The sequence below is a fragment of the Bradyrhizobium ivorense genome, from assembly GCF_900696085.1.
GTDB classification, from domain to species: domain Bacteria; phylum Pseudomonadota; class Alphaproteobacteria; order Rhizobiales; family Xanthobacteraceae; genus Bradyrhizobium; species Bradyrhizobium ivorense.
In genome coordinates, this window is the sequence record NZ_CAADFC020000012.1 from 1 (window position 1) to 55,920 (window position 55,920).

Consider the following 55,920-nt stretch of genomic DNA (forward strand, 5'->3'; position numbering starts at 1 on the left):
GCTTGAGCTTTGAGAAGCAGCATTCGACGAGGTGGCGCTGGGCATAGAGATACTTGTCGAGCGGATGCTTGAGCGCTCGTGACGGGTTGTTGGGGATGACGGCGAGCGCCCCTTTGGCTGCGATGGCTTGGCGCAAGTGATCGGCGTCATAGGCCGTGTCGCCCATGACCACCTCGGCAGGCAACCCCTCGATCAATTCGGCAGCTTGCGGTGCATCGCCCTTCTGACCCGCGGTGATCGTGAACCGTACGGGACATCCCAAGCCGCGAACGGCCATATGTATCTTGGTGCTCAGGCCGCCGCGCGAACGGCCAATTGCCTGATCTTCAGACCCCCTTTTTTGGCCCCGGCAGCATGCTGATGGGCTCGGACGATGGTGGAATCGACGATCAAATATTCGAAGTCGGGGTCATCGGACATCGCCTCGAAGATGCGGCACCAGACGCCTTTGGCGCTCCATCGACTGAAGCGCCGGAACACGCTGTTCCAGTCTCCGAACGCCTCCGGAAGATCACGCCAGGGAGCGCCCGTACGCACGATCCAAAGCACACCCTCCACGAACATCCGATTGTCGCGGCCGGTCGAGCCCTTCTGGTCAGGCCGGCCTATGATCAGCGGCGCCATCCGCTCCCACGCCGCGTCGCTCAACACCAGCCGATCCATCACACCCAAGACTGCCTCCCCAAAAGCAATCTTGAATCTGATTTGCCCCTAAAAGGGAATCCCTAGAGTCCACACCACCTAACCGGTCTTTGTCGCGGCAGCGAATTCGGCCTCGTAGCGGCGCCGGTTGCTCCAGTAGATGTTGGCGAACAGCGCGGCTTCCTGGCGATAGGGAATGTGGTCGTCGGGATCTTCAGCGGCGTGCGTCTCGATCCATTCCGCATGCGCCTTGATCGCGCTGGAGCGATCGCCCTGCAGCGCGCGGATCTGGAAATCGAACATGTGGCTCTCGATTTCGAGATAGCGGTCGTACCAGCAGGTCGACCACTGACGGTTCTGCAGGGCGAAGCGCCGGATCCAGCGCTCGGTCAGGTCCATCTCGTGCTCGGGCTTCGAGAACATCACGTCGCGCCGCGCCTCCTGCAACGTCTCGATCGCGACCGGCTTGTTCTTGCGCCACAGCGTCTGCATCGCAGGGGCGGTCAGGAAGCGGTCGGCATAGATCGGATGCGGGAAGGCGATCTCGCGCAGCTGCGGCAGCTCGAAATAGACCCGGATCTCCGAACAGACGCTGGCCTTCAGCTCGTTGTCCTCCATCTTGCGATGGAATGCGTCGAAGCCGATGCCCGGGAAATACGGCATGAAGGCCGCGTGGAACATCTCGTGCAGGCGGTAGAGGTCCTCGATCGCCGGATTGTCGTAGGTCCGGTTCATCGTGACGCCCCACCACGAGCAAAAATGCGCGCGTTCGAGCCGGTCGTCGGTCGAGTCGCAGAACAGCCGCGGCAGGCTGGCGAACTGCTCGACGATGTCGTGAATGAAGCCGCCGTCGGCGTGCGAGGCGCGCAGCGGCGCACTGCGCCAGAGCTCGAAGACGTGACGGTGAACGTCCTGCGGGCTGGTCAGGATGACCGGGTTCTTCAACGCGCGCCTCCCGACACTGCGATCGGTCCGGCGGTCCCGATCATCTCGGCCATCGCCGGCGTCAGGCACAGCCGCAATGGTGCATCGATGTCGCCGGCCGGCCGGCGCAGGAACGCGGCAAGCGCGCGATCGGTCGTCGCGTCCGCTACCGCAAGCGCCAGCACGCTGACGTCGCTCGGCGTCAAGGCAAGGCCGAGGCGGCGGCCGATCTGTTCCGCGGCCTCGCGCTGGGTGGGCCGGTAGCGCCGCGGCAGATCGAACACGTCGTGGCGTTCGAGCAGCGCGCTGCCGAGCTGCAACGAGGTCAGGTTCTTGAACCATTGATTGCCGAACAAGGTCGGCATCGCCTTGCGGCTCAGCACGCCGCCGATGCGGTCGTAGTAGACGCCGAACGGCTTTGACAGGCTGAAGGCCAGCGCCAGCACCGCCGGACTGTCGGCCGCTATCCGCGCGGCGGGCGGCTCGGCAATGGAGCCGACATAGGTGACGTCGAGCAGCACGCGGGGCTGATCGCTCGCCGCGGCGAGCAGGGTAAGGAAGTCGTTGGCCTGCGGCCAGACATTGCCGTCGATCGCCGACGGCTGGCTCAGGCAGAACAGCGCGGTGGCCGGAAGGGTGCGGCCGACCGTCTGCCAGTCGGCGCGGGCATGCTCGACCACGGCGATCCCGCAGGCCTCGGCGTAGGCCTTGTAGCCCTCATACTCGCCGGCGAAGACGTGCACCACGGGATCGAATTTTTCGCTGCGCGCGCGATTGCCGTAGGCGGCGATGACGTGAAACAGCGCTTCGCTGCCGCCCGCGGTCGGATAGCGCCAGGGAAAGCCGCTCCTGTCGATCGCAGTCACCGGTGCTGCCCACGTCATCCAGCGCTCGATGAAGGCCTCATGCGCGGCGAATTGCTTGCCGGTCCAGGCGTCGCGAAACTGCTCGAGATGATGCCGCCGCGCGGCATCCGGCCCGTCGAGCGCATTGCCGAGGATGATTTGCTTGGCCGCCTCGGTCTCCGGCGTGACCAGCGCATAGACGGTCTTGCTCGCGCCGGCGCTTTTGACGCGGCGGTCAAGCTCGGGATCATGGATCGGTGGCGCGTTCATGATCGTTAACTCGACGGGCAATCGGAACAGGCGAGGGAACCGATACCACAGCCCAGCGGGCAGGGAGCGAAATCCCTGCCGATTGGCTACTCAACGGTTACGCTGCGAGGTCCGCGACCACGGCGTCGAGCACCGGGAAGCCCGACTTCGTCACCCGCAGGCGTCCGTCGGCATCGACGTCGATCGCGCCTTCCTCGCGCAGCATCGCGATCCGGCGCGGATCGAGCTCGCGACCGGACAGTTTAGCGTAACGCCTGGGGTCGATGCCCTCGGCCAGCCGCAGTCCCATCAGCAAGAATTCGTCGGCGCGCTCTTCGCTGTTGAGGCTGTCATCGGTCATGATGCCGTGACCGCGTTCCTCGACCTTCGATAGCCATGCCTCGGGACGCTTGTCGGTGGCGGTCGCGTGCCTGACGCCGTCGATGTCGAGCCGGCCATGCGCGCCGGGGCCAATGCCGGCATATTCCTCGCCGCGCCAGTAGACCAGATTGTGCCGGCACTCGGCGCCAGGGCGGGCGTGGTTGGAGATCTCGTAGGCCGGCAATCCCTCAAGGGCGCAGACCTCCTGTGTCACGTCGTAGAGGGCGCGTGAGGTCGACTCGTCCGGCGTCTTCAGTTTGCCGGCGGCGTGCAGCCCGAAGAACGGCGTGCCTTCCTCGATGGTGAGCTGATAGAGCGACAGATGCTCGGCGGCTTCCGAGATCGCCTGCTTCAGTTCGCCGGCCCACATTTGCGGCGTCTGGTCGGGGCGGGCGTAGATCAGGTCGAACGAGTAGCGGTCGAACGCAGAGCGCGCGATCGCCACCGCGTCGAGCGCCTCGCGCGCGGTGTGCAGACGGCCGAGCGCTTTCAGCGAGGCATCGTCCAGCGCCTGCACGCCGAGCGAGACGCGGTTGACGCCGGCGGTACGATAGCCGCGAAACCGCGTCGCCTCGACACTGGTCGGATTGGCCTCGAGCGTGACCTCGACATCTGGCGCGACCGACCAGTATTTGCCGATCGCATCGAGCACGCCGCCGACGGTCTTCGGCTGCATCAGCGAGGGCGTGCCGCCGCCGAGGAAGATCGACGACACCTCGCGTCCCGGCACGCGCGCGGCCGTGGTCTCGATCTCGCGGGTGAAGGCGCGCACGAAGCGGTCCTCGTCGATCGGCGCATGCCGGACGTGGCTGTTGAAATCGCAATACGGGCATTTCGACAGGCAGAACGGCCAGTGCACGTAGACGCCAAAAGCTGGTCGTTCAGCGTGGCTCAAGGCAGATCTCCGCGAGCTTCACGAAGGCACGGGCGCGATGCGACAGGCCGAGCCCGAGCGGCGGCAGGCCGTGCTTCTCGATGCTGCTCATCTCGCCGAAGGTACGCGTGTGCCCGTCGGGCAGGAAGGCCGGATCATAGCCGAAGCCGGCGGTGCCGCGCGGCGGCCAGACCAGGGTTCCATCGACGATGGCTTCAACCTCTTCGAGATGATCGTCCGGCCAGGCCACGCACAGCGCCGAGACGAAATGCGCCTTGCGCTTGTCCGGGCTGGTGGCGCCGCGCTCCTTCAGCAGGCGCTCGATCCGCGTCATCGCCGCCATGAAGTCCTTGCCCTCACCGGCCCAGCGCGCGGAGTGAATGCCGGGCGCGCCGCCGAGCGCATCGACCACAAGGCCGGAATCATCGGCGAAGGCCGGCAATCCGGTCGCCTTCGCCGCGGCAATCGCCTTGATCGCCGCATTGGCGCGAAAGCTGCCGCCGGTCTCCTCGGGCTCGCCGAGACCGAGCTCGCCGGCCGACACCGCCTCGACGCCGTGCGGCGCCAGCAGTTCCCGCATCTCGGCAAGCTTGCCGGGATTATGGGTGGCGATGACGAGCTTACCGGTGATTCGGCGGTGCATGACCAATGTGTCTACGCCACCGCGATCTTTTGCAAGTCGACCAGACGCGCGACACCTTTGCGCGCCAGCGCCATCAGCGCCAGGAATTCGTCCTGCGTAAACGGCGTCTTTTCCGCGGTGCCCTGCACCTCGATGATGCGGCCGTCGCCGGTCATGACGAAATTGGCGTCGGTCTCGGCTTCCGAATCCTCGGCATAATCGAGATCGAGCACCGGCGTGCCCTGGTAGATGCCGCAGGAGATCGCCGCCACGTTGTCGCGCAACACGTTGGCCTTGATCATGTTGCGGGTCTTCATCCAGTTGATGCAGTCGGCCAGCGCCACCCAGGCACCAGTGATCGAGGCGGTGCGGGTGCCGCCATCGGCCTGGATCACGTCGCAGTCGACCGTGATCTGGCGTTCGCCGAGCGCGTCGAGATCGACGGCGGCACGCAGCGAGCGGCCGATCAGGCGCTGGATCTCGACGGTGCGGCCGCCCTGCTTGCCGGCGGAGGCCTCGCGGCGGGTGCGTTCCAGCGTGGCGCGGGGCAGCATGCCGTATTCGGCGGTGACCCAGCCGCGGCCCTGGCCCTTCAGCCATGGCGGCAGGCGCTCCTCGAGCGTGGCGGTCACCAGCACATGGGTGTCGCCGAACTTCACCATGCAGGAACCCTCGGCATATTTGACGACGCCGCGTTCCAGTGTGACGGGACGCAGTTCATCGGGCGCACGGCGGCTTGGCCGCATTGGAAATCCTCCGAAAATCCGTGAGATGGCTGGCGGTGCTTGTAGGAGGGGGAACGGGCAGCGGCAAGGGTTTTCGGCCCGGTATCGGGAGGCCGAATGCGTGCTTGTCACCGGGGCGCCGGAGCTACAAATTAGGGGTTGTTACCAAGGAGTGGAGTGTGGCTCAGCATGATCCGATCGGCCTGATCACGCCCTATGCGGGGCTGGCCCAGCTCAACGAGCGCTCGCGCGATATTTTTCGTCAAATCGTCGAAAGCTACCTTGCGACCGGCGAACCGGTCGGTTCGCGCAACATCTCGCGCCTGATCGCATTACCGTTGTCGCCGGCCTCGGTCCGCAATGTGATGTCGGACCTCGAGCAGCTCGGGCTGATCTACGCGCCGCACACCTCGGCCGGCCGGCTGCCGACCGAGCTCGGCCTGCGCTTCTTCGTCGATGCCCTGATGCAGGTCGGCGACCTCACCGAGGACGAGCGGCAGTCGATCCAGACCCAGCTTGCCTCCGTCGGCCGCGCGCAAACCGTCGAGGCCGCGCTCGGCGAGGCGCTGACCCGGCTGTCGGGGCTGACCCGCGCCGCGGCGGTGGTGCTGACACCCAAGGCGAATGCGCGGCTGAAGCACATCGAATTCGTGCGGCTGGAGCCGGAGAAGGCGCTGGTGGTGCTGGTCGGCGAGGACGGCAGCGTCGAAAATCGCGTGCTGGCGCTGCCGCCGGGGGTTCCCTCCTCGGCGCTGACGGAGGCGACCAATTTCCTCAATACGCGGCTCCGCGGCCGGACCCTGGCCGAGGTCCGCCTCGAGCTCGAGACGGCGTTGACGCAGAGCCGCGCCGAGCTCGATCAGTTGACGCAAAAGGTCATCGCGGCGGGGATCGCGAGCTGGTCCGGCGGCGAGAGCGAGGATCGCCAGCTGATCGTGCGCGGCCACGCCAATTTGCTGGAGGACCTGCATGCGCTCGACGATCTCGAGCGCATCAAGTCGCTGTTCGACGACCTCGAGACCAAGCGCGGCGTGATCGATCTGCTCGGCCGCGCCGAACGCGGCGAGGGGGTGCGGATCTTCATCGGCTCGGAGAACAAGCTGTTCTCGCTGTCGGGTTCCTCGACCATCATCGCGCCCTACAGCGATGCCCACGGCCGGATCGTCGGCGTGCTCGGTGTGATCGGTCCGACCCGGCTGAACTACGCCAGAGTGATCCCGACGGTCGACTACGCCGCGCGGGTCGTCAGCAAGATTTTGGGCGGCTGACCGGGTCGAACTTCGCTCAATTTGACCCGGTTCCTCCATGGGAGGTGGAAACCATGCCGGGGCGGGCCGCGTTCCAAACCCCATCTAGCGCTTGATTTTCATCGCCCAAAGCACGATATCCCGGCCAACAATCCCCAAGATTTGAACCGACGCGAGTTTTCGAGAAGGCACGCCATGACCGATCCGAACCGGGCCAACGACAACACCGAGAATTCGGCGCCGACGGGTGAGCCCGTGGTCTCGAAGCCCTACGTCATGCCTGACGAGCCCGAGGTGGGATCGGCGGAGGCGCTGGCCAAGGAACTGGCCGAGGCGCGCGACCGGACGCTGCGCACGCTGGCCGAGATGGAGAATCTCCGGCAACGCACCCGCCGCGAGGTCGCTGACGCCAAGACTTATGGCATCACCGGCTTCGCCCGCGACGTGCTGGAGATCGCCGACAATCTGCAGCGCGCGCTCGACGCGGTGCCGGCGGAGGCCAAGGAAGCCGCCGATCCCGGGCTGAAGGCGCTGATCGAAGGCGTCGAGCTGACCGAGCGCTCGCTGCTCAACGCGCTGGAGAAGAACGGCGTCAAGAAGTTCGATCCGATCGGCGAAAAATTCGATCCGAATTTCCAGCAGGCGATGTTCGAAGTGCCGGATGCGTCGGTGCCGTCGGGCACCGTGGTGCAGGTGATGCAGGCCGGCTACATGATCGGCGAGCGCGTGCTGCGCCCGGCGCTGGTCGGCGTCTCCAAGGGCGGCGCCAAGGCCGCCCCGGCCACCGACTTCACCGCCTGATCGTTCCCGAGCCCGCTGGCGTCAAGCCAGCGGCTTCTCGTGCGCCTTCGGCCAATAGGTGCCGAAGCTCCAGAGATTTCCTTCCGGATCGCGGCAGGCGAAATCGCGGCTGCCGTAGTCGGTGTTGCGCAACTCCATCTCGATCTTCGCGCCCGCGGCCTTGACCTTGGCATGCAGCGCATCGGGATCGGTGACGGCGATATAGATCGAATCGGTGCGGCGGCCCTCGATGTCGCCAACCAGCTTGCCGTAGGCGTCGTCGCGGCTCTGGCCGAGCATCAACATCGATGAGCCATAGGCGAGCTCGGCATGGTGGATCACGCCAGCGTCGCGATAGACGACGTGCTCGGTGAAGCCGAGCACGGTCTTGAGCCAGTCGATCATCGCCTCGGCATCCCTGCAGCGGAGCGTCGGGTAGATGCGCGGTGGTTCGATTTCGTTGGTCATGGTCGTTGGCCTCGTTGCTGATCGCCTGATGTCGCCACTATGCGCAGGCCAACGCGGCATCGGCTTGAAGGTTTGTTACCAGTCCGCCAGTTCATCCTCGACGCGCACCAGCCGGCTGTCGGTCAGCGCCAGGCGGCGCGCCCAGGCGGTCGGCGGTTCCCCGGCAAATTCGACGAATTCGCGGGCAAGATGGGCCTGGTCGGCATAGCCGGTTTCGGCCGCGATTCCTGCCCATCCGCCAGCTGCGCCACTCTGCGCCAGCCGGCTCGCCCGGTGAAAGCGCATCAGGCGCGCCAGCGCCTTGGGCGGCAGGCCGAGCTCGGACCGGAACCGGTCGACGAGGTGCTTGCGGCTCCAGCCGATCTCGCCGGCCAGCGCCGTGATGCGGGCGGCGCCGCCGGTCTGCGCCAGCCTGCGGTAGGCGAACACGATCTCGGGCGAGGGCGGCCGGCCGATGCGGCGGAGCACGAAGTCCTCGATCAGGTCGAAGCGGCGCTGCCACGATGGTGCGGCGCCAAGCCGCTCGCGCAGCCGATGGCCGTCATGGCCGAGCACGTCGGCGATCGCGACCATGCGCCCGGCGAGCTCGGTGACGGCACCGCCGAACACGCGATAGGCACCGAGCGGGGTGAAATCCACCTGCACACAGGCGGCCCCGCCATCGGACTCGATGTAGACCGGTCCCGGATAAAGCCCGGCGGCGAAGCTGAGCTGACGGTCCGATGCCTCGGGCTCGCGTCCGAGCGCGATCAGGAACGGCGTGCCGAAGCTGATGATCAGCGGAACGATCAGCGGCGCGGTCTGGCGCTGGGCGAACCGGCCGCCCGCCGTCTCACGATAGCCGGTCATGGCGATGATCGTGCCGGCCTGTTGCGGCGACCGCGCGCGTTGCACGAACTCGAAGGCGAACGGTGCCGCGGATTCGGCCATGCGCAGCGCGCCCTAGGCAATATCCGACGACTGGATGCGCTTGACCCCGGCCTTGGCCATGTCGGCCCAAGCCTTGGCGAGCGAGCCCTGAGTGTCGATGCCGCGGCAGGCGTCCTCCACCACCGAGGTCTCGAAGCCGGCCTTGCGGGCATCGAGCGCGGTCCAGGCCACGCAGAAATCGGTGGCGAGCCCGGCCACGAAGACGCGCTTGACCTTGCGCGCCTTCAGGTAGGCGGCGAGGCCCGTGGTGGTCTTACCATCGGCCTCGGTGAAGGCGGAGTAGCTGTCGACGTCCTTGTGAAAGCCCTTGCGGATGATCAGCTCGGCCTGCGGGATCGCGAGATCCTTCGACAGCGCGGCGCCGTCAGTGCCCTGCACGCAGTGGTCGGGCCACAGCACCTGCTTGCCATAGGCGAGGTCGATGGTCTCGAACGGCTTCTTGCCGGAATGGACCGAGGCAAACGAGATGTGCCCGGGCGTGTGCCAGTCCTGCGTGATCACCACATTGGCAAAGCTCTTGGCGATCCTGTTGATGATCGGCACCACCTGCTCGCCATCCTTCACCGCGAGGCTGCCGCCGGGCAGGAAGCAGTTCTGGACGTCGATCACCAGCAGCGCCGAGGCATCGTCCGGCTTGATCGCTGCCGCCCGCAGCCGACCCGGAACCAGGCTCGCAAGTGCCGCCGCACCGATGCCTGCAACCACCCGCCGTCGATCCAACATCGCGCCCTCCTCGCTCTGCATGAGACTTGCGAGAAGGCTAGTTCCGTTCGCGGAGCTGCGAAAGTGCGATTTTGCGGCGGGCTTTGCGAAACGCTAGGTGGTGTGGACTCTAGGGATTCCCTTTTAGGGGCAAATCAGATTCAAGATTGCTTTTGGGGAGGCAGTCTTGGGTGTGATGGATCGGCTGGTGTTGAGCGACGCGGCGTGGGAGCGGATGGCGCCGCTGATCATAGGCCGGCCTGACCAGAAGGGCTCGACCGGCCGCGACAATCGGATGTTCGTGGAGGGTGTGCTTTGGATCGTGCGTACGGGCGCTCCCTGGCGTGATCTTCCGGAGGCGTTCGGAGACTGGAACAGCGTGTTCCGGCGCTTCAGTCGATGGAGCGCCAAAGGCGTCTGGTGCCGCATCTTCGAGGCGATGTCCGATGACCCCGACTTCGAATATTTGATCGTCGATTCCACCATCGTCCGAGCCCATCAGCATGCTGCCGGGGCCAAAAAAGGGGGTCTGAAGATCAGGCAATTGGCCGTTCGCGCGGCGGCCTGAGCACCAAGATACATATGGCCGTTCGCGGCTTGGGATGTCCCGTACGGTTCACGATCACCGCGGGTCAGAAGGGCGATGCACCGCAAGCTGCCGAATTGATCGAGGGGTTGCCTGCCGAGGTGGTCATGGGCGACACGGCCTATGACGCCGATCACTTGCGCCAAGCCATCGCAGCCAAAGGGGCGCTCGCCGTCATCCCCAACAACCCGTCACGAGCGCTCAAGCATCCGCTCGACAAGTATCTCTATGCCCAGCGCCACCTCGTCGAATGCTGCTTCTCAAAGCTCAAGCAATTCCGCCGCGTCGCAACCCGCTTCGAAAAGACCGCTCGAAATTATCGGGCGGTCGTCACCCTCGCAGCCATCATTCTCTGGCTGCGGTAAGTGTCCACACCACCTAGCCGGCAGCGGCGCGCGACGCCTCGTCGTGCAGGCCGTAGACCCGCTCGGCCTTGGCGAATCCGGCGATCGGAAATTCGCCGAGATCGCTCCAGCCACCCTCGCAGATGCCGGCGAAGCGTTCGGAGGCGACGACCGTACGGCCGAGCTTGCCCGCGATCTTCTCCAGCCGCGCGGCGAGATTGACCGCGGGCCCGATGCAGGTGAAGTCGAGCCGGTTGCCGCCGCCGATATTGCCGTAGAGCACGCGCCCGAGATGCAGCGCGACGCCGAAGCGGAAGCGTTCGACGGCCTCGCCATTGGGAAACTGCAGCGCTGCGACGCCGGCGCGGGATGCGCGCGCCGCCTCCAGCACCCGCGAGCACACCTGGGCCTCGTCGCCGACATATTCGTCGACCGGAAACACCGCGAGCAGCCCGTCGCCCATGAACTTCAGCACTTCGCCGCCCTGGTCGCGGATCGCCGCCACCTGACAATCGAAATAGAGATTGAGGATCTCCACCACCGTCTCGGCCGGCAGGCGGTCCGACAACGCGGTGAAGCCGCGCAGGTCGGACAGCCAGATCGCCGCATCCATCGTATCGGCATGGCCGCGCCTGATCTGGCCGCCCAGGATGCGTTCGCCGGCCCGGTTGCCGACATAGGTGTCGAGCAGCAACGTCGCGGTGCGGCGCAGGGTGACGATCTCGATGTAGCGCGCCAGCGGCACGGTGATCGATCGGATCGCGTTCAACTGCTCCTCGGTGAAGCCACCCGGCTGCTTGGTGGTCCAACTCGAGGCATTGGGGGGCCCATCGGTGTTGATCAGCGGCAGGGCGATATAGTCGGTGACGCCTTCGGCCTGCAAATCCTGGACGATCGGAAAGCGCGTGCTGGCGGGATCATCGAGCCGCGCCCTCACTTCCACTCCCTGCTTGAACACGATCGAAAGCGGGCTGACAGCGAACTCCGGCGAGTCCAGGATATCGTGAGCGACGGAGCCGACTTCGACCTCGCCACCGGGTTTCCAGAAGAAATGCCGGCCGTAGATCTCGGGATGCAGCGTGCGCACGAACACGCCGACACGCCACAGCGGCAAGCCGGCCCGGACCGCGCGTTCGCACGATTCCGCCATCATCTGCGCCGGGGTCGGCGCCGACCGCGCGCCATCGATCATCCACTCGTTGATCTCCCGCAGTGCCGACATGTCCATGGCAGTCCCCCAGGCGCGCACCTGATCTGGCGACCATCACTATATAGTGTTCAGCGCCCGATCTGCCCGCGATCGCGCAGAAAATGATCGGCCAGCACGCAGGCCATCATCGCCTCGCCGACCGGCACGGCGCGGATGCCGACGCAGGGGTCGTGGCGGCCCTTGGTCAGGATGTCGGTGTCGGCGCCCTTGCGGTCCACGGTCCGCCGCGGCGTCAAGATCGAGGAGGTCGGCTTGACCGCGAAGCGCACCACCACCGGCTGCCCGGTCGAGATGCCGCCCAGAATGCCGCCGGCATTGTTGGACAGGAAACGGGTGCCGTTGTTGCCGGTGCGCATCTCGTCGGCATTCTGTTCGCCCGAGAGCTCGGCGGCGCCGAAGCCCGCGCCGATCTCGACGCCCTTCACCGCATTGATGCTCATCATCGCGGAGGCCAGGTCGCTGTCGAGCTTGGCGTAGATCGGCGCGCCGAGCCCGGCCGGCACGCCCTCGGCGACCACCTCGATCACCGCGCCGATCGAGGAGCCGCTCTTCCTGATGCCGTCGAGATAGCTCTCGAAGAACGCCGCCTTGTCCTTGTCGGGGCAGAAGAACGGGTTGTTGGCGATCTCGTCCCAGTCCCATTTGTCGCGGTCGATCTTGTGCGGGCCCATCTGCACCAGCGCGCCGCGCACCTTCACGTCCGGCAAAATTTTGCGCGCCACCGCGCCGGCCGCGACGCGGGTTGCGGTCTCGCGCGCCGAGGAGCGGCCGCCGCCGCGATAATCGCGCAGGCCGTATTTTGCCTCATAGGTGAAGTCGGCATGGCCGGGGCGGAACTTGTCCTTGATCTCCGAATAATCCTTCGAGCGCTGGTCGGTGTTCTCGATCAGAAGCGCGATCGGCGTGCCGGTCGTCACCTGCACGCCGGTTTCCGGATGCGCCATCACACCGGACAGGATCTTGACCGCATCCGGCTCCTGGCGCTGGGTGGTGAAGCGCGACTGGCCGGGCCGGCGGCGGTCGAGGTCGTGCTGGATCTCCTCCGCCGTCAGCGGGATCAGCGGCGGGCAGCCGTCGATGACGCAGCCGATCGCGACCCCATGGCTCTCGCCGAAGGTCGTGACGCGGAACATATGGCCGAAGGTGTTGAAGGACATGGCTGTGTGGTAACGCGCGGGGTCAGCAGCGTCAAACAGGTTCGTCATGCCCGGGCCCCGGGGGACGAGCCGCGCCTGCGGTTTTCGGAATAATGGAAGAATACCGCTGAGTTGCCCGACGTGTCAAGTCACTGTGTCGGTCGTGCCGTGTCGGTCGACGGGCAGCCACCGGCTACTTTGCATGGGGTTGTTTTGCGCATATTGCCAGTGCGCCTCCCTGCGACGGCAGACTGTCGCATGCGAGGGAGGGAGTTGCGCGTCCCTTAACTATATTTCCGCAGGCCCAACTCGCCGAACACATACACCGCGCCCTGCTCGATGAAGAGGTCCGCGGCGCTGACCGGGGTCTCGTGGCCGAGCGCGACCATCAGCGCCCGCGCGGTGCCGCCATGGGCCACAGTGACCGTGTCCGCCGTGACCGAGCGGTGCCAATCGGTCATCCGCGCCTGCACCTCGACATAGCTTTCGCCACCCGGCGCCGACACCGTCCACTTGTCGGCCTGGCGGCGGGCATAGAGCGCGGGCTCGGCGGCTTGCGCCTGCGCCAGCGTCGAGCCCTCCCACGCGCCATAGCCGATCTCGCGCAGCCGGCTGTCGAGCGCGTAGTCGCCCGGCGGCAGGTCAAGCTCGCCGCGCACCAGCTCCATGGTGGCGCGCGCCCGGATCAGCGGGCTTGCGACGAACACGAGCCGCGCCTTGTCGCGTCCGTCGCGCGCGAGCAGATCGGCGAGGACGCGCCCGGCATGCGCTGCCTGCCGGCGGCCGAGCTCGTTGAGCGCGATATCCTGCACGCCCTGCAGCCGGCCCTCTGCATTCCATGACGTCTCGCCGTGGCGGATGTAGTAGATCGTCGGCATTGGCATTACGTATTCGCTGCTTGCGGGGGTCGAGGTACACCAGCACTCCGGCCGGGTACAGCCCAAATCGGTCGCGGCGACGGTGCCATGCGCGCAAGACGGCGCTGCCGGAATAGGCACGCAATTTGGGTGTTATGTTGGATAAGGCGGTTGCCGCCGAGATAAGCGAAGACTGGAATACATGACCGCGTTTCGCCAAAGCATCGAGGCCATGATTCCGGCGCTCCGCCGCTACGCGCGCGCGCTGACGCGTGACGGCGATATTGCGGACGATCTGGTGCAGGATACGCTGGTGCGGGCGCTACGCTCGGAGCGGCTGTTCCTCGGCGGCGACATCAGGAGCTGGCTCTACACGATCCTGACCAATTTGAACAAGAACCGCCGCCGCTCGCTGGCGCGGCGGCCGCCATTGATGCCGCTGCTCGACAACAACGCCGACGCCAGCGGCACCGAGGCCGAGGGGCGCGACATCGAGCGCGCGCTGTCGACGCTGGTCGAGGAGCAGCGCTCGGTGCTGCTCTTGGTGATGCTGGAGGGCATGAGCTACCGCGAGGTCGCCGATATCCAGGGCGTGCCGATCGGTACCGTGATGTCGCGCCTCGCCCGCGCCCGCGCCCATGTCAGGGCGGTGCTGGACGGCGAGCGCCCGGCGCTGCGGCGGGTGAAATGATGACAGAGTGCGTGACGACGGCGTTGTGCATGGGTGTTTTTCGAACAGGATTTGACAGAGACAACTGATATGACCGAGCCGAATATCCCCGTCACCGAAGACGAGCTGCACGCCTACGTCGACAACGAGCTGCCGGCCGAACGCCGCGGCGATGTCGAGGCCTGGCTCGCGGCGCATCCCGACGAAGCGGCACGGGTCCACTCCTGGCGCGCGATGGCCGACGCGCTGCATGCGCGCTACGACGGCGTGCTGGACGAGGCGGTGCCGAAGCGGCTCGAGCTGGAACGGCTGGAGCGCCAGCCGCGGCGCTGGATCTATGGCGCGGTGGCGGCGACGCTCGCCGCCTTCATCGCCGGCGGCGGCATCGGCTGGGTGGCGCGCGGCGCCGCGGCGGCGCCGTCGACCTTCCAGAGCTTTACGGTCGATGCGCTCGACGCGCACCGGCTGTATGTGGTCGAGGTGCGCCATCCGGTCGAGGTGCCCGGCAGCGAGCGCGACCATCTGCAGGCCTGGCTGACCAAGCGCTGCGGCTGGGCCGTCCGCGCGCCGGAGCTCGCCGGGCTCAAGCTGGTCGGCGGGCGGCTGCTGCCCGGACCGAGCGGTCCGGCGTCGTTCCTGATGTATGAGGGCGCGTCCGGTGAGCGCTTCACGGTCTATACGGCGAAAGCGAAGACCGAGGCGACCCAGATGCGCTACGCCGTCCAGGGCGGCGATGGCGCGCTGTTCTGGGCCGATCGCGGCGTCGCCTATGTTGTCTCGGGCGGCAGCGACCGTAACCGCCTGACCCAGGTCGCGCAGTCGGTCTACGACCAGATGGAGAAAAGCGGCGGCTAAAGCATGATTCGGAAGATGCGAAGCGGCCTTGCAGCCTCAAAGCGCGAGGAGCGTGGGCGACGACGCTAGAGCGCGATGCCGATTCATCCCATTCTTTGCGCCGTCCCGTAGTTCTACGGGAGCCGAAACACTAGCTATGCCGGTGAGTGAATCCGGCCTCACTCAGCGTCCCAATTCCGACATCGAAAATTTCGAGTCGCGCCATTGCCGCGTCTCAATATCGTACCGGATGATCACGCGAAGATGATGCCGCGCACGATCCGCCGATCGGCGCACGCGGCCTCGATTGGGGTTTGGTACCGCGCTGGTCTCCCTCTCGAGGCCGCACTCCTTTTGGGAGCTGCCGGCGTGACCGCTCTGCTCGCCGCAGAAGCGGACGCTGGCGTCTGCCACCTATAGACGCGTTCGCGGCCCATCCTGTCTACCCGCAAGAATCCGGAGCAGAGCAGTTTTCGCGCCTCGAGCGCGCGCGGCGGCGAGCGCGTTTGCCAGCGAAGCGGATGCCGCTTCGCGTAGCGAAAACGCCTCGGGACAAGAACCCAGAGCTCCGTTCCGATCCCATCGGAACGGAAATAACTCTAGCCCAGATCGCGCGGATTATAGGGGTGTTGATCCCGCCACTTCTGCATCAATGCCTCAAGCTCGGCATCGTTCCCGTCGGGAAGGATGATGCGGGTGGTGACGTAGAGATCGCCGGTGGCGCCCGCCTTCGGCAGACCCTTGCCCTTGAGGCGGAAGGTGCGGCCGCTGGAGGTGTTCTTCGGGATCGACAATTCGACCGCACTGCCGAGCGTCGGCACGCGGACCTTGCCGCCGAGCACTGCTTCATAGAGCGTCACCGGCAGATCGACCCTGAGATCGTTGCCGTCGACCTTGAAGAACGGATGCGGCGCGATCGAGATGGTGATCAGGAGATCGCCGGGCGGGTGACCTTGCGCGGTCTCGCCCTGCCCCTTCAGCCGGATCTGCTGCCCGGCGACGACGCCGGCGGGAATCTTGACGTTGAGCTCGCGGCCGGTCGGCAGGCGGACGCGCTTGTCGCCGCCATTCACCGACTCCTCAAGCGTCACCGTCATCGCAACCGACAGATCGAGATCGACGCCGACCCCGCCGCCATCGAAATCGAACGGGTTGGACCGTCCCGCGCGGGCACCGCCGCGGCTGGCATTGCCGAACATGCTGTTGAGGATGTCCTCGAAGCTGCCGCCGCCCATGGTGCCGCTGCCGCCTGGCCCGGTGCGAAAACTATATTCAAAGCCGCCGGGGCCGGCACGGCCGCCCGCGCCGCCGCCAGGAAAGCCCTGGAAGCGCGGCTTGCCTTCGGCATCGATCTCGCCGCGGTCGAACTGCTTGCGCTTGTCCTCGTCGCCGATGATCTCATTGGCCGAATTGATTTCCGCAAAGCGGTTGGCCGCCTTCGGGTCATTCTTGTTGCTATCGGGGTGATGCTTCTTGGCGAGCTTGCGATAGGCGCTCTTGATCGCTGCGGCACTGGCGCTCCGCGGCACCCCCAAGACCTCATAGGGGTCGCGCATCCGTCACGTCTCCTTCACGGGAATAATCAGGTTCGGAACCCATTGGGCCCGCTTTCTCTTCATCTGGGGCCTCAGTGGCATTTTTGCAACTAGCGAACCGGTATCCGCGCTCGAAAACGCTTCTAGTCCGGCGCGGGCTTCGTCTCAATGGCCGCAACGCTCAGGACTTGGCCCACGGCTTGAGCGTATGGATTTCCCACCGCCCCTGTCCAGTCTTACAAGCGGCGCCCTGCAGCCAGCTCTCGGTGGTTCCATTGACATAGCTGGCGAGGAAATCCCGGCAGGTGCGGCCGTCCTCGCCGGAATAGGCTTGGGCCAGCGGCGTCACCGAGCCGCGCGCGCCGGTCTCGGGATTTTCCCAGGGCTGGCTGGAATCCTTGTTGCCCCTTGTCAGCACGTCGGAGGCGGCGTTGCGGGCAAACGCCAGATCGCTGTCGGTCGGCGGCGCGCTGACCTGGGTCGGCTTGAGCGCGCCGGTGACGTCCTTGTCGTCCATCTTCGCGAAGGCATCGCCGCGCGACAGGCTGCAGCCGCTGGCGCCGACACCGATGAGAATGAGCGTCACCATCGCGCCCGCGGGGCGGATCGCCGATAGGCCAACGCCTTCCCATGCCCTATATAGGGCTGACAACGCGTTTTGTGACGCGGGCGGACGCAAATCGGGACTCCTGCCATGACTGACACGACCTCCATCAAACACCCGGCACCGTTAACATCGGGTGATTTTACCGCCGCGGCGGAGCCGTTTGCCCTGTTTGCCGAATGGTTTGCCGAAGCTGTCAAGTCCGAGCCGAACGATCCGAACGCGATGGCGCTTGCCACCGTCGATGCCGACGGGCTGCCCGACGTGCGGATGGTGCTGATGAAGGGTTTTGATGCCGACGGTTTTGTCTTCTACAGCCACATCGCCAGCGCCAAGGGCCGCGAACTCGCCGCAAACCCCAAGGCCGGGCTGCTGTTCCACTGGAAGTCGCTGCGCCGCCAGGTGCGCATCCGCGGGCCGGTGACGCCGGTGACCGATGCCGAGGCCGACGCCTATTTCGCCACCCGGCCGAAGCAGGCGCAGATCGGCGCCTGGGCCAGCAAGCAGTCGCAGCCGCTGGAGAGCCGCTTCGCCTTCGAGCAGGCCATCGCGAAAGTCGGCGCCAGATATGTGATCGGCGAGGTGCCGCGGCCACCGGGCTGGAGCGGTTGGCGGATCACGCCGCAGCGCTTCGAGTTCTGGCACGACCGCCCGTTCCGCCTGCACGACCGGATCGAATTCCGCCGCGACGGCGCGGATGATGCATGGTCGAAGGTGCGGCTCTATCCCTGACGCCCTCAGACTCCCTGACGTCATCAGACGCGCGACGCCGTTCAAAGCTGAAAGGTCGACATGCCCCCGTCATCCAACGCGCCGCGGCGCACGCTGCTCCTGACCGGCGCCAGCCGCGGCATCGGCCATGCCACCGCGATCCGTTTTTCCTCCGCGGGCTGGCGGGTCATCACCTGCTCGCGGCACGCCTTCCCGGAAGTCTGCCCCTGGGGCGCCGGGCCGGAAGACCACATCGAGGTCGACTTCGGCGACCATGACGACACCGTTCGCGCCATCGCGGAAATCCGCAAGCGGCTGGTCAATGACGAGTTGCACGCGCTGGTCAACAATGCGGCGATCTCACCCAAGGGCGCCGGCGGCGCCCGGCTCGGCACCATGGACACCGATGTCGAGGCCTGGCTGCACGTCTTCCGCGTCAACTTCTTCGCCCCGATCATGCTGGCCCGCGGCCTGCTCGAGGAGCTGAAGCACGCCAAGGGCGCCGTGGTGAACGTCACCTCGATCGCGGGCTCGCGCGTCCACCCGTTCGCAGGCGCGGCCTATGCGACCTCGAAGGCGGCGCTGGCGGCGCTGACGCGCGAGATGGCCTCCGACTTCGGCCGCGTCGGCGTCCGCGTCAACGCCATCGCGCCCGGCGAGATCGACACCTCGATCCTGTCGCCCGGCACCGAGAAGATCGTCGACCAGCAGATCCCGATGCATCGCCTCGGCACGCCGGACGAGGTCGCCAAGATCATCTACGTGCTGTGCACGGAGACCAGTTCCTACGTGAACGGCGCCGAGATCCACATCAACGGTGGCCAGCACGTCTGAGCGATGGATAGGCTGGTCTGTTCGGGGAAGGGGTCGAAGCGATCCCGGCCGCCGCCGCGGCCGCACTCCAGGGATGGCTTCACTTGGCAGGCGTAACTTGGCAGGCGTAACAACGCAAACGAGGCTTCTGCCTCTCCGAGGCGAGAGCCTCTAGTCTGCGTAGAACCGACGCGACTTCTTCTCGCGCGGCTGCAGCGCGATGTCGTTCAGCGCGCTGGAGCACTCGTCTTCGTTCTCACCATCAAGCAGCGCAGCGCCACAGTAGCGGCAAAGCTTCGGCGAGATCGCCTGCACCTTGCCTGAAGCGCGGTCCTGTTGATAGCGCGCAAAGTCGATGACGTTACGCCGTGGCGTTATGATTTTCGCAACCATTGCTGTCCTCCGGCTTTCGAGGCGGGCGTTATCGCAGACAAGTTTCGCCCAAACGTTCAGCGCAACACTCAAATTTTAGCAGAGGAAATAAGGCAGTTGCCTCAATCCCAAAATGCGACGCGCGCTTCTCGTTTGAGCATGATCTCCGCGCAAAGGCTCCGCGTTTGTCGCGAGCGAAAACCGCTCCACGCTTTTCCGGATCATGCCTTGAAAACAGGCCCTACAGCCACTTCTTCCATTTGAAGATCCAGTACGGCACGACCGCCGCGGCGAGCATGGCGACGAGCGCCAAGGGATAGCCGTGCACCCACTCCAGTTCCGGCATCACCTTGAAGTTCATGCCGTAGATCGAGGCGATCAGCGTCGGCGGCATCAGGACAACCGCCATGACCGAAAACAGCTTGATGATGTTGTTCTGTTCCAGATTGACCACGCCGAGCATGGCGTCGAGCACGAAGGTGATCTTGTTGGAGAGGTAGGAGGCGTGGTCGGTCAGCGACGAAACGTCACGCTGCATGGTCTTGAGCTGCTCGCGCATGTCCTTCGACCATTTCACCCCCTCCACCACGGCGGACAGGAAGGTGACGAGGCGGCCAATCGAGACCAGGCTTTCGCGGACCTTCGAGGTCAGGTCGCCCTTGCGGCCTATCGCGATCAGGATTTGCGAGTACCGCTTGGCCTGGCCGTGGCGCTCGCTCTCGGGCTCGAAGATGTCGTGGGAGACCTCGTCGATGTCGGCGCCGCAGCGCTCCAGAATGTCGGCACAGCGGTCGATCACGGCATCCAGCAGTTCCATCAGCACCTGCTCGCCGGTGATGGTGGGCGCGCAGGAGCGGGCCAGCTTGTTCTCGACCAGCGCGAACGGCTTCGGCAGGTCGTAGCGGACGGTGACTAGGCGGTGGCCGGTCAGGATGAAGGTGACGGCCGTGGTGCGCGGCATGTCGGTGTCGGATTGGCACATCAGCGTCGCGGTCATGTAGCGCGCGCTGTTCTCGATATAGAGGCGGCTGGAGATCTCGATCTCCTGCATGTCTTCGCGGGTCGGAACCGCGATCCCGGCCAGCTTCTCGACCGCCCGGTCCTCCTCCACCGTCGGGTTCACCAAATCAACCCAGACCGCTGCCTCAGGCAGCGCCGCCAGGTCGTTGGTGGCGCCCTTCTTCAGGGCGAAATCGGACGGGACGTACACCGACAGCATCAGGAACTCCACGAAACGGGGCGGGCAGGACCGGCGGACTTAACGCGATTCTGGTCGGCGCTTCATGACCGGCGCATTAACCGGGCATCCATATTTGTGGCGGCCAAAGGGCGGTAGCGCTGCGCCGACTCGGGCGACCGTTGCCTGTTTGCACAAAACCCGGCCCGGCGCCAGAACACTTGCGGCAAAAAAGCCACAGATCACGTCCCGCGATGCGGGAGAAGCATCTAAACGCTGGGAAGAACGGCAGGTTTCGGCAATAATGCCATTAATGGAATCGTGGCGGTTGGGGCGCGATATTGGCGCTTTGAGGCGCAGATTTTCGATTGGAATTTAAATCATGTCGTCGCTGAAAGTTACCCTGGGTATCCTGGCCGCGGGCCTGATGCTGTCTGGTTGCATGCAGGCCACAACCTACGAGGCAACCAACACTTCGAACTTCAAGCCTCGCGACAAGGAACTGCTGGCCAAGACCACCTACGTTAAGACCCCGGTCGCCGAGCCGTTCCGCCGCGCCATCGTCGAGTATCACCGCAAGGAAGCCCCCGGTTCCATCGTGGTCGATTCCGACAACCACTACCTCTATTACGTGCTGAACGACGGCAAGGCGATCCGCTACGGCATCACCGTCGGCGAAGAGGCGATGGCCTGGTCCGGCATCGCCAAGGTCGGCAGCATGACCGAATGGCCGGCCTGGCACCCGACCCCGGGCGAAATCTCCCGCCTCGGCGTGCCGACCTTCGTCGCCCCCGGCCCGGACAATCCGATGGGCTCGCGCGCGATGTATCTCTACTCGGGCGGCAAGGACACGCTGTTCCGCATCCACGGCACCAACCAGCCGGAATATATCGGCGCCTCGATCTCCTCGGGCTGCATCCGCATGACCAACGAGGATGTCATCGACCTCTACAACCGCGTCAAGCTCGGCACCATCGTGGTGGTGCTGGAGCCGAAGCACGGCGATAGCCCCTACAAGCCGCAGATGGCGCTGCAGGGCGGCGGCGGCGCCACCTACTGATCCGCACACCATCGCCAACGCGATCAAGGGCGCCGGCTTTGCCGGCGCTTTTTTGTTGGCTGCGATTTCGCTTCGGCTGCGCCCTTGGGTGCGGCCGCCTCGCCTGACCTTGCCGCATCCGGCTTGCCGTCGTCGGGCTTCGACGTGTCGGCCTTCGACCTTTCGTCCTTGCCGCCGTCGGATTTGGCGGCGACCTCGCGCGGCGGCGCCTCCTCGGGGCGCTCGGCCGGCAACAGCGGCGCTGTCTGCGGCAGCGGGTCATACACGTCCCACTGGCAGATCCGGTAGTTGTTGCGGCGCTCCATCAGGTCGAGATGGATGTGGTCCTCGTGATACCAGTCCGAGCCGGGACCGAGCACGGTCGAGAAGCGGGTGCAGACTGAATGCAGCACGGTCTCCCGCAAGGTGCGCGGCACGCTGCGGTCGGTCAACGAGATCGACTTGCCGTTGGCAAGGCCGAAGGCGCGCACGTCGAGCGCATTGGCGCGGCCGTGCTCGGAGAGCAGCGCGCCGGCGACCCGGTTGCGGCCGCGGCACTCGAACGAGTCGAAATTGTCGAGCACGCTGATCGCGCTGCCCTGCCCCTGCACCAGCGGCGCGATGTCGGAACGGATCCAGTCGGCGACCGCGCTCGCCATCTTGCAGCGGAGGATCGCCGCCGGCTTCACCGCGACCTTGCGCTTGTCCGAAAGCACGATCGCCTCCAGGCGCACCAGATCCTCGCCGCCGCAGCCGCCGGCACCATGAATGTCCGGAATGCTCGGTGCGATCGCGATCTCCTCGGTCAGCGCCTGCCGGCAGGCCGAGGGCTGCGGCGCGGTGGGCTCGGCCGGCTTGGCTGTCTCAGCAGGCTTGCCGGTTTCAGCAGGCTTGGCCGCTTCGGCAGGCGCAGCCGATGGCGCCGCCTTGGCCGCAGGCGGCTCGGGCTCGGCCGCAGCCGGCGCCTCCGCCGGGCGCGGTTTTGGCAACGGCACCGCGGCGCGGCGAACGGGCGCGCGCGGCCGGTGCGGCCGTGTGCCGAACAGATCGTCCCACGGAAAGCCCGCCGAGCGACGGGCGGCGTCGGCCGGATCGGCTTGCATGCCAAGCCACAGCAGCGTGACGGCAGCGGTAACCATTGCCGCGCGGGCGCGACCAAACGCGCCAACAGGCCATTTTCGGCTTGCTTTCTCCGCGCTACAGTTCATGTCAGTTCCATGATTTTACTGCCGGCCGTCCAAGATGCCGGCAGATCATGCGCGAGGATTGAGGAGGGATTTGCGTATGCTTGGCTTGATGCAAGACTGGCCTTTGCTGTGTCACAAGATTATCGAGCACGCCGCGAAATATCACGGCACGCAGGAGGTGGTGACGCGGTCGGTCGAAGGTCCGATTCATCGCACCAATTACGCCGAAATCCATGCCCGTGCCCTGAAGGTCTCGCAGAGCCTGGAACGCGACGGCATCAAGCTCGGCGACCGCGTCGCCACCATCGCCTGGAACACCTGGCGCCACCTCGAGGTCTGGTACGGCATCATGGGGATCGGCGCGATCTGCCATACGGTCAATCCGCGGCTGTTTCCAGAGCAGATCGCCTGGATCGTCAACCACGCCCAGGACCGCATCGTCATCACCGACCTGACCTTCGTTCCGGTGCTGGAGAAGATCGCAGACCAGCTGCCGAGCGTCGAGCGCTTCATCGTGCTGACCGACAAGGCGCACATGCCGCAGACCACGCTGAAGAACGCGGTCGCCTATGAGGACTGGATCGCGGCGTCCGACGGCAAGTTCAAGTGGAAGACCTTCGACGAGAACACCGCGGCGGCGATGTGCTACACCTCCGGTACGACGGGCGATCCCAAGGGTGTCCTGTATTCGCACCGGTCCAACGTGCTGCATGCGCTAATGGCGAACTCGAAGGACGCGCTCGGCACCTCCGCCTCGGACACAATGCTGCCGGTGGTCCCCTTGTTCCATGCCAACAGCTGGGGCATCGCCTTCTCCGCGCCCTCGATGGGCACCAAGCTCGTGATGCCCGGCCCCAAGCTCGACGGCGCTTCGGTCTACGAGCTGCTGTCGACCGAGAAGGTCACCCATACCGCCGGCGTGCCGACGGTGTGGCTGATGCTGCTGCAATACATGGCCGCCAACAATCTCAAGCTGCCGGACTTGCAGATGGTGATCTGCGGCGGCTCGGCGATGCCGCGCTCGATGATCAAGGCCTTCCTCGACATGGGCTCCCAAGTGCGCCACGCCTGGGGCATGACCGAAATGAGCCCGCTCGGCACGCTCGCCACCCTGAAGCCGCCGTTCACCACACGCACCGGCGAGGAGCGGCTCGACATCCTGCAGACCCAGGGCTACCCGCCGTTCGGCGTCGAGATGAAGATCACCGACGATTCCGGCAAGGAGTTGCCGTGGGACGGCAAGACCTTCGGCCGGCTCAAGGTCTCGGGTCCTGCGATCGCAAAGGCCTATTTCCGGGTCGACGCCAGCATCCTCGACGATGCCGGCTATTTCGACACCGGCGACGTCTCGACCATGGACGAGCACGGCTACATGCGGATCACCGACCGCTCCAAGGACGTGATCAAATCCGGCGGCGAATGGATCTCCTCGATCGATCTGGAGAACCTCGCGGTCGGCCACCCCGCGGTGGCGGAAGCGGCTGTGATCGGTGTGCATCACCCGAAATGGGACGAGCGGCCGCTTCTGATCGTGCAGCTCAAGCAGGGCCAGAGCGCGACGCGCGAGGACATCCTGAAGTTCATGGACGGCAAGATCGCGAAATGGTGGATGCCCGACGATGTCGCCTTCGTCGACGGCATCCCGCACACCGCAACCGGCAAGATCCTGAAGACCGCGCTGCGCGACCAGTTCAAGGACTACAGTTTTCCAAACGCCGCGGCGTGACAATTTACCCTCTCCCCTTGTGGGAGAGGGTGCCGAGCGAAAGCGAGGCGGGTGAGGGGTTCTCTCCGCGGAGACAGACCCCTCATCCGGCGCTTCGCGCCACCTTCTCCCACAAGGGGAGAAGGGAAGAACACGCCCGCCGTGGCCCAAATCCCTTGAATTTGCCGCAGGTCCATGGTCTCACGGGGCCATTGGCGCCCGGCCTCATGGCCCGGCAAGCAGCAACCGGCAGATTTGAGCGATAATGGCCCGCAGGTTTTCCGCTCCCTACCAGGAGGAACCCTTCTCCGGTCTCGCCACCTGGTCGCGCAACCTCGCTATCTTCTCCGTCGTCGCGGTCGCGGTCTCGATCATCATCGTCCGCTTCGGGTTCCTGGAGGTGAAGCCGGCGCTGGCGACGTTCTTCGGCGCGCTCGGCTGCGCCGCGCTCTCGATCCTGATCGGGCTCGGCGCCTTCGCCGCGATCTGGCAGAACGGCACCCGCGGGATGGGCCGCATCCTGCTCGCGTTCCTGATCGACGCCGCCGTGCTCGCCTACCCCGGCTACCTCGCCTATCAGTACCGCAAGCTACCGCGGATCTACGACATCACCACCGACCCGATCGACCCGCCGAGATTCGAGGCGCTGGCGCGCCTGCGCACCGGCGAGGGCACCAATCCCGCGGTCTATGCCGGCCTCTATTCGGCCGAGCAGCAGCGCCGCGCGTATCCCGATATCGAGACCGTCGAGCTCGAGATTCCGGTCGACCGCGCCTATGAGGCGACGTTGCGGCTGGTGCATCGCCGCAAGTGGCTGGTCATCGACGAGCGCGCACCGCAGCTGCCGCGCCGCATCGGCCGGATCGAGGCGGTGGCGCGCACGCCGATCATGGGGCTGCGCGAGGACGTGTCGATCCGCGTCACGCCCGACGGCGAGGACTCGCGCGTCGATATCCGCTCGGCCTCGCGCTATTTCGACACCGATCTCGGCAGCAACGCCGCGCGGGTCAAGAAGCTGATCGAGGACATCAACACCGCGGCCGAGAACGACAAGGACAAGCCGGCAAAGAAGGCGCCCGCTGCGCCGAAGGCGCCGCCCGCGAAGACGGTGAAGAAGTAAGGCGGCGAATGGGGAGTGGCGAATAGCGAATAGGGAAACGCCGGCCAACCTTCCCTATTCGCTACTCCCTATTCGCCATTCGCCAACCGGTACGTCCCGCCGATCACGGGATCGCCATCGGTCGCGACGATGCCGCGTCCGACCAGGTCCTCCAGATGCGCCAGCACCGAATAGCCGGCGGCGGTGGCAAGCCGCGGATCGAGGCCGATATAGATCGCGCGCACCATGGTCGGGATGTCGGCCTCGCCCTTGCCGAGCCGATGCAGGATCGAGGTCTCGCGCGCCCGGCGGTGACGCGCCAGGAAGCGCACGAAACGCGGGCCTTCCGGAATCTCGGGGCCGTGGCCGGAGAAATAGAGCTGCTCGGGCCGCTGCTCCAGCCGCTCCAGCGAGGCCATGTAGTCGATCATCGAGCCGTCGGGCGGCGCCACGATCGAGGTCGACCAGCCCATCACATGGTCACCGACGAAATTGATGCTGCGCTCGGGCCAGGCAAACGCGAGATGGTTGGCGGTGTGGCCGGGCGTCGCGACCGCCTCCAGCGCGAAGCCCGCGCCTTCGACGACGTCGCCGTGCTTGACCTGCACATCGGGCCGGAAGTCGCGATCGGCACCGGATTCCGGATTATGCTTCTCGCTCTCGAAGCGCGGCCGCGAGGCGCGGTGCGGCCCCTCGGCATAGACAGGCGCTCCGGTGGCGGCCTTGATCCGCGGCGTGTTCGGCGAATGATCGCGATGCGTGTGGGTGACCAGGATATGCGTCACGGTCTCACCCTTGACCGCATCGAGCAGCGCCTTGGCATGCGCCTCGTCGTCCGGACCGGGATCGATGATCGCGACCTTGCCGCGACCGACGATGTAGCTGACCGTGCCGGTGAAGGTGAACGGGCTCGGGTTGTTGCAGAGCACTCGGCGCACGCCGGGGCGGACCTCTTCGACCACGCCGGGCTTCAGCGGAAAATCGCGGTTGAACGGGATGTCGTCGTTGTCGGTCATGGTGACCTCCCTGGCGTCATTCCGGGGCAGCCCGACAGGGCTGAACCCGGAATCTCGAAGTGAGGGAAAAGAATGCGGCGCGAGATTCCGGGTTCGATGCTGACGCATCGCCCCGGAATGACGGTGCAAGAGACCTACGAAAACGCCTGGATGCCGGTGATGGCGCGGCCGAGGATCAGGGCGTGGACGTCGTGGGTGCCCTCGTAGGTGTTCACGGTTTCCAGGTTCGCGGTGTGGCGCATCACGTGATACTCGATCTGGATGCCGTTGCCGCCGTGCATGTCGCGCGCGACGCGGGCGATGTCGAGCGCCTTGCCGCAATTGTTGCGTTTGACGATCGAGATCATCTCCGGCGCCATCTTGCCCTCGTCCATCAGGCGGCCGACGCGGAGCGAGGCCTGCAGGCCGAGCGCGATCTCGGTCTCCATGTCGGCGAGCTTCTTCTGCACCAGCTGGGTGGCGGCGAGCGGCCGGCCGAACTGCTTGCGGTCGAGCGTGTACTGGCGCGCGCGGTGCATGCAGTCCTCGGCGGCGCCCATCGCGCCCCAGGAGATGCCGTAGCGGGCGCGGTTGAGGCAGCCGAACGGGCCCTTGAGGCCGGAGACGTTGGGCAGCAGCGCGCTCTCCGGCACCACGACGTTGTCGAGCACGATCTCGCCGGTGATCGAGGCGCGCAGCGAGAGCTTGCCACCGACCTTAGGCGCCGACAGGCCCTTCATGCCCTTCTCCAGGATGAAGCCGCGGATCTGGTTGTCATGCGCGGCCGACTTGGCCCAGACCACGAAGACGTCGGCGATCGGCGCGTTCGAGATCCACATCTTGGCGCCGTTCAGCTTGTAACCGTCGGCGACCTTCTCGGCGCGGGTCTTCATGCCGCCGGGATCGGAACCGGCGTCCGGCTCGGTCAGACCGAAGCAGCCGACCCACTCGCCGGTGGCAAGCTTGGGCAGATACTTCTTGCGCTGGGTCTCGTCGCCATAGGCGTAGATCGGATACATCACCAGCGAGGTCTGCACCGAGTTCATCGAGCGATAGCCGCTATCGACGCGCTCGATCTCGCGCGCCACCAGGCCATAGGCCACGTAGCTCGCGTTGGCACAGCCATATTCCTCCGGCAGCGTCACGCCGATCAGGCCGAGCTCGCCCATCTCGTTGAAGATCTCGCGGTCGGTCTTTTCTTCCAGATACGCCTTGGTGACCCGCGGCAGCAGCTTGTCCTGCGCATAGGCGCGCGCCGTGTCGCGGATCAGCCGCTCGTCTTCGGTGAGCTGGTCGTCGAGCAGGAACGGATCGTCCCACTGGAAGCTGGCCGCAGCCGGCTTGTCCTTCGCCTTGGGGCTCACGCTCATGAAACATCCTTTCGCATCGTGTCTCGGAAATTGGCGGATAAATTAAAGCGCTATGCTGCAAAGCGCAATTGGATTGGGATCCCTGTCATTCCGGGGCGATGCGCAGCATCGAACCCGGAATGACGATCGTCAGCTATCGAACTTCTCGTTCGACACGATCTCGATGCCGAAGCCGGACAGGCCCTTGTAGTCGTGCACCGACGAGGTCAGGTTGCGGATCGAGGTGACGCCGAGATCGCGCAGGATCTGCGCGCCGACGCCGACTTCGCGCCACTGCTTGTGGCGATCGGCTTCCGCCGATTTGCTCTCGCCGACCGGCTCGACCGGAACGCCGGCGGCGCCGTCGCGCATGTATACCAGCACGCCGCGGCCGGCATCCTTGAATTGCCGCAGCACCGCTTCCATTCGCGCCTGGCCGGTGAACAGGTCTTTCACGATGTTGGGCTTGTGCAGCCGCGTCAGCACGTTCCGGCCGTCGCCGATGCCGTTATAGACGAAGGCGGCATGCATGATCTCGTCGAACGGCGAGCGATAGGCATAGCCCTGCAGCGGGCCGATCGGGCTTTCCGTGGTGAAGGTCGCGACCCGCTCGATCAGCTTCTCGCGTGCCTGGCGGTAGGCGATCATGTCGGCAATCGTGACGTGCTTGAGCTTGTGGGCGGCGGCGAATTTCGCGACCTGCTCGCCCTTCATCACGGTTCCATCGTCGTTCATCAGCTCGCTGATGACGCCGACCGGCGGCAGGCCGGTGAGCTTGCAGAGGTCGACCGCGGCCTCGGTATGGCCGGAGCGCAGCAGCACGCCGCCGTCGCGGGCGATCAGCGGGAAGATGTGGCCGGGACGCGCGAAGTCGGCGGCGCCGGCATTTGGATTGGCGAGCGCGCGGCAGCAGGAGGCGCGTTCCTCGGCGGAAATGCCGGTGCCGCCGTCGGGCTTGTAGTCGATCGAGACGGTGAAGGCGGTGGTGTGGTTGGACTCGTTGTGCGCCACCATCGGGTCGAGCCGCAGCCGGCGCGCATCTTCGGTGGTGATCGGCGCGCAGACGATGCCGGAGGTGTGGCGGATGATGAAGGCCATCTTTTCCGCCGTGCAGAACGACGCGGCGACGATCAGATCGCCCTCGCCTTCCCGATCGTCATCGTCGGTGACGACGACGAGTTCGCCCTTTGCAAAGGCTTGCAGCACTTCCTGGATCGTATCGGCCATTGTCCTGACGTCTCACTGTTCGCAGCCAGTGGATTAGCCGGGTTCCGAACCTCGCGCCAGTATCATTATGCAACCCGCCATGCGTTGGACAGGTATGCCACGGCGGTGGCCCGTAGCCCGGATGGAGCGCAGCGTAATCCGGGACGGTCTCGCACGCGGCAACGGCCCCGGATTTCGCTTCGCTGCATCCGGGCTACGAAACCGGTGCTTTACGGCAGCACCTCGCGGCGGTCGCTGAGCTTGCCGTCCATCTCGGCGCGCTTGTCGTCGAGCAGGCCGGCGTCCACCGCTTCGATCACGGCATAGAGCTCGCCGGCATCGCTGAGCCGGGTCACCGTGACGTAGTCGGCGCCGGCGGCGTAGAGGTCGTCGACATCGGCCAGCAGGTCGGCGGTGGCGACGACCTTCGCGGTCGGGTTCAGGGCGCGGACATGGCGCACCAGCTTCTCGTTGTCGGCGCCGACCAGGAGGAAATCCGGCACGCTCAGGATGATGATCTCGGCCTTGCCGATCCCGGCATGGACCAGGGTGTCGACATTACTGATGTCGCCATAGATCACGTGCAGGCCGCGGTCGCTCAATGTGCGGAACACCAGCGGATTGAAGTCGACGACGCTGATCTGCTCCAGCAGCGACTGGTTCTGCCGCTCGATCTGGCTGAGCAGCGCGCTCGCCGCGCGGAAGAAGCCGAGGATGACGATGCGCCTGATCTCGCCATGGCCGCCCTCGTGGCCCTCACCCTTGGCCTCGCCGGCCTGGCCGTGATCGAGGTCGCGCAGCCCGATCCGCTTCAACGGCCCGATCAGGCCGCGCACGATCTGGTCGCTGCGGCCCATGGCAAACGTCGACAGCACCGCCAGCACCACGAAGGCGAACGAGGCCGCGCTCGCGGTCTCGGTCGCGATGTGGTTGGCGGCGGTTCCGGTCTGGATGATCACCAGCGAGAACTCGGAAATCTGCGCTAGATTGATCGCCGGCAGCAGGCTGGCGCGCAGCCCCTGCTTCATCAGATAGAGCGGCGTGAAGGTCGTCAGCAGCCGGCTCGCCACCGTGAACGCCGCGATGATCAGCGCCAGCCCGATCACCGAGAGTCCCGGAATCGGGATCGTCATGCCGAGCGCGACGAAGAACAGCGTGATGAAGAAATCCCGCAGCGTCGTCACCTTGGCGGTGACGTCGAGCGCGTAGGGGAAGGTCGAGAGCGAGACGCCGGCGACCAGCGAGCCCATCTCGCGCGACAGATGCAGCCGCTCGGCGATCTCGCCGATCAGGAAGCACCAGGCGAGTGCGCCGAGCAGCACGAGCTCCGGCCGGCGCGCGATCTGGTGGAACAGCTTGGGCAGCACGTATCGGCTCAGCACCAGGGCGGTCGCGACCAGCACCGCGACGCGGGCGATCGAAATCAGCACGACACTGATCTGCAGATTGTCGAGGCTCGGCTGCACCGCCAGGAACAGGATCGCGAAGATGTCCTGCAGCACCAGGATGCCGAGCGTGATGCGGCCCGGCAGCGTGTCCAGCTCGCGCTTCTCGTACAGCACCTTGACGATGATCACGGTCGAGGACAGCGCGCAGGCGACGCAGAGATAGATCGCGTCGAACTTGCCGCCTCCGAGCGCGAGCCCGATAGCGGCAAAGAACAGCGCCCCGATCAGGCAGCCGCCCAGGAGCTGGCCGGCGCCGGCGAACAGGATCACCTTGCCGGCGCGGACGATCTTCTTCAGGTCGATCTCGAGCCCGATCATGAACAGCATGAAGATCAGGCCGAGCTCGGAGATGACGCTGATCGATTCCTGGGACTTGACCCAGCCCATGCCGAATGGACCAATGAAAAAGCCGGCGATAAGGTAGGCCAGGATCAGCGGCTGCCGGGAGAAATGGGCCATCAGCCCAATGCCCCAGGCAAACAGGATACAGAGGGTGATATCGCGAATAAGTTCGTGCATGCGCCAAGTTTTTCTGTTGCCGCAACCTAGAGGGCCCGGCGTGAGGATCAAACGAGCAATGTGTCACATCCGCGCAGGCGGCATTTTTCTGGCGATTCTCAGCTGCCTGCTTACCCTGCGCATGGGCGAGGCTGTAGCGCAAGGCGCCGGAAGTATTGAGCAAAACTTTGCAAATTCGCTGACCGCGCTGCCCTCGGAGAATCTCGCCGCCTCCGGGGCCTTCTACGTGCCGGTCTATTCCAGCGTGACGATGAGCCAGGGCAAGCTGCGGGCCGATTTCTCGGCGACGCTGAGCGTGCACAACGCCTCCGAGACCAAGCCGCTGGTGCTGAAGCGGATCGCCTATTTCGACACATCAGGCAAGATGGTGGAGAGCTACCTCAAATCGCCGGTGGCGCTAAAACCGTTCGCGACCATCGAGATCTTCATCGCCACGGCGGATACCCGCGGCGGCACCGGCGCCAATTTCGTGGTGGATTGGGCGGCCGCGGGCGAGATCGCGGAACCGGTGGTCGAGGCCCTGATGGTCGGCAGCGTCGGCCCCGGGCACTATGCCTTCATCACCCAGGGCCGGCCGATCAGGCTGGTCGGCAAGAACTGACTTCAGGGAAGGCCGCTCCCGGCGGCGTTCTCAATGACAACAACACGGAGCGAAACAGCCATGTCCACCTCAGCCCAGTTCGATTTTGCACCCCTGCTCCCGGCCGGCCTGCCTGCGCCGGCGGCGCGGTGGACCGGGCTCGCCAAATACAGCTTTGTCGGCGGCAACAACGATCCCGACCAGGTGCCGGTCGATGGGCTGCTCGAAGCGGTCAACGCCGTGCTGAAGCGCGAGGGCCGGAATCTGGCGACCTACAACCTCGCCCACGGCCCGCAGGGCTATCTTCCGCTACGCGAATTCCTCACCAAGAAGCTCAAGCGCGACGCCGGCATTGCCTGCACGGCGGACGAGATCATGATCGTCTCGGGCTCGCTGCAGGCGCTCGATCTCGTCAACCACACCCTGCTCGCCAAGGACGACACCGTGCTGATCGAGCAGGAGACCTATCAGGGCTCGCTGAACCGGCTGACCCGGCTCGGGGTCAACGCGGTCGGCATTCCCCTCGACGCCGAAGGCATTCGGATCGACGCGCTGGCATCGGCGCTCGCCGACCACAAGCGGCGCGGCATCACGCCGAAATACATCTACACCATCCCGACGGTGCAGAACCCGACCGGCTCGATCCTGCCCGAGAGCCGCCGCGCCGAGATGCTGAAACTGTCGCGGGAATACGGCGTGCCGATCTTCGAGGACGATTGCTATGCCGACCTGATCTGGAGCGGCCAGCGGCCGCCGGCGATCTACGCCATGAGCACGCATGGCGGCGTGATCCATATCGGCTCGTTCTCGAAGTCGATCGCCCCTGCGCTGCGCGTCGGCTTCATCGTCGCGCCCTGGGAGATGATGTCGCGGATGCTGGCGCTGAAGACCGACGCCGGCTCCGGCGCGCTGGAGCAGATGGTGCTCGCCGAATATTGCGCGCCGCATTTTTCCACCCACGTGCCGAAGCTGACCAGGGGGCTGCGCGCAAAACTCGACACCTTGATGGAGGCGCTCAACGAGCAGTTCGGCACCGCGGCCGAGTTCGAGGCGCCGCAGGGCGGCATCTTCCTCTGGGTCAAGCTGCCCGACCATGTCGATACGCTCAAACTCTATCAGGCGGCGCTCGCCGCCGGCGTCTCGATCAACCCGGGGCCGGAATGGTCGACCAGCAAGGCCCACTCCGGCAGCCGGCTGCGACTCTGCTTCGCCAGCCCCTCGCATCAGCAGATCCGCGAAGGCGTCGCGGTGCTCGCCGAAGTCTGCCGCAAGGAGTTCGGCGTGCCCGCGCGCAGCAGCAACGTGGAGAAGCGCGGTTAGCTGTTCGCTTGCGGCGCGATGGATTGCTTCGCTTCGCTCGCAATGACGGGGTGACTTCTATCCACGTCATTGCGAGGAGCGAAGCGACGAAGCAATCCATCTCTCCGCGTGCTCCTCACCTCACCGCAAACGGCGATTGGTAGGGCCGGCCGAACGGCACGCCGTTGACCACGGTCTGCACCGGCTTCAGCAACAGGTTGCCGTCGCGCTTGTTGTTGCGGGTGTCGACAAAGGACACCGGGCCTTCGACGAGGTCCATGATGGCGACGTCGCCGGGCGCGCCACGCTGCAGCGTGCCGAGCTTGGGCGTCCGGTTGATGATCCGCGCCGGCCCTGACGTCGCCATCGCCACCACCTGCTCCAGCGAGGAGCCCATCGCCAAAAACTTGCTCATCACGTTGGTCAGGAACGGGATGCCGGGCGAATTGCCGGAGAACACGTGGATGTCGGAGGAGATGGTGTCCGGCGTGCAGCCGCCGGGAATGGCGATCTCGGCGACCGTGAAATCGAAACTGCCGCCGCCATGGCCGACGTCGAACAGCACGCCGCGCTGCTTGGCTGCGAGCGCCGCCGGCAATAGCCGGCCGTCCTGCACGATGTTGGTGAAGGCGCCCGACATGTTGGGTGCACCGGAATAGGCGTGGGTCAGGATATCGCCCGGCCGCAGCAAATCGAGGATGTCGCTCATCAGCTCTTTGGTCTCGACGCCGCCGATATGCACCATCATCCGCGCCGGCCAGCCGCACATCTCGCAGGCCTGGATGCCGCGCTTCAGCGGCTCGAGACCGTGCTTGAAGATCACGTTCTCGGACATCCGCACCTTGACCCCGATCAGGAAGTCCGGGTTCTCGGCAAGCGCCATCGCACAGGCTTCGACCTGGGCGTTGTCGATGTTGTAGAGCTCGGCCACCGGAAACGCCGACAGGCCGTTGTTGGCGATGTGGACGAAGGCGTAGATCCGCGCCCGCGACTGCGCCACGATGTAGCGCCGCAGCGCGGCGAGATTGTTGACGCCGGCATCGCCCGCCGACACCACGGTGGTGGTGCCCTGGAATTGCACCAGCTCGTCGGCGGGAATCCCGATCGCCGAGCCGTAGGGGTAGACGTGGCAGTGCAGGTCGACGAGCCCGGGCATCACGAGCTTGCCGGACGCGTCGATGGTCCTGGCGGCGCGGTCCGCCGCAATCTCGTTGTCGATAGCTTCGATCACGCCCCAGCGGATGCCGATGTCGCGCTTGCCGCGCAGCGACTGGCTCGGATCGATCACGTCGCCGCCCTTGATCACGAGGTCGAACTTGTCGTTCGGCCCCATCGCGGCGGCGGCGGGCCCCGCGATCGCAGCGGCGGCGGCCGATCCTGTTACTTTGAAAAAATCACGGCGTGAAAATCCGCTCATTGGCAAGCCCCCCAATATGATTTTTATGGCGCGATGATGCGTCGGGTGGGGTGGTTAGGCAAGACCGCCGACGCGGCCATGCGCGCTCGCTCATGGGTTGTGCGCGGCAACCAGCCGAGCTGAGCTGCGGCCGTCCTGCTGAACAGCCGTTCAGAAAACTCCTCAGGTTCCGGAGGAACGTTTCAATCGCTGTCCTGTTTGATCCTCACGCAATTGAGGAGGATGAGATGAAAAGGATTAGCTTCGTTCTTGCGGCGATCGGTGCACTCGCGGTGGCGGTTCCGTCGATCGCGAGCGCCGAGACCGTAGTGATCAAGCGCGGCGGCTACCATCATCACTGGGATCGCGGCTACGGCGCCTATGGCGCGATGCGCCATGATCGCGGCTGGCACAATGGCTGGCGCCACCATCATCACGACCGGACCGTGGTGATCAGGCGGTCCCACGGCTACTAAGCAAAAAGACTACTGAGACCGACACAACGGAAATGGCTCCCTCGCGGAGCCATTTTCTCTGCGCAGATTCGGAGCCTGGGCAAGGGCGCGCGTTAGCGATGTGCCCACCATCACGAGCACGCAAAATGCCGCGACGAAAATGACTCAGATGTGCTGCGCCATGATCCGGCCGGGCCGCGCATCCGGCCGCGGCTCGATGTCGACCGACCACAAATCGTGGTTGTCGACATCCTTCAACGTCACCGTCATCACACCGGTCTTGCCGTCGATATCGACGCGGCCGAAGAATTGCAGGCCGAAGCACGGCGCGAGGTTGTCGCCCTGCTCTGCGCTGCAGCCCTTCTGATACATCGCCGTCGGGCCAAAGGTGTTGTCGAGCTCACCCGGCGACCAGGTGCCGGCATGCAGCGGGCCGGAGACGAATTCCCAGAACGGCTCGAAATCCTGGAAGACGGCGCGGTCCGGATCGTAGTGATGCGCGGCGGTGTAGTGCATGTCGGCGGTGAGCCACACCGTGTTGCGGACGCCCGCGCGCTTCATGAAGGACAGCAGATCGGCGATCTCGTGCTCGCGCCGCGCCGGCGGCCCGTCGCCGAGCGCGACGGCATCGAAGCTGATCAGCCCGATCGGCAGATCCGCCGCGATCACCTTCCAGGTCGCATCCGACGCCACCAACTCGCGCTTCAGCCAGGCGAGCTGGCTCTGGCCGAGGATGAACGCCTGGTCCGGATTGCCCTCCTTGTTCCAGCTGGCATCGCGGTAGGAGCGCATGTCGATCATGAAGACGTCGAGCAGCGGCCCGTAGCCGATCTTGCGATAGATCCCGCCATCGCGCTCCGGCATCAGGCGCATCGGCATGAACTCGTGGAAGGCGCGGCGCGCCCGCGCCACCAGGCGCGACGTGCCGTCTTCGTCGTAGCCGGTCGCGTCAGTGGTGCCGACCGGCGACCAGTCGTCGGCGACCTCGTGATCGTCCCATTGCGCGAACATCGGCACCTCGGCGTGGAAGGCGCGAAAATGCGCATCGAGCCAGTTGTATTTGTAGTTGCCGCGAAACTCGTCGAGGCTGTGCGCGACGACGGATTTTTCCGGCGTGACGATGTTGCGCCAGACCTCGCCGTTCGGCAGCGCCTGCTCGGCCGGCACCGTGCAGTCGGCATAGATGTGGTCGCCGGAATGGATGAAGAAATCGGGACGCGCGTTCAGCATGGTGCGGTAGCTGCGCAGGCCGCCGCGGGCGGGATCGATGCCCCAACCCTGCCCGACGACGTCGCCGGACCAGACGAAGCAGATCGAGCGCCGGTCGACCGGCGCGGTGCGGAAATGCCCGACGCGGCTCTCGCCGGCGACGCCGTCGCCGTCGTCGAAGCGCACGCGATAGAACAGATCCTGCCCCGGCGGCAGGCCGTCCAGCAGCAGCTTTGCGGTGAAGTCGCGCTCGGCCAGCGCGTCGGCGGACGCGGTGCGCAGGACGGTTGCAAAGCTCTCGACCGCGGAGCATTCGACCTGCATCCGCGCGGCGCGATCGGCGCGCGCCCAGATCACCGCGGAGTCGCTCGCGACGTCGCCGGACTGAATGCCCGCGAGCCCAGGCCGGTCGGCGGCCCGGCTCAGATAGGGTTTTGCCAGCGCGTCCAATCCCGCCAGCGCCGCCGTCGACGCCGAGCGCACCAGCAGCTGACGCCGGGTGAGGCCCCGCCTCCTCGCGCAGATCGCCATCGAACAACCTTCGTCGAATCGCGACGACGGTTGTGCCTGCGCTGCTTGACTCCACCCTTACGGTTTCTTGACTCCACGCCGACGGTTTTGCGACAGCGGGATGACGTGGGGGGATGACGGGTTTGGTATGCCCAACTTGATCGGTGTCGTCGCCCGGCTTGACCGGGCGACCCAGTACGCCGCGGCCCCTCGGTTCTATCACTAGCGTCTCTGGAATACTGGATCGCCCGGTCAAGGCCGGGCGATGACAGCAGTGGATGAGGACAAAGCTTCACACCCTCTCAGGATGACGGGGTTGGTGTTGCGCGTGGATCGGAGCGAGAGCGCCGGACGGACCTGGTCAGCGCCAGTTGCAGATGCCGCCGGAGCGGCAGGGCCAGGTCTGGATCCTGACGTCGCGGGCCTGGGCATCGAGCGGGCTGCCGTGCCGCCGGGTCAGCTTGGCGCGGGCGGGAACGTGAGTGGCCGCACGCCGCTTCTCATGCGCCGGCGTCTTCTCGTGCGCCGCGGGCGGCTCGACGCGGGTGGTCTGCACCGCCTTCTTTGGCGCGACCTTGGTCTCCTCGACCTTGGGCGCGACACTGGCCTGCGGATCGCTGCTGTGGTCGGCCTTGGCTTCGACCGGGACCGGCTCGAACTGCGCCGGCGGGCCGAGCCGTTTCGGCGACAGCACCGCCTTGGAAAGGTCGAGGCTGAAATACTCGTTCGGGCGATACTCGTCGGCCAACGCCACGCCGCCCAGTGCCAGGGACGCGGTACAAATGGCTGCAACACAAAGGTTTTTCAGAACCATGAAAAACGGCCTCCCGAAATACACACGGGAACATCGATCATGTAGGAACCCGGCCGCGCGAATCCAGCCGATGCTGCAAGCACGGTTACCGGCCAACTATAGCGGCCCAGAGGAAGTTCCCTAAGCCCTATTCGGCCGCCTGCGCCAGCGGCCGGCCGATCGCGCTCTGCAGCCGCGCGCATTCGGTCCGGTAGCGGGCGACGTTGGCCTCCTTGATGTGGCCGTAGCCGCGCACGAGATCGGCGGCCTTTGCCAGCGCCACCAGCCGCGGCAGGTCGAGCGGCGTCTTGCCGCCGAGATGGCGCAGGATCATCGCGGCATACTCGACCGGCAGCGCGCGCTCCATCTTGCGCTCGGCGGTGTAGCCGAAGATGTCGAACGCGGTGCCGCGCAGGCGCTTCAGCCCCGCCAGCATGCCGAACGCCTTGAACACCCACGGGCCGAACTCGCGCTTCTGCAGCCGCCCGGTGACGGGATCGCGCGGCGCCAGCAGCGGCGGTGCCAGCAGCACCTTCACGCCGGAATTGCCCTCGAACTGCTCCCTCAGCGCCTTGCTGAACTCGCCGTCGGAATAGAGCCGCGCGACCTCGTATTCGTCCTTGTAGGCCATCAGCTTGAACAGGCCTTTTGCAAACGCCTCGGTCAGCTCCTGCGAGCCGGGCGCAGCCGCGGACTCCGCGGCGCGGACGCGCGCGACGTCGTCGAGGAAGCGCTTGGCATACGCCTCGTCCTGATAGTCGGTGAGGAATTTGGCGCGGAACGCGATCGCTTCGTCCAGCGTCCGCTTGGCAGGCGCGGCACCTGCGCTCTTGAAGCGCGCAGCGCTGACCACGCGCGGCAGATCGTGCGCGGCGAGCCGGCCCCAGGAAAACGCCGTCTTGTTCATCTCGATCGCGGCGCCGTTGAGCTCGATCGCTCGCAGGATCGCCTGTAGCGACAGCGGGATCGCGCCGCGCTGGAACGCGAAGCCGAGCATGAAGGCGTTGGTGGCGATGCTGTCGCCCATCAGCGCGGTGGCAAGCCCGGTGGCATCGAGGATGTCGAGATCGGCAGGCGTCACCGCGCCGTTCAGCGCCTCGCGCATCGAGTTGGCCTCGAAATCGATGTCGGGATCGATCACGAAGCTCGCGGTCGGCAGCAGGTCGGCATTGACGACGGCGCGGGTGACGCCGCGCTCGGCGCGGCTCAGCGCCGTCGTGCTGGTGGCGACGACGATGTCGCAGCCGAGGATCAGATTGGCATTGCCGGGCGCAATGCGCACCGTCGTCAGCATGTCGGCCGCCGGCGCCAGCCGGACGTGGCTCATGACCGCGCCGTTCTTCTGCGACAGGCCGGTGAAGTCGAGCGTCGAGCAGGCCAGTCCCTCGACATGCGCGGCCATGCCGAGCAGCGCGCCGATGGTGATGACGCCGGTGCCGCCGATGCCGGTGATCAGGATGTTGTAGGGCGCAGTCAGCGCCGCGGCAGGCGGCGTCGGCAGGTCGGCGAACAGCGCCTTGGGATCGGCCGCGCTGCGGTCGGCCTTGCGCAGCTTCGGATCCTGCACCATCACAAAACTCGGGCAGAAACCCTCGATGCAGGAAAAATCCTTGTTGCAGTTCGACTGGTCGATGCGGCGCTTGCGGCCGAGCTCGGTTTCCAGCGGCTGCACCGAGACGCAGTTCGACGCCACCGAGCAGTCGCCGCAGCCTTCGCAAACGCGCTCGTTGATGAAGACGCGCTTTGCGGGATCGGGGAACAGCCCGCGCTTACGGCGGCGGCGTTTTTCGGCGGCGCAGGTCTGGTCGTAGATCAGGACGGTGAGGCCCTCGATCTCGCGCAAGGTCCGCTGCACGGCATCGAGCTCGCGGCGATGATGGATGGTGGCGCCCGATGGGAAATAATTGGCGGGATATTTGTCCGGATCGTCGGAGACGATCGCGAGCCGTTTTGTTCCTTCGGCTGCAACCTGGTGCGCGATCTGCGACACGGTAAAGCCGCCTTCGGCGGGCTGGCCGCCGGTCATCGCCACCGCGTCGTTGTAGAGGATCTTGTAGGTGATGTTGACGCCAGCCGCAGCCGCGGCCCGCAAAGCTAAAAGGCCGGAATGGGTGTAGGTGCCGTCGCCGAGATTCTGGAACACATGCGCTTCATCGGTGAACGGCGCCTGCCCGATCCAGGCGACGCCTTCGGCGCCCATATGCGAGATGGTTTGGGTGTTGCGGTTCGGCACCGACAGCGCCATGCCGTGACAGCCGATGCCGGCCATCGCGCGGCTGCCCTCGGGAATCTTGGTCGAGGTGTTGTGCGGACAGCCCGAGCAGAAATACGGCGTGCGCTGCAGTTTTGCGGTGCCGGTGCCCTCGGCCGGACGGTCGAACGCCTCGAGTTTTGCCAGCCGCTGCTCCAGCATCGGGCTGCGGTGTCCGAGCTTGCGCAGCCGCGCCACCACCGCTGCCGCGACCATGGTCGGCGTCAGTTCGCCCTCGCTCGGCAACAGCGGCGCGCCGCTCTCGTCGCGCTTGCCGACCACCGAGGGCCGCCTGTCAGCGTCCGTGTTGTAGAGGATGCGGACCAGCTGGTCCTCGATGAAGCCGCGCTTCTCCTCGACCACCAGCACGTCCTTGAGGCCTTCGGCAAAGGCGCGTGCGCCGCGCTCTTCCAGCGGCCAGGTCAGCGCCACCTTGTAGATGCGCAGGCCGAGCGCCTGCGCCTCGGCATCGGTGATGCCGAGATCGGCGAGCGCCTGGCGCAGATCGAGATAGGCCTTGCCGGTCGCCATGATGCCGAGCCGCGCCGGCTTGGAGTCCAGCACGATGCGGTCGAAGCGGTTGACGCGGGCGAAGGCGGCGATCGCCTGCATCTTCGGCCCGTGCAGCCGCCGCTCGGCCTCGAGCGGCGGATCCGGCCAGCGGATCGAAAGGCCGCCCGGCGGCATCTCGAAATCGTCGGGCATGATGATCTTGATGCGGTCGGGATCGCTGACAATCGACGCCGAGCTCTCCACCGTCTCCGAGATCGCCTTGAAGCCGACCCAGCAGCCGGAGAAGCGCGACAGCGCGAAGCCGAGGATGCCAAGATCGAGATAGTCCTGCAGCGTCGCCGGATTGACCACCGGCATCAGCGCCGAGGCGAACACCTGCTCGCTCTGATGCGCCAGCGTCGAGGACTGGCAGCCATGGTCGTCGCCGGCCAGCGCGATCACGCCGCCATTCGGCGAGGTGCCGGCGGAATTGGCATGCTTGAGCGCATCGAGCGAACGGTCGACGCCGGGGCCCTTGCCGTACCAGATGCCGAATACGCCATCGACCTTGGCGCCGGGGAACATGCCGACCTGCTGGCTGCCCCACACCGCCGTCGCCGCGAGGTCCTCGTTGAGGCCGGGCACGAAGGCGATGTCATGCTGTTTCAGGAAGGATTTCGCGCGCCACAGCGCGTGATCGTACATGCCGAGCGGCGAGCCGCGGTAGCCGGAGATGAACCCCGCGGTGTTCAGCCCGTGCGCGCGATCCCGTTCGCGCTGCAACATGGGCAGTCGGACCAGCGCCTGGGTACCGGAGAGGAAGATTCGCTTGCTGTCCAACCGGTACTTGTCGTCCAGTCCAACGTCCATCAAGGCCATCAGTCGCAGCTCCCCGTAAATCTCGCGCCGGTCCGCACCGGTCTGATTTTCTGCGCATCATCATGCATCAGCATGCACTGATTTTGCTATGCATGAACAGCCCCGTTCCATGGCCGCAGCACATATCTCATGTTGCGCATGCGAGCCTTGCCGCGGCCGCGCATCTTTGAAACGGTGGCGCTCAAAGGAAAACTCAAGGGAGATCCAGGGATGATCCTGCTGGAAACCGCGTTCACGACGGAAATCCTGGAAAATGGCAATCTGCTGGTCGGGCCGTGGCGGCGCCCGAAGCAGATGCTGCAGGCGCAAACCTACGACGCGCACGCCTCGATCCACGACGACGCAACCGCGCAAAAGCTCGGCTTCCGCGGCGGCACCATCGAGGGCCCGACGCATTTCAGCCAGTTCGCGCCGCTGTGCGAGCGGATCTGGGGGCGGACCTGGTTCGAGACCGGTTGCCTGTCGGCGCATTACCGCAACGCCGTGTTCGAAGGCGAGGAGGTACAGGCGCAAATCGAGAAGCCGCAAGACGGCCAGACCGTCTGCACGATCGGCATGATCAAGCGGGACGGCACCGAAGTGCTGCGCGGCACCGCCTCGATCGGCGGCGACGGCACGGAGACCGCGCTGAGCCAAAGGCTCGGCGAGTTGAAGCCGCTGGCCGATCCCGTGATCCTCGCCGACATCAAGGTCGGGATGAAGACCGCGCGCCAGCCGATCAGGATGGATTTCGACCAGCATATGGGCGACCTCTATCCGTTCTCGCTGGCCGACAAGCTGAAGGTGATCACCGAGCCCTCCGATGCCTATTATGCGCAGGAGCACAATCCCTGGGGCCGCGCCATCATCCCGATGGAGATGCTGAGCGTGCTGTTCCAGTACCGGGCGCGCGAGGACCGGCTGCCGGTGCGCGGCCCCGCGGTCGGGCTGTTCGCCGACCAGGAGATCCGCCTCACGCGCGGGCCGCTGTTCCCGGGCGAGACCTACTGGGCCGAGCGCGAAGTGGTCGCGCTCTCGGGTAGCAAGCGCACCGAGAGCATGTGGGTGCGCACCACCGTGTTCGACGCCGACAACACGCTGGTTGCGACCATGCTGCTCAACGGCGCCAGCATGAAGGATTCCTACGCCGATTACGTCAGCGAGCACAAAGCGCTCTACGGCTGAAGCCGCAGCCACCCTCCCGCAAGCCGCCGAACAAGGACAACAACAATGGCCCGCCTGCCCTATCTCGAAGCCGAGCAAGTCGCCCCCGAGTATCGCGACATGCTCAAGCGCAACACCAATCTGCACAAGCTCTTGGTGAACTCGCCGGACATGGCGCGCGCCTTCAACGGCGTCGGCGGCTTTATCCGCTTCAAGAGCAAGCTCGATCCGCGGTTGCGCGAGCTGGCGATCCTGCAGGTCGGCTGGCTGGAGAAGTCGGAATACGAGTTCACCCACCATGTGAAGATCGGCAAGGAGTTCGGCGTCACCGACGAGGACATTGCCGGCCTGATGGCGGAGACTGAAGGCAAGCCGTCGAAGCTCGAGCCTCTCGCCAAAGCGATCCTGAAAGGCGCCCGCGAGATGGTGCGCGAGCTTGCGATGTCGGACGCGACCTTCGCCGAGATCAAGCAGCAGCTCTCCGACGAGCACATGACCGACCTGGTGCTGACCATCGCGTTCTACTGCGCCGTGGTGCGCGTGCTCGCCACCATGCAGATCGACAACGAACCCTATTACAAAGAGGTACTGCAGCAGTACCCGATCCCTGGAGTGAAGTGAGATGCGCCTGCAAGATCGCGTCGCCATCGTGGTCGGCGCCGGACAGAGCCCCGGCGAGGGCATCGGCAACGGCCGCGCCACCGCGCTGACCTTCGCCCGCGAAGGCGCCAAGGTGCTGTGCGTCGATCACCATCTGGACTCGGCGCAGGAGACCGTCGACCTGATCGCGGCCAAGGGCGGCACTGCGGTCGCCTTCAAGGCCGACGTCACCAAAAATGCCGACCTCAAGGCGATGGTGGCGGACGCGCATGGCCGCTGGGGCAGTGTCGATATCCTGCACAACAATGTCGGGGTCAGCCTGTCCGGCGGCGACGCCGAACTGCTCGACATCACCGAGGAAGCGTTCGACCGCTGCGTCGCGATCAATCTGAAGAGCTGCATCCTCGCGGCCAAGCATGTGATCCCGATCATGCGCCAGCAGCAGCGCGGCTCGATCATCAACATCTCGTCGATGGCCGCGATCACCACCTATCCTTACGTCGCCTACAAGGCGACGAAATCGGCGATGATCGCCTTCACCGAACAGCTCGCCTATCAGAACGCGCAATACGGCATTCGCGCCAATGTGATCCTGCCGGGCTTGATGAACACGCCGATGGCGGTCGATACCCGCGCGCGCGAATTCAAGAAGAGCCGCGCCGAGGTCGAGGCCGAGCGCGACAGCAAGGTGCCGCTGCGGAAGAAGATGGGCACCGGCTGGGACGTCGCCAACGCTGCGCTGTTTCTTGCATCGGATGAAGCCAGCTTCGTTACCGGTGTAACGTTGCCGGTCGACGGCGGCGCCAGCGTGCGGCGCGGTTAAGCCGGTTCATCCACGCGATAACACAGGTTAATCCGCAGGATTAACCTGTGTGACGGCGCGGTTCATCTCTGCGGCGAGATCACGCGTCATTGCGCCGCAACGATTCGAAAAACTTGAAACATTCCAATGACACGGCGATGTGACGAGGCGTCCACATAAATCGAAATCCTGACTCGTTGTGGTCGCACGAAATTCATCTGCGCTCTGTATCTGGCTGGCCAGAAATTGGAGTGCCCAGACCCATGAGCGAAGAACTCGAACTCAGACCAGATCAGTGGGATGCGTTGAAAGCGCTGCGGGCTCCCGCAGCAAACCCCTCACGTCTGAACCGGTTTGCGGTCGACAGCCTTGTCACGCTTGGCTTTGTTGCGGTGCGGGGAGAAGCGTATGCGTTGACGCCCGCGGGCCGCAAGATGCTGATCCGCGGCTCGTCACAATTGCTGCTCGATATCGCGGCGTAAAATCTCTTGAAAACATCGTGAACGAGAGCCTCGGTCCTGATTGACGTCGGGACCGAGGCTCTCGTTTTTGTCTGACGCGCACGCGGCATCATGCCGCGTGCGCTTTTCCGGGAATGGTCGCCTCGCCGTGCTGGGTCAGCGGCTTCATGCCGGTGAGCGTGCGCAGCAGTACATAGAACACCGGCGTCAGGAACAGGCCGAAGATCGTGACGCCGATCATGCCGGAGAACACCGCGACGCCCATGGCGCGCCGCATCTCCGAGCCGGCGCCGGTCGAGAGCACCAGCGGCAGCACGCCCATGATGAACGCCATCGACGTCATCAGGATCGGCCGCAGCCTCAAGCGGCTGGCCTCGATCGCGGCTCTGATCGGCGAGCGCCCAGCGAATTCGAGCTCGCGCGCGAATTCGACGATCAGGATCGCGTTCTTGGCCGACAGTCCGACCAGCACGATCAGGCCGATCTGGGTGAAGACGTTGTTGTCGCCCTTCGACAGCCAGACGCCGAACATCGCCGCCAATAGGCCCATCGGCACGATCATGATGATCGAGAGCGGCAGCGCGAGGCTCTCGTAGAGCGCGGCGAGCACCAGGAACACCAAGAGGATCGCCAGCGGGAACACCCAGATTCCGGAATTGCCGGCGATGAACTCCTGATAGGTCAGGTCGGTCCATTCGAAGGCAAAGCCGGGCGGCAGCACCTCGGCCGCGATCCGCGTCGCCGCCTCCTGCGCCTGGCCGGAGGAATAGCCGGGCGCCGCGGCGGCGTTGATGTCGGACGACAGGAAACCGTTGTAGCGGATCGCGCGCTCCGGACCCGCGCTCTGGCGCACCTTCAGCAGCGCCGACAACGGCACCATGTCGCCGGACGACGAGCGCACCTTCAACTGTCTGATGTCGTCGGCACGCGCGCGGAACGGCGCGTCGGCCTGCACATAGACCGAATAGGTGCGGCCGAATTTGTTGAAGTCGTTGACGTAGTAGGAGCCGAGATAGATTTGCAGCGTGTTGAACACCTCCGTCACCGGCACCCCGAGCTGCAACGCCTTGGTGCGGTCGATGTCGGCAAACAGCTGCGGCACGTTGACCTGGAAGCTCGAGAACACGCCGGCGATCTCCGGCGCCTTCTGCATCGCCGCCATGAACGCCTTGGTCGCGTCGTTCAGCGCCTCATAGCCGAGGCCGGCGCGGTCCTCGATCTGCAGCTTGAAACCGCCGATGGTGCCGAGGCCGTTGACCGGCGGCGGCGGGAACATGGCGATGAAGGCTTCCTGGATGCCGGCATATTTCTTGTTCAGCTCGGCCGCGATCGCAGGACCGCTGAGCGCCGGATCCCTGCGCTCGTCGAACGGTTTCAGCGTCGAGAACACGATGCCGGCATTGGAGGAGTTGGTGAAGCCGGAGATCGACAGGCCGGGGAACGCCACCGAGCTCTCGACGCCGGGCTGCGTCAGCGCGATGTCGCTCATCTTGCGGATCACCTCCTCGGTGCGGTCGAGCGTCGCGCCGTCGGGCAGCCGGGCGAAGCCGACCAGGTATTGCTTGTCCTGGCCCGGCACGAATCCGCTCGGCACCTGCTTGAACAGCACGCCGGTGAGGCCGATCAACAGCACATAGAGGCCGAGCACGATGGCCTTGCCGTAGATCACCTTGGTGACGGTGCGGCCGTAATTCGCCGACGACTTCACGAACACCTTGTTGAAGCCGCGGAAGAACCAGCCGAGCGTCTTCTCCAGGATCCGCGTCAGCCGGTCCTTCGGCTCGTGATGTCCCTTCAGCAGCAGCGCCGATAGTGCCGGCGACAGCGTCAGCGAGTTGACCGCGGAAATCACGGTCGAGATCGCGATCGTCAGCGCGAACTGCTTGTAGAACTGCCCGGTGAGGCCGGAGATGAAGGCCAGCGGCACGAACACCGCGATCAGGACCAGCGCGATCGCGATGATCGGGCCGGACACCTCGCGCATCGCCTGGTTGGTGGCGTCGCGCGGCGACAGCCCGGACTCGATGTTGCGCTCGACGTTCTCGACCACGACGATGGCGTCGTCGACCACGATGCCGATCGCCAGCACCAGGCCGAACAGGCTGAGCGCGTTGATCGAAAAGCCGAACACATGCATCACCGCGAAGGTGCCGACGATCGACACCGGCACGGCGAGCAGCGGAATGATCGAGGCGCGCCAGGTCTGCAGGAACAGGATCACCACCAGCACCACCAGCGCGATCGCTTCGAGCAGCGTATGGATCACGGCCTCGATCGACGAGCGTACGAACTGGGTCGGGTCGTAGACGATCTGGTAGGACACGCCCTCCGGCATGTTCTTCTTGATCTCGGCCATGGTGGCGCGGACGTTGTCCGAGATCTGCAGCGCGTTGGAGCCGGGCGCCTGGAAGATCGGGATCGCCACCGCCTGCTTGTTGTCGAGCAGCGAGCGCAGGCCGTATTCGGAGGCGCCGAGCTCGATGCGGGCGACGTCGCGCAGCCGCACCACCTCGCCCGCCGCTCCGGTCTTGACCACGATGTCGCCGAACTGCTCCTCGGTCGACAGCCGGCCCTCGGCATTGACCGAGAGCTGCAGGTCGATGCCCTTGACGCTCGGCGAGGAGCCGACCACGCCGGCGGCGGCTTCGACGTTCTGCGCCTGGATCGCCTTCACGATGTCGTTCGCGGTCAGCGCGTGCTCGGCGGCCCGCTGCGGATCGACCCAGACCCGCATCGAATAGTCGCCGGCGCCGTAGAGCTGGACGTCGCCGACGCCGTCGATCCGCGCCAGCCGGTCCTTGACGTTGAGCACCGCGTAGTTGCGCAGATACGTCATGTCGTAGCGGTTGTTCGGCGACAGCAGGTGCACGACCATGGTGAGGTCGGGCGAGCTCTTCTTGGTGATGATGCCGAGCTGGCGCACCACCGCCGGCAGCCGCGGCTCGGCCTGCTGCACCCGGTTCTGCACCAGCTGCGTCGCCTTGTCGGGGTCGGTGCCGAGCCGGAACGTCACCGTCAGCGTCATCGCGCCGTCGGTGGTGGCCTGGCTCGACATATAGAGCATGTTCTCGACGCCGTTGATCTGCTCCTCGATCGGGGTCGCGACCGTCTCGGCGATCACCTTCGGGTTGGCGCCGGGATAGGTTGCGCGCACCACGACCGATGGCGGCACCACGTCGGGATATTCCGAGATCGGCATCGCCAACAGCGAAATCAGCCCGGCAAGGAAGATCAGGATCGATAGCACGCCGGCGAAGATCGGCCGGTCGATGAAGAACTTTGAGAGATTCATGGGTCCGCCCCCGCGCGCAGTAGGTTCAGTTGAGCATCATCTTTTCGGAAAATCGGTTTCCACTTTTCCGGATCATGCTTTACCGCTGCGCGACGTGCTGGTTGGTTTCGGTAGATGCCTGTTTCATGCCGCGGGCGCCCATCTCGGCGACTTCGAGTTTCAGAAGCGCGCCGGGACGCACCCGCTGCAGGCCGTTGACGACGATGCGCTCGCCGGACTTCAGGCCGGCGGTCACGATCCGCAGGCCGTCGACCGCACCGCCGAGCGTGACCGGGCGATACAGCGCGCGGCTGTCGTCGCCGACCACCATCACGAACTTCTTGTCCTGGTCGGTGCCGACGGCGCGCTCGTCGATCAGGACCAGCGTCTGCTGCTTCGGCTGGCCCATGCGCACGCGCGCGAACTGCCCGGGGATCAGCCGCCCGTCATCGTTGCGGAAGGTGGCGCGGACACGAATGGTGCCGCTCTGGCCGTTGACCTGGTTGTCGATCAGCTGGATGTGACCCTTGGCGCCGAGCCCGCCGGAGGTCGTCATCTCGACCGGGATCTGGTCGAGATTGCCGCGCTTGCCGGAGGCATCCGCGATCGAGTTCAGCGCGCGCAGCACCACCTCCTCGTCGGCATCGAAGCTCGCGTAGATCGGATTGACCGAGACCAGCGAGGTCAGCACCGGCGACGAGGTGCCGGCGGCGACGAGGTTGCCGACGGTGACCTCGATCCGCCCGACCCGGCCATCGACCGGCGCGCGCACCTCGGTGTAGTCGAGATTGAGCTTGGCGGTCTGCAACGCGGCTTCCGCGGCCTTCACATTGGCGATCGCCTCGCGATTGGCGTTGTCGCGCTGGTCGAAGTCGCGCTTGGTCACGATGTTATTGCCGACCAGCTGCGCGCCGCGCTCGACCTCGCTGGTGGTGAACACCACGCGGGCCTTGGCGGCCTCGAGCTGCGCCTGGGCGCGGTCGACCTCGGCGGCATAAGGCGCCGGATCGATCTTGAACAGGACGTCGCCCGCCTTCACCAGCGCGCCTTCGGTGAAGTTGGTCGAAAGGATCGCGCCGGCGACCCGCGGCCGCAGCTGGACGCGGTCGACCGCCTCGAGCCGGCCGGAAAACTCTTCAAACAGCGTGGTCGGGCGCGGCTGGACCACGGCGACGGTGACCGGCACCGCCTGTTCGGCCGGCGCGGCGGTGGCGGTCGCCTGCGCGGCATGAAAATAGCGGCCGGTCGTGACCGAACCGGCCACCGCAAGGGTGCCGAGGACCACGACACCGCCGACGATGGATCGGAAACGGCCGGAACGGGGATTTTTGGTTGACGAAGGCATGAGCGCGCTCCAAAGCGATCTGTAGTGCTTGCTACAGATGTGGAGCTGGACGCCGGTCCGCAAGATACTTATGTATCGGACACTATGAATTTCTTAGCGCATTCGTGGGGAAATGAGAAGCCGGGAAAAAACGTCACATCTAACAACAGGATAGGCTAGGGATCAGCCGTCGCAGAAACGGCACCCGGGCTTAGGGAGCTTAAGAAATGGGAATGGGACGCCCCCGCGCATTCGACGCGGATGCCGCCTTGGATCAGGCGATGGAGGTGTTTTGGCGGCACGGCTACGAGGGCGCGACCATCGCGCAGCTCACCGAAGCCATGCACATCAATCCCCCGAGCCTCTATGCCGCGTTCGGCAGCAAGGAGGGCCTGCTCAAGGCTGCGCTCGACCGCTACACCGAGAAGCGCGACGCCTGGATGGAAAAGGTGCTGAGCGCCCCCACCGCCCGCGCGGTCGCCGAACGCTTCCTGATGGAGCACGCGGACGCCCAGACCGACCCCGCCAACCCGCCCGGCTGTCTGCTGGTGCAGGGCGGCCTCGCCTGCGGCACCGGCTCGGCCAACGTGCCGTTCGAGCTGGCGGCGCGCCGCAACCGCACTGAAGACCAGCTGCGTGAACGCTTTGTCCAGGCCAAGACCGAAGGCGATCTCGGCGAGGGCGCCGATCCGGCCGCGCTGGCGCGCTATCTCTCCGCCGTCACCTCAGGCATGTGCGTGATGGCCTCCTCCGGCGCCGACCGCACCGCGCTGCGCGAGATCGCACTGGTGTCGCTGAAAGCGTTCGAGGAACAGGCGAAATAAAAGGCCGGGTAAGCCGGGCTGCCTCACCCGTCATTGCGAGGTGCGATAGCGACGAAGCAATCCATGCTTCGGCGCATGCGGTGACAATGGATTGCTTCGCTTCGCTCGCAATGACGACGGACAATCACCACATCGTCTGCCGCGCGCGCTCCGGCCATTCGCGGTCGTATTTGTCGCCGCCGACCGTGTTCTCGCTCATCTCGGCGAGGATCTGGCCCGGCGTTGGCAACGCTTTTGGATCGACCCGCTTGTCGGGATTCCAGAGATCGGAGCGCACGATGGCGCGGGCGCACTGGAAGTAGATTTCGTCCACGGTCATCACGATGACGGTGCGCGGGGTCTTGCCCTCCATCGTGAACGAGGCCAGCAAGTCCGGCTCGGCCGTGACGTAGGCGCGGCCGTTGACGCGTAGCGTGCTGCCCGAGCCCGGGATCAGGAACAACAGCCCGACGCGGGGATCGCGCACGATGTTGCGCAGCGAATCGCAGCGATTGTTGCCGCGGCGGTCCGGCATCATCAGCGTCTTGGCGTCGTGAACGCGGACGAAGCCCGGCAGGTCGCCGCGCGGCGAGCAGTCGAGCCCCTCCGGCCCTGATGTCGCCAATGACACGAACGGTGATTTCTCGATCAGCACGCGGTAGAGCGGCGTCACGTGATCGGCGACCTTGACGGTCGACGCATCGTTCGGGAAGCCGTAGATCGCCTCGAGCTGCTCGATCGTTTCAATCACCGACATTCGCGTCCTTTCCTTCGTTGCCGGGGTCCCAGCGCTCGCCCCTGATGATGCGCGCCAGCTGCCGCGCGTGATAGTCGGCGCTGCCGGAATTGACGATGGTGAAGTCGGGCGTGGCCGTCGTCTCGTCGACGGTGCGGGCCAGCCGCTGCGCGAGCAAGCCGTCGCTGGCGCGCGCCCGTGCCGCAAGCCGCGCGGCGAGCACGTCCGGCGGCGCGGTGATCGAGACCACGGCGACGTTGGCGTAACTGCGCCGCGCCGCCGCGATCACGGTGCGCGAGACGTTCGCGATCACGGTGCGGCCGGCGCGGATGTCGTCGTCGATCGCCCGCGACAGCCCGTAGCGGTGGCCATGGGCTTCCCAGTGCATGGCATAGTCGCCACCGGCGACGGCAAGCTGGAACGCCTCGGCGCTGACCTGCTGATTATCTTCCGACGCCGAGGCCTCGCGGGTGATCAGGCGACGCGGAAACACGATGTCGCTGCTGTCGGCACACACCGCTTTCGCCAGCCCCAGCAGCGTATCCTTGCCGGCGCCACTCGGCCCGACCACCAGCACGAGGCGGCCCGGACCAATTCCACCTGCATGAGGCTCGGCGATCACGGAGGTATCCGTCACGCGACCCTCCCTCCCTCGCGCCAGACGCTGCGCACCACCGGCAGGTCGCGCGCGATGTGGACACGGATCAGGTCGGCACGCTTGCCGACCGCGATCTCGCCGCGATCCGACAGCCCGACAGCCTCGGCCGGCGTCTTGGTCACGGTGCGGATCGCGGAAGCGAGATCGATCGCTGCCACGTGCTTTGGCAGCTGCAGCGCCGCCATCAGCAGGCTCGAGGGAATGTAGTCCGACGACAGGATGTCGAGCATCCCCTCATGGGCGAGATCGACCGCTGCGATGTTGCCGGAATGCGAACCGCCGCGCACCACGTTGGGCGCGCCCATCAGCACGTCGATGCCGGCCGCATGCAGTCCGCGCGCGGCCTCCATCGTGGTCGGGAATTCCGCGACCGCGACCTTGTCGTTGATCGCATCGGTCACGTTCTCATCGGTGGTGTCGTCATGGCTCGCCAGCGGGATGCCGTACTGCTGCGCCAGCGCGACGATCGCCCGCACGTTGGTCGCGGCATACTGCTTCTGATAGTCGAAGCGGCGCGCGAACAGCACGTCGAGCTCGGCGTCAGTCATGCCGCCGCCCTTGCCGCGGTAATAGTCGCGCAGCTTGACCTCGTCGCGGAACTGGCGCTGGCCCGGCGTGTGGTCCATCAGCGACATCAGCCGCACGTCGGGCCGGCCGATCAGCTCCTTGGCTTCCTCCACCACCGAGGGCATCGGCACCTCGCAGCGCAGATGCAGGAAGTGATCGGCCCGCAACAGGTTCTCCTCGCGCGCGGCGGAGATCGCCGCCGCCAGTACGCCGGCGCGGCCGTCGACCTCCTCGGCGCCGTCCTCGCGCCAGACCCGGAGCGAATCCAGCACCGTGGTGATACCTGACGTGGCGAGCTGGCCGTCATAGGAGATCACGGCGGCGACCGGATTCCAGAACACCTTTGGCCGCGGCACGTAGTGCATCTCGAGATGGTCGGTGTGCAGCTCGATCAGGCCCGGCATGATCAGATCGCCGCCGGCATCCTCGGCCGTCTCGGGCGCCCTGCCCTCGCCGAACTCCGCGATCCTGCCACCGGCAATGGCGACCCAGCCGTGCTCGATCACGCGATCGGCGAGGACGAGCCGAGCGTTGCCGATGATGGTGTCTTGCTTGGCGGTCATTGCAAACGGTCCTTCAGGCAGCAGCGGCGAACGAGGTGACGTCGACGATGCGGTCAGCGATCAGATGGCGGATTTCGTCGTCATGGACGATCGCGACCATCGCGACGCCCCGGGTCTTCTTCTCGGCAATCAGTTCGACGACAACTGCGCGATTCGCCGCATCGAGCGACGCGGTCGGCTCATCCAGCAGCAAAATCGGCAGGTCGGAGATGAAGCCGCGCGCAATGTTGACGCGCTGCTGCTCGCCGCCGGAGAAGGTCGACGGCGGCAGCGACCAGAGACGCTCCGGGATGTTCAGACGGCGCAGCAGCGCCCCAGCACGGGCCCGGGCTTCCTCGCGCGCCACGCCGTTGACGATCAAGGGCTCGGCGACGACGTCGATGGTCGCGACCCGCGGCACCGCGCGCAGGAACTGGCTGACATAGCCGATGGTCGAGCGGCGCACGCTCAACACCTGGCGCGGCTCGGCGGTGGCGAGATCGATCACGCTGCCGCGGTGGCGGATGCCGATGCGGCCGCTGTCGCAGCGGTAGTTGCCGAAGATCATCTTGAGAATAGAGGATTTGCCGGCGCCCGACGGGCCGGACAGCACCACGCATTCGCCCGGTCCGACGTGGAACGAGACGCCGCGCACCACCGGCAGCTCGACGCCGCCCTGCAGATGCATGGTGAAGGTCTTCTGGGCGTCGGTGAGTTCGATCATTGCGGTCATTGGCACGCTCATGGCGGAAGAATCGAGGAAACGAGCAGCTGGGTATAGGGCTCGCGCGGGTCGTCGAGCACCTGGTCGGTGAGGCCGGTCTCGATGACGCGGCCGCCCTTCATCACCATCACGCGGTGCGACAGCAGCCGCGCCACGGCAAGATCGTGGGTGACGACGATCGCGGCAAGGCCGAGCTCGCTGACCAGGTTGCGCATCAAATCGAGCAGTCGGGCCTGCACCGAAACGTCGAGGCCGCCGGTCGGCTCGTCCATGAACACCAGCCGCGGCTCGGTGACGAGGTTGCGCGCGATCTGCAGCCGCTGCCGCATGCCGCCAGAATAGGTCTTTGGCGCATCGTCGATGCGGCCGACATCGATCTCGACCCGCTCCAGCCAGGTCGAGGCGGTGTCGCGAGTCCGGCCGTAGTGATTCCATCCCACCGCCATCAGCCGCTCGCCGACATTGGCGCCGGCCGAGACCGCCATGCGCAACCCCTGCGCCGGATCCTGGTGCACAAAGCCCCAGTCGGTGCGGAACAAAAAGCGCCGCTCGGCCTCGCCGAGCCCGGCGAGATCGCGCAGCACGCCGTCGCGCATCCGGTAGGATACCCGGCCCGCGCTCGGCGCGAGCTGTGCCGACAGCAGTTGCAGCAGCGTCGACTTGCCCGAGCCGGATTCGCCGACGATCGCCAGCACCTCGCCCGGATAGAGCGCGAACGAGACCTCGCGGCAGGCGGCGATCGGGCCGTAATTCTTGGCAAGCCCCTCGGCGACCAGCAGCGGCTCGTCGTTGTCGAGATGGGACGGCTCAGACATGCGCCTTCTCCTTGTGCGGCGCCGCGCTCTCGGTGCCGTGATGGCCAGCGGCCTGGCGCTGCTCGCAGAAATCGGTGTCGGAGCAGACGAACATCCGCCCGCCTCTGTCGTCGGTGACGATCTCGTCGAGATAGGAATTGTCGGCGCCGCACAGCGCGCAGGGCGCATCGAAGCGGTAGCGCGTGAACGGGTGGTCCTCGAAATCCAGCGACACCACGGTGGTGTAGGGCGGGATCGCATAGATGCGCTTCTCGCGGCCCGCGCCGAACAGCTGCAGCGCCGCGCAATTGTCCATCTTCGGATTGTCGAATTTCGGCGTCGGCGACGGGTCCATCACGTAGCGCGCATTCACCTTCACGGGATAGGCGTAGGCGGTCGCGATGTGACCGAAGCGCGCGATGTCCTCGTACAGCTTGACGTGCATCAGGCCGTATTCGGCGAGCGCATGCATGCGCCGCGTCTCGGTCTCGCGCGGCTCGAGGAAGCGCAGCGGCTCCGGGATCGGCACCTGATAGACCAGCACCTGCCCGGCATGCAGCTCAGCCTCGGGGATACGGTGCCGGGTCTGGATCACGGTCGCGTCCGTGGTCGAGGTCGTGGTGGCGACACCCGCGGTCTTGCCGAAGAACTTTCGGATCGAGATCGCGTTGGTGGTGTCGTCCGAACCCTGGTCGATCACCTTCAAGACGTCGTCGGGACCGAGAATCGCCGCCGTCACCTGCACGCCGCCGGTGCCCCAGCCATAGGGCATCGGCATCTCACGGCTGGCGAACGGCACCTGATAGCCGGGGATCGCGATCGCCTTCAGGATCGCGCGGCGGATCATCCGCTTCGTCTGCTCGTCGAGATAGGCGAAGTTGTACGTCGGCGCGTTCATTCCGCGGCCTCCCGCAGTTCCGGGGCCTGATTGGCTTCGGCGAATTCCTGGCGCAGCTTGCGCAACAGGCCGAGTTCGGACTGGAAGTCGACGTAATGCGGCAGCTTGAGATGCTCGACGAAGCCCGTTGCCTGCACGTTATCGGAGTGCGACATCACGAACTCCTCGTCCTGCGCCGGCGACTTGGCTTCCTCGTCGAGCTCGCGCGCGCGCAGCGCGCGGTCGACCAGCGCCATCGACATGGTCTTGCGCTCGCTCTGCCCGAAGGCGAGGCCGTAGCCGCGGGTGAAGCACGGCGCCTCGGTCGCGGAGCCCTTGAACTGGTTGACCATCTGGCACTCGGTCAGCTCGATCGCGCCGAGCGGCACGGCAAACCCGGCGTCCTCGGCAAAGAACTCGACCTCGACCTCGCCGAAGCGGATCTCGCCGGCGAACGGATGGTTGCGGCCATAGCCGCGCTGCGTCGAATAGCCGAGCGCGAGCAGAAAGCCTTCGTCGCCGCGCGCCAGATTCTGCAGCCGCAGATCGCGGTCGGCGGGGAAGCTCAGCGGTTCGCGCGTGAGGTCGCTGACCGGCGCATCCGGCTCCGCCTGCGGCGAGGATTCGATCAGGCCGTCGCGGCCGAGAATGTCGGTGACCCGCGGCGCTGGGGTCTGCGGTGCCTCGGCGGTGGCCGGCTGCTCCGGCACAAAGCCTTCGGCGAGCTGCGGATCGAGCAGGCGATGGGTGTAGTCGAAGGTCGGCCCCAGGATCTGGCCGCCCGGGATGTCCTTGAAGGTCGAGGAAATGCGCCGCCGCACCCGCATCTCGCCGGTGTTGACCGGCTCGCTGGCGCCGAAGCGCGGCAGCGTGGCGCGGAAGGCGCGGACCAGGAAGATCGCCTCGATCATGTCGCCGCGCGCCTGCTTTATCGCCAGCGCCGCGAGTTCGCGGTCATAGAGCGAGCCTTCGGTCATGACGCGGTCGACGCCGAGCGCAAGCTGCTCGGAAATCTGCGCCAGCGTCACCTCCGGCACATCGCGGTCGCCGCGCCGCTCATGCGCGAGCAGGCGATGGGCGTTCTCGATGGCGCGTTCGCCTCCCTTGACGGCTACATACATCGCTTACACTCCGCTTGCGACCAGCCGCGTGGTGCGCGGGATCGCGACAATGCTGTCGTCATGCACCAGCACGACATCGATGCCGCGCGGGAACAGAGCTTCGTTGATGGCGAGCCGAGCGAACAGATCGCGCGGCCGGATCATCGCCTGCAGCAGCGCGCTGCCGTCGATGCCGGGGCCCTTCAGCTCGAAGGCCGGGCCGTGGGTCAGGCTTTCGACCTGCAGGATCAGCGTGGTCGACCTATCCGGATATTCGCTGCTGCCGAACGCGAAGCGGTCGAGCGGCGGCAAGTGCTCGGCGTCGCCAATCAGCGCAAAGCTCGCGATCGAGGGCTCCTCGATCACGGGTGCGCTGGCGTGAAACTTCAGCCAGCGCGCGATGTCAGGCGTCGCCGACATCGCGGCGTCGAGCCAGATCGGCGTGTCGTGATCGAACAGCGTCAGCGCGATCGCGGCTGCGCCGCGCATCAGGCCTGCGGGCGTGCCGACGCTCGCGGTGACGCGCTGGACGCTGCCGGGACGGGCCATCGCGTCCATCACCGAGCGGAAGGTCGACTGCGCCGACAACACCTTGTCGGCAAAGCCAGCGGGCAGTTCGGCAACTGTCGTCATCGCATCACCCCTCACCGCGCACCATGGTGTAGAAATCGACCCGTGTCGCCGCGGTCTCCTCGGCTTTGCGGTCACGCTTGGCGATCATCGCCGCGCGCAGCGGCGCGATCACCTTGGCCTCTACCTCACCGGCGCAATCCGCCGACTGCACCAAGGCGTCGCACAGCGCGATCATTCGCGCCTTCTCGGCATCGCGGCCGAGCGTGTAGCCGAAGCCGACCTCGCCGGTCGCAAGC

At 65.9% G+C, this 55,920-nt stretch carries 53 protein-coding genes and 1 pseudogene (1 of these 54 only partly in view); 18 read left to right on the forward strand and 36 right to left on the reverse strand.

Annotated features, from left to right (window positions below; translation table 11 throughout):
• From CI41S_RS45360 to rph, 6 genes and pseudogenes are all read right to left on the reverse strand, one after another.
• Positions 1-672: pseudogene (locus CI41S_RS45360) on the reverse strand (IS5 family transposase); the annotation flags it as partial.
• A 69-nt stretch (positions 673-741) separates the two neighbouring features.
• A complete protein-coding gene (locus CI41S_RS16635; RefSeq protein ID WP_139860495.1) occupies positions 742-1,587 on the reverse strand; it encodes a hypothetical protein in 846 nt (281 codons plus the stop codon).
• Positions 1,584-2,681: an aminotransferase class I/II-fold pyridoxal phosphate-dependent enzyme gene (locus tag CI41S_RS16640; RefSeq protein ID WP_139860497.1), complete on the reverse strand. Its 1,098-nt coding sequence runs from the start codon at positions 2,679-2,681 to the stop codon at positions 1,584-1,586. Before CI41S_RS16640 ends, CI41S_RS16635 begins: the two co-directional genes overlap by 4 nt.
• Before the next feature lie 97 nt (positions 2,682-2,778).
• Positions 2,779-3,936, reverse strand: a complete 1,158-nt coding sequence (gene hemW, locus CI41S_RS16645) for a radical SAM family heme chaperone HemW (protein WP_139860499.1) — start codon at positions 3,934-3,936, stop codon at positions 2,779-2,781.
• Positions 3,923-4,558 (reverse strand): RdgB/HAM1 family non-canonical purine NTP pyrophosphatase, encoded by a 636-nt coding sequence (gene rdgB, locus CI41S_RS16650; protein ID WP_139860502.1) that lies wholly within the window; start codon positions 4,556-4,558, stop codon positions 3,923-3,925. Before rdgB ends, hemW begins: the two co-directional genes overlap by 14 nt.
• 11 nt (positions 4,559-4,569) lie before the next feature.
• Entirely contained in the window at positions 4,570-5,283 is a 714-nt protein-coding gene (gene rph, locus CI41S_RS16655) for a ribonuclease PH (protein ID WP_139479611.1), read from the reverse strand.
• 158 nt (positions 5,284-5,441) lie between these two features.
• On the opposite strand from rph, the gene hrcA reads away from it, so the two are divergent.
• Together hrcA and grpE are read left to right on the forward strand one after the other, a co-directional pair.
• Entirely contained in the window at positions 5,442-6,530 is a 1,089-nt protein-coding gene (hrcA, locus tag CI41S_RS16660; protein WP_139860504.1) for a heat-inducible transcriptional repressor HrcA, read from the forward strand.
• 174 nt (positions 6,531-6,704) lie between these two features.
• A complete protein-coding gene (gene grpE, locus CI41S_RS16665; RefSeq protein ID WP_139479613.1) occupies positions 6,705-7,310 on the forward strand; it encodes a nucleotide exchange factor GrpE in 606 nt (201 codons plus the stop codon).
• Positions 7,311-7,331: 21 nt separating this feature from the next.
• On the opposite strand, the gene CI41S_RS16670 is transcribed toward grpE, so the two are convergent.
• From CI41S_RS16670 to pncA, 3 genes are all read right to left on the reverse strand, one after another.
• A complete protein-coding gene (locus CI41S_RS16670; RefSeq protein ID WP_139479614.1) occupies positions 7,332-7,757 on the reverse strand; it encodes a VOC family protein in 426 nt (141 codons plus the stop codon).
• Positions 7,758-7,832: 75 nt separating this feature from the next.
• A complete protein-coding gene (locus CI41S_RS16675; RefSeq protein ID WP_139860507.1) occupies positions 7,833-8,687 on the reverse strand; it encodes an AraC family transcriptional regulator in 855 nt (284 codons plus the stop codon).
• Positions 8,688-8,699: 12 nt separating this feature from the next.
• Positions 8,700-9,410, reverse strand: a complete 711-nt coding sequence (gene pncA, locus CI41S_RS16680; RefSeq protein ID WP_139860509.1) for a bifunctional nicotinamidase/pyrazinamidase — start codon at positions 9,408-9,410, stop codon at positions 8,700-8,702.
• 166 nt (positions 9,411-9,576) lie between these two features.
• On the opposite strand from pncA, the gene CI41S_RS16685 reads away from it, so the two are divergent.
• A protein-coding gene (locus CI41S_RS16685; protein WP_139860511.1) for an IS5 family transposase occupies positions 9,577-10,340 on the forward strand; the annotation gives its coding sequence in 2 pieces (ribosomal slippage) (positions 9,577-9,912 and positions 9,915-10,340; 762 coding nt in all).
• Positions 10,341-10,353: 13 nt separating this feature from the next.
• Here CI41S_RS16685 and CI41S_RS16690 read toward each other — a convergent pair.
• The 3 genes from CI41S_RS16690 to CI41S_RS16700 all read right to left on the reverse strand — a co-directional run bounded on the left by CI41S_RS16690 (position 10,354) and on the right by CI41S_RS16700 (position 13,549).
• Positions 10,354-11,547, reverse strand: a complete 1,194-nt coding sequence (locus tag CI41S_RS16690) for an adenylate/guanylate cyclase domain-containing protein (RefSeq protein WP_139860513.1) — start codon at positions 11,545-11,547, stop codon at positions 10,354-10,356.
• A 50-nt stretch (positions 11,548-11,597) separates the two neighbouring features.
• Complete coding sequence (gene aroC, locus CI41S_RS16695; RefSeq protein ID WP_139860827.1) at positions 11,598-12,686, reverse strand: chorismate synthase; 1,089 nt, start codon at positions 12,684-12,686, stop codon at positions 11,598-11,600.
• Between the two features lie 263 nt (positions 12,687-12,949).
• Positions 12,950-13,549: a histidine phosphatase family protein gene (locus CI41S_RS16700; protein WP_139487422.1), complete on the reverse strand. Its 600-nt coding sequence runs from the start codon at positions 13,547-13,549 to the stop codon at positions 12,950-12,952.
• Between the two features lie 175 nt (positions 13,550-13,724).
• On the opposite strand from CI41S_RS16700, the gene CI41S_RS16705 reads away from it, so the two are divergent.
• Together CI41S_RS16705 and CI41S_RS16710 are read left to right on the forward strand one after the other, a co-directional pair.
• Entirely contained in the window at positions 13,725-14,213 is a 489-nt protein-coding gene (locus tag CI41S_RS16705) for a sigma-70 family RNA polymerase sigma factor (RefSeq protein WP_139487421.1), read from the forward strand.
• 69 nt (positions 14,214-14,282) lie between these two features.
• A complete protein-coding gene (locus CI41S_RS16710) occupies positions 14,283-15,047 on the forward strand; it encodes an anti-sigma factor family protein (RefSeq protein WP_139860515.1) in 765 nt (254 codons plus the stop codon).
• Positions 15,048-15,625: 578 nt separating this feature from the next.
• Here the strand turns inward: CI41S_RS16710 and CI41S_RS16715 are convergent.
• Both CI41S_RS16715 and CI41S_RS16720 read right to left on the reverse strand, forming a co-directional pair.
• Complete coding sequence (locus tag CI41S_RS16715) at positions 15,626-16,582, reverse strand: DnaJ C-terminal domain-containing protein (protein ID WP_139860518.1); 957 nt, start codon at positions 16,580-16,582, stop codon at positions 15,626-15,628.
• Between the two features lie 160 nt (positions 16,583-16,742).
• Positions 16,743-17,150 carry an RT0821/Lpp0805 family surface protein gene (locus CI41S_RS16720; protein ID WP_347339254.1) on the reverse strand — a complete coding sequence of 136 codons (408 nt, stop codon included), beginning with the start codon at positions 17,148-17,150 and terminating at the stop codon, positions 16,743-16,745.
• A gap of 105 nt (positions 17,151-17,255) precedes the next feature.
• Between CI41S_RS16720 and pdxH the strand changes: the two genes are divergently transcribed.
• Together pdxH and CI41S_RS16730 are read left to right on the forward strand one after the other, a co-directional pair.
• Positions 17,256-17,897: a pyridoxamine 5'-phosphate oxidase gene (gene pdxH, locus CI41S_RS16725; protein ID WP_139860523.1), complete on the forward strand. Its 642-nt coding sequence runs from the start codon at positions 17,256-17,258 to the stop codon at positions 17,895-17,897.
• A 60-nt stretch (positions 17,898-17,957) separates the two neighbouring features.
• Positions 17,958-18,710 (forward strand): SDR family NAD(P)-dependent oxidoreductase, encoded by a 753-nt coding sequence (locus tag CI41S_RS16730; RefSeq protein WP_139487416.1) that lies wholly within the window; start codon positions 17,958-17,960, stop codon positions 18,708-18,710.
• 150 nt (positions 18,711-18,860) lie between these two features.
• On the opposite strand, the gene CI41S_RS16735 is transcribed toward CI41S_RS16730, so the two are convergent.
• Both CI41S_RS16735 and CI41S_RS16740 read right to left on the reverse strand, forming a co-directional pair.
• Entirely contained in the window at positions 18,861-19,082 is a 222-nt protein-coding gene (locus CI41S_RS16735) for a hypothetical protein (protein ID WP_139487415.1), read from the reverse strand.
• Positions 19,083-19,302: 220 nt separating this feature from the next.
• Positions 19,303-20,280, reverse strand: a complete 978-nt coding sequence (locus tag CI41S_RS16740; RefSeq protein ID WP_139487414.1) for a magnesium transporter CorA family protein — start codon at positions 20,278-20,280, stop codon at positions 19,303-19,305.
• Between the two features lie 340 nt (positions 20,281-20,620).
• On the opposite strand from CI41S_RS16740, the gene CI41S_RS16745 reads away from it, so the two are divergent.
• Positions 20,621-21,298, forward strand: a complete 678-nt coding sequence (locus CI41S_RS16745; protein WP_139487413.1) for a L,D-transpeptidase — start codon at positions 20,621-20,623, stop codon at positions 21,296-21,298.
• A 23-nt stretch (positions 21,299-21,321) separates the two neighbouring features.
• On the opposite strand, the gene CI41S_RS16750 is transcribed toward CI41S_RS16745, so the two are convergent.
• Complete coding sequence (locus tag CI41S_RS16750) at positions 21,322-22,485, reverse strand: extensin family protein (RefSeq protein ID WP_430650029.1); 1,164 nt, start codon at positions 22,483-22,485, stop codon at positions 21,322-21,324.
• 76 nt (positions 22,486-22,561) lie between these two features.
• Here CI41S_RS16750 and CI41S_RS16755 point away from each other — a divergent pair, with 76 nt between their 5' ends.
• Together CI41S_RS16755 and CI41S_RS16760 are read left to right on the forward strand one after the other, a co-directional pair.
• On the forward strand, positions 22,562-24,190 hold the full coding sequence (locus tag CI41S_RS16755; RefSeq protein ID WP_139860525.1) for a fatty-acid--CoA ligase: 1,629 nt from the start codon (positions 22,562-22,564) through the stop codon (positions 24,188-24,190).
• A 244-nt stretch (positions 24,191-24,434) separates the two neighbouring features.
• A complete protein-coding gene (locus CI41S_RS16760; RefSeq protein ID WP_139860527.1) occupies positions 24,435-25,289 on the forward strand; it encodes a DUF1499 domain-containing protein in 855 nt (284 codons plus the stop codon).
• Between the two features lie 68 nt (positions 25,290-25,357).
• On the opposite strand, the gene CI41S_RS16765 is transcribed toward CI41S_RS16760, so the two are convergent.
• The 4 genes from CI41S_RS16765 to CI41S_RS16780 all read right to left on the reverse strand — a co-directional run bounded on the left by CI41S_RS16765 (position 25,358) and on the right by CI41S_RS16780 (position 30,785).
• Positions 25,358-26,284 (reverse strand): MBL fold metallo-hydrolase, encoded by a 927-nt coding sequence (locus CI41S_RS16765; protein ID WP_139860529.1) that lies wholly within the window; start codon positions 26,282-26,284, stop codon positions 25,358-25,360.
• A 134-nt stretch (positions 26,285-26,418) separates the two neighbouring features.
• On the reverse strand, positions 26,419-27,633 hold the full coding sequence (locus CI41S_RS16770; protein ID WP_139487409.1) for an acyl-CoA dehydrogenase: 1,215 nt from the start codon (positions 27,631-27,633) through the stop codon (positions 26,419-26,421).
• A 129-nt stretch (positions 27,634-27,762) separates the two neighbouring features.
• Positions 27,763-28,839: a 3,4-dihydroxy-2-butanone-4-phosphate synthase gene (gene ribB / locus CI41S_RS16775; protein ID WP_139860531.1), complete on the reverse strand. Its 1,077-nt coding sequence runs from the start codon at positions 28,837-28,839 to the stop codon at positions 27,763-27,765.
• Positions 28,840-29,048: 209 nt separating this feature from the next.
• Positions 29,049-30,785, reverse strand: coding sequence for a cation:proton antiporter (locus tag CI41S_RS16780; protein WP_139860533.1), 1,737 nt, complete (start codon positions 30,783-30,785; stop codon positions 29,049-29,051).
• A 58-nt stretch (positions 30,786-30,843) separates the two neighbouring features.
• Between CI41S_RS16780 and CI41S_RS16785 the strand changes: the two genes are divergently transcribed.
• Positions 30,844-31,386 (forward strand): DUF3124 domain-containing protein, encoded by a 543-nt coding sequence (locus tag CI41S_RS16785; protein ID WP_430642162.1) that lies wholly within the window; start codon positions 30,844-30,846, stop codon positions 31,384-31,386.
• A gap of 60 nt (positions 31,387-31,446) precedes the next feature.
• The gene (locus tag CI41S_RS16790; RefSeq protein ID WP_139860535.1) at positions 31,447-32,685 is read left to right on the forward strand and encodes an aminotransferase-like domain-containing protein; all 1,239 of its coding nucleotides are present in this window, start codon (positions 31,447-31,449) and stop codon (positions 32,683-32,685) included.
• Positions 32,686-32,800: 115 nt separating this feature from the next.
• Here CI41S_RS16790 and CI41S_RS16795 read toward each other — a convergent pair whose 3' ends face one another.
• Positions 32,801-34,081 carry an amidohydrolase family protein gene (locus CI41S_RS16795; protein ID WP_139860537.1) on the reverse strand — a complete coding sequence of 427 codons (1,281 nt, stop codon included), beginning with the start codon at positions 34,079-34,081 and terminating at the stop codon, positions 32,801-32,803.
• A 227-nt stretch (positions 34,082-34,308) separates the two neighbouring features.
• On the opposite strand from CI41S_RS16795, the gene CI41S_RS16800 reads away from it, so the two are divergent.
• Entirely contained in the window at positions 34,309-34,536 is a 228-nt protein-coding gene (locus tag CI41S_RS16800) for a hypothetical protein (protein WP_139487404.1), read from the forward strand.
• 144 nt (positions 34,537-34,680) lie between these two features.
• Here the strand turns inward: CI41S_RS16800 and CI41S_RS16805 are convergent, their stop codons facing one another.
• From CI41S_RS16805 to CI41S_RS16815, 3 genes are all read right to left on the reverse strand, one after another.
• The gene (locus tag CI41S_RS16805) at positions 34,681-36,255 is read right to left on the reverse strand and encodes an alkaline phosphatase D family protein (RefSeq protein WP_139860539.1); all 1,575 of its coding nucleotides are present in this window, start codon (positions 36,253-36,255) and stop codon (positions 34,681-34,683) included.
• A gap of 340 nt (positions 36,256-36,595) precedes the next feature.
• Positions 36,596-37,048 (reverse strand): hypothetical protein, encoded by a 453-nt coding sequence (locus tag CI41S_RS16810; protein WP_172628080.1) that lies wholly within the window; start codon positions 37,046-37,048, stop codon positions 36,596-36,598.
• Between the two features lie 127 nt (positions 37,049-37,175).
• Positions 37,176-40,649: an indolepyruvate ferredoxin oxidoreductase family protein gene (locus tag CI41S_RS16815; RefSeq protein WP_139860541.1), complete on the reverse strand. Its 3,474-nt coding sequence runs from the start codon at positions 40,647-40,649 to the stop codon at positions 37,176-37,178.
• A 210-nt stretch (positions 40,650-40,859) separates the two neighbouring features.
• Between CI41S_RS16815 and CI41S_RS16820 the strand changes: the two genes are divergently transcribed.
• From CI41S_RS16820 to CI41S_RS16835, 4 genes are all read left to right on the forward strand, one after another.
• Positions 40,860-41,813: a hotdog family protein gene (locus tag CI41S_RS16820; protein WP_139860543.1), complete on the forward strand. Its 954-nt coding sequence runs from the start codon at positions 40,860-40,862 to the stop codon at positions 41,811-41,813.
• Between the two features lie 45 nt (positions 41,814-41,858).
• On the forward strand, positions 41,859-42,413 hold the full coding sequence (locus CI41S_RS16825; RefSeq protein WP_139860545.1) for a carboxymuconolactone decarboxylase family protein: 555 nt from the start codon (positions 41,859-41,861) through the stop codon (positions 42,411-42,413).
• Position 42,414: 1 nt separating this feature from the next.
• A complete protein-coding gene (locus CI41S_RS16830; protein ID WP_139860547.1) occupies positions 42,415-43,215 on the forward strand; it encodes an SDR family NAD(P)-dependent oxidoreductase in 801 nt (266 codons plus the stop codon).
• 242 nt (positions 43,216-43,457) lie between these two features.
• Positions 43,458-43,676 carry a hypothetical protein gene (locus CI41S_RS16835; protein WP_139860549.1) on the forward strand — a complete coding sequence of 73 codons (219 nt, stop codon included), beginning with the start codon at positions 43,458-43,460 and terminating at the stop codon, positions 43,674-43,676.
• Positions 43,677-43,764: 88 nt separating this feature from the next.
• Here the strand turns inward: CI41S_RS16835 and CI41S_RS16840 are convergent, their stop codons facing one another.
• Together CI41S_RS16840 and CI41S_RS16845 are read right to left on the reverse strand one after the other, a co-directional pair.
• Positions 43,765-46,947, reverse strand: coding sequence for an efflux RND transporter permease subunit (locus tag CI41S_RS16840; protein WP_139860551.1), 3,183 nt, complete (start codon positions 46,945-46,947; stop codon positions 43,765-43,767).
• Positions 46,948-47,026: 79 nt separating this feature from the next.
• The gene (locus tag CI41S_RS16845) at positions 47,027-48,271 is read right to left on the reverse strand and encodes an efflux RND transporter periplasmic adaptor subunit (protein ID WP_139860553.1); all 1,245 of its coding nucleotides are present in this window, start codon (positions 48,269-48,271) and stop codon (positions 47,027-47,029) included.
• 206 nt (positions 48,272-48,477) lie between these two features.
• On the opposite strand from CI41S_RS16845, the gene CI41S_RS16850 reads away from it, so the two are divergent.
• Positions 48,478-49,074 (forward strand): TetR/AcrR family transcriptional regulator, encoded by a 597-nt coding sequence (locus tag CI41S_RS16850; protein WP_139860555.1) that lies wholly within the window; start codon positions 48,478-48,480, stop codon positions 49,072-49,074.
• Between the two features lie 124 nt (positions 49,075-49,198).
• On the opposite strand, the gene CI41S_RS16855 is transcribed toward CI41S_RS16850, so the two are convergent.
• The 9 genes in view from CI41S_RS16855 to phnG are tightly spaced (at most 13 nt apart) and all read right to left on the reverse strand, a layout consistent with a single transcriptional unit that may run on beyond the window.
• Positions 49,199-49,810 (reverse strand): pyridoxamine 5'-phosphate oxidase family protein, encoded by a 612-nt coding sequence (locus tag CI41S_RS16855; protein WP_139860558.1) that lies wholly within the window; start codon positions 49,808-49,810, stop codon positions 49,199-49,201.
• Positions 49,797-50,426: a phosphonate metabolism protein/1,5-bisphosphokinase (PRPP-forming) PhnN gene (gene phnN / locus CI41S_RS16860; protein WP_139860560.1), complete on the reverse strand. Its 630-nt coding sequence runs from the start codon at positions 50,424-50,426 to the stop codon at positions 49,797-49,799. Before phnN ends, CI41S_RS16855 begins: the two co-directional genes overlap by 14 nt.
• Entirely contained in the window at positions 50,423-51,577 is a 1,155-nt protein-coding gene (locus tag CI41S_RS16865) for an alpha-D-ribose 1-methylphosphonate 5-triphosphate diphosphatase (RefSeq protein WP_139860562.1), read from the reverse strand. Before CI41S_RS16865 ends, phnN begins: the two co-directional genes overlap by 4 nt.
• A gap of 13 nt (positions 51,578-51,590) precedes the next feature.
• Positions 51,591-52,289: a phosphonate C-P lyase system protein PhnL gene (gene phnL, locus CI41S_RS16870; RefSeq protein ID WP_172628081.1), complete on the reverse strand. Its 699-nt coding sequence runs from the start codon at positions 52,287-52,289 to the stop codon at positions 51,591-51,593.
• An 8-nt stretch (positions 52,290-52,297) separates the two neighbouring features.
• Positions 52,298-53,095 carry a phosphonate C-P lyase system protein PhnK gene (gene phnK / locus CI41S_RS16875; protein ID WP_139860566.1) on the reverse strand — a complete coding sequence of 266 codons (798 nt, stop codon included), beginning with the start codon at positions 53,093-53,095 and terminating at the stop codon, positions 52,298-52,300.
• A complete protein-coding gene (locus CI41S_RS16880; protein ID WP_139860569.1) occupies positions 53,088-53,972 on the reverse strand; it encodes an alpha-D-ribose 1-methylphosphonate 5-phosphate C-P-lyase PhnJ in 885 nt (294 codons plus the stop codon). Before CI41S_RS16880 ends, phnK begins: the two co-directional genes overlap by 8 nt.
• Positions 53,969-55,072, reverse strand: a complete 1,104-nt coding sequence (locus CI41S_RS16885; protein WP_139860571.1) for a carbon-phosphorus lyase complex subunit — start codon at positions 55,070-55,072, stop codon at positions 53,969-53,971. Before CI41S_RS16885 ends, CI41S_RS16880 begins: the two co-directional genes overlap by 4 nt.
• Positions 55,073-55,075: 3 nt before the next feature.
• A complete protein-coding gene (gene phnH / locus CI41S_RS16890; RefSeq protein WP_139860573.1) occupies positions 55,076-55,684 on the reverse strand; it encodes a phosphonate C-P lyase system protein PhnH in 609 nt (202 codons plus the stop codon).
• Between the two features lie 4 nt (positions 55,685-55,688).
• Positions 55,689-55,920, reverse strand: partial view of a phosphonate C-P lyase system protein PhnG gene (gene phnG / locus CI41S_RS16895; protein ID WP_139860575.1) — the 3' portion only. It continues 230 nt past the right edge of the window; only the last 232 of its 462 coding nucleotides appear in the window; its start codon lies beyond the right edge, outside the window — the gene reads right to left on this strand; it ends in the stop codon at positions 55,689-55,691.

Coding starts and splice junctions, on each gene's coding strand:
- CI41S_RS16640 (WP_139860497.1), bottom strand. CDS start 2,681: ATGAACGCGCCACCGATCCATGATCCCGAGCTTGACCGCCGCGTCAAA.
- rdgB (WP_139860502.1), bottom strand. CDS start 4,558: ATGCACCGCCGAATCACCGGTAAGCTCGTCATCGCCACCCATAATCCC.
- rph (WP_139479611.1), bottom strand. CDS start 5,283: ATGCGGCCAAGCCGCCGTGCGCCCGATGAACTGCGTCCCGTCACACTG.
- grpE (WP_139479613.1), top strand. CDS start 6,705: ATGACCGATCCGAACCGGGCCAACGACAACACCGAGAATTCGGCGCCG.
- CI41S_RS16670 (WP_139479614.1), bottom strand. CDS start 7,757: ATGACCAACGAAATCGAACCACCGCGCATCTACCCGACGCTCCGCTGC.
- CI41S_RS16675 (WP_139860507.1), bottom strand. CDS start 8,687: ATGGCCGAATCCGCGGCACCGTTCGCCTTCGAGTTCGTGCAACGCGCG.
- pncA (WP_139860509.1), bottom strand. CDS start 9,410: ATGTTGGATCGACGGCGGGTGGTTGCAGGCATCGGTGCGGCGGCACTT.
- CI41S_RS16690 (WP_139860513.1), bottom strand. CDS start 11,547: ATGGACATGTCGGCACTGCGGGAGATCAACGAGTGGATGATCGATGGC.
- aroC (WP_139860827.1), bottom strand. CDS start 12,686: ATGTCCTTCAACACCTTCGGCCATATGTTCCGCGTCACGACCTTCGGC.
- CI41S_RS16700 (WP_139487422.1), bottom strand. CDS start 13,549: ATGCCAATGCCGACGATCTACTACATCCGCCACGGCGAGACGTCATGG.
- CI41S_RS16705 (WP_139487421.1), top strand. CDS start 13,725: ATGACCGCGTTTCGCCAAAGCATCGAGGCCATGATTCCGGCGCTCCGC.
- CI41S_RS16710 (WP_139860515.1), top strand. CDS start 14,283: ATGACCGAGCCGAATATCCCCGTCACCGAAGACGAGCTGCACGCCTAC.
- CI41S_RS16715 (WP_139860518.1), bottom strand. CDS start 16,582: ATGCGCGACCCCTATGAGGTCTTGGGGGTGCCGCGGAGCGCCAGTGCC.
- CI41S_RS16720 (WP_347339254.1), bottom strand. CDS start 17,150: ATGGTGACGCTCATTCTCATCGGTGTCGGCGCCAGCGGCTGCAGCCTG.
- pdxH (WP_139860523.1), top strand. CDS start 17,256: ATGACTGACACGACCTCCATCAAACACCCGGCACCGTTAACATCGGGT.
- CI41S_RS16730 (WP_139487416.1), top strand. CDS start 17,958: ATGCCCCCGTCATCCAACGCGCCGCGGCGCACGCTGCTCCTGACCGGC.
- CI41S_RS16735 (WP_139487415.1), bottom strand. CDS start 19,082: ATGGTTGCGAAAATCATAACGCCACGGCGTAACGTCATCGACTTTGCG.
- CI41S_RS16740 (WP_139487414.1), bottom strand. CDS start 20,280: ATGCTGTCGGTGTACGTCCCGTCCGATTTCGCCCTGAAGAAGGGCGCC.
- CI41S_RS16745 (WP_139487413.1), top strand. CDS start 20,621: ATGTCGTCGCTGAAAGTTACCCTGGGTATCCTGGCCGCGGGCCTGATG.
- CI41S_RS16750 (WP_430650029.1), bottom strand. CDS start 22,485: ATGAACTGTAGCGCGGAGAAAGCAAGCCGAAAATGGCCTGTTGGCGCG.
- CI41S_RS16755 (WP_139860525.1), top strand. CDS start 22,562: ATGCTTGGCTTGATGCAAGACTGGCCTTTGCTGTGTCACAAGATTATC.
- CI41S_RS16760 (WP_139860527.1), top strand. CDS start 24,435: ATGGCCCGCAGGTTTTCCGCTCCCTACCAGGAGGAACCCTTCTCCGGT.
- CI41S_RS16765 (WP_139860529.1), bottom strand. CDS start 26,284: ATGACCGACAACGACGACATCCCGTTCAACCGCGATTTTCCGCTGAAG.
- CI41S_RS16770 (WP_139487409.1), bottom strand. CDS start 27,633: ATGAGCGTGAGCCCCAAGGCGAAGGACAAGCCGGCTGCGGCCAGCTTC.
- ribB (WP_139860531.1), bottom strand. CDS start 28,839: ATGGCCGATACGATCCAGGAAGTGCTGCAAGCCTTTGCAAAGGGCGAA.
- CI41S_RS16780 (WP_139860533.1), bottom strand. CDS start 30,785: ATGCACGAACTTATTCGCGATATCACCCTCTGTATCCTGTTTGCCTGG.
- CI41S_RS16785 (WP_430642162.1), top strand. CDS start 30,844: ATGTGTCACATCCGCGCAGGCGGCATTTTTCTGGCGATTCTCAGCTGC.
- CI41S_RS16790 (WP_139860535.1), top strand. CDS start 31,447: ATGTCCACCTCAGCCCAGTTCGATTTTGCACCCCTGCTCCCGGCCGGC.
- CI41S_RS16795 (WP_139860537.1), bottom strand. CDS start 34,081: ATGAGCGGATTTTCACGCCGTGATTTTTTCAAAGTAACAGGATCGGCC.
- CI41S_RS16800 (WP_139487404.1), top strand. CDS start 34,309: ATGAAAAGGATTAGCTTCGTTCTTGCGGCGATCGGTGCACTCGCGGTG.
- CI41S_RS16805 (WP_139860539.1), bottom strand. CDS start 36,255: ATGGCGATCTGCGCGAGGAGGCGGGGCCTCACCCGGCGTCAGCTGCTG.
- CI41S_RS16810 (WP_172628080.1), bottom strand. CDS start 37,048: ATGGTTCTGAAAAACCTTTGTGTTGCAGCCATTTGTACCGCGTCCCTG.
- CI41S_RS16815 (WP_139860541.1), bottom strand. CDS start 40,649: ATGGCCTTGATGGACGTTGGACTGGACGACAAGTACCGGTTGGACAGC.
- CI41S_RS16820 (WP_139860543.1), top strand. CDS start 40,860: ATGATCCTGCTGGAAACCGCGTTCACGACGGAAATCCTGGAAAATGGC.
- CI41S_RS16825 (WP_139860545.1), top strand. CDS start 41,859: ATGGCCCGCCTGCCCTATCTCGAAGCCGAGCAAGTCGCCCCCGAGTAT.
- CI41S_RS16830 (WP_139860547.1), top strand. CDS start 42,415: ATGCGCCTGCAAGATCGCGTCGCCATCGTGGTCGGCGCCGGACAGAGC.
- CI41S_RS16835 (WP_139860549.1), top strand. CDS start 43,458: ATGAGCGAAGAACTCGAACTCAGACCAGATCAGTGGGATGCGTTGAAA.
- CI41S_RS16840 (WP_139860551.1), bottom strand. CDS start 46,947: ATGAATCTCTCAAAGTTCTTCATCGACCGGCCGATCTTCGCCGGCGTG.
- CI41S_RS16845 (WP_139860553.1), bottom strand. CDS start 48,271: ATGCCTTCGTCAACCAAAAATCCCCGTTCCGGCCGTTTCCGATCCATC.
- CI41S_RS16850 (WP_139860555.1), top strand. CDS start 48,478: ATGGGAATGGGACGCCCCCGCGCATTCGACGCGGATGCCGCCTTGGAT.
- CI41S_RS16855 (WP_139860558.1), bottom strand. CDS start 49,810: ATGTCGGTGATTGAAACGATCGAGCAGCTCGAGGCGATCTACGGCTTC.
- CI41S_RS16865 (WP_139860562.1), bottom strand. CDS start 51,577: ATGACCGCCAAGCAAGACACCATCATCGGCAACGCTCGGCTCGTCCTC.
- phnL (WP_172628081.1), bottom strand. CDS start 52,289: ATGACCGCAATGATCGAACTCACCGACGCCCAGAAGACCTTCACCATG.
- phnK (WP_139860566.1), bottom strand. CDS start 53,095: ATGTCTGAGCCGTCCCATCTCGACAACGACGAGCCGCTGCTGGTCGCC.
- CI41S_RS16880 (WP_139860569.1), bottom strand. CDS start 53,972: ATGAACGCGCCGACGTACAACTTCGCCTATCTCGACGAGCAGACGAAG.
- CI41S_RS16885 (WP_139860571.1), bottom strand. CDS start 55,072: ATGTATGTAGCCGTCAAGGGAGGCGAACGCGCCATCGAGAACGCCCAT.
- phnH (WP_139860573.1), bottom strand. CDS start 55,684: ATGACGACAGTTGCCGAACTGCCCGCTGGCTTTGCCGACAAGGTGTTG.